The organism is Cognataquiflexum aquatile (assembly GCF_003316845.1).
GTDB lineage: Bacteria > Bacteroidota > Bacteroidia > Cytophagales > Cyclobacteriaceae > Cognataquiflexum > Cognataquiflexum aquatile.
Window position 1 is genome coordinate 1,384,110 of sequence record NZ_QMIK01000001.1, and the last position, 57,671, is coordinate 1,441,780.

The following is a 57,671-nucleotide window of genomic DNA, read 5'->3' on the forward strand; positions in this document are numbered from 1 at the left end:
AAGCCATTGATCAGGTTAAGGTCACCCAAAGCGAATTCTCTCTCCCCTCTCGGGCTTACGAGGTCGGATTTGATCACTTTCATTGCAAGGGCATAGAGCCTGTTGTGGGTTCTGAGGTCCCTTGACCTGAGGGTGATTTCCCTGAAGGCAATTTTCAAAAGCTGTGAGGCTGCCGCAGCCTTTGCAAATTCAGCGAGGTTTTCACGGGTCCTTTGGAAATTGGGATCATTGAGGATCCTAGATTTGCTGATTCCTCCTTTTTGTCTTGCAAAGGAACCGTTTGCACCTTTGTAAAAGGTAACATCTCCTATGGTACCTTCTAATTTTAAGAAACTGGATTGTCTTGCCATTTTGTGTTATGGTTTATGTGAAACATACTCAAAACTGAAACTAAGCCTGCTCAAATCATAACGAAAGTGTACTATACGAAAAAAAAAGGAAAGTAAGGAAAAAAGGGATGGGTTTTAGGATAGAAAATGTCTGGTTCGGGTTGTCATGTTTTCGAGTTTTCAAGGTGGAAGGTGGGAAAGGTTGTAATTGTTGTAGTGGTTGTTGGGTTTTCGGGTTCTCAGGTTTTCGGAAGGGAAGAAGGGAAATTTTATTGTGAAAATGAAGATTGATGAATTCAGAATGGAAAAATGGGGATGGGAAGAACAAAGGTTGAAAGACGGGGGACGAGTGTTTAGAAGGGTGGAAGATTGGGATTTGTACTGGTTATAATTGTTGTAATGGTTGTCGGGTTTTCAGGTTGTCTGGTTGGGAGTGTTCAATTAACTGTGTCAATGTTTAATTTATTAAATTTTGACTATAAAAGAAAACGGAGAAGAATTTGCTCTGAATAATCTCCTGCAAACACCCTCTTCCTGCTATTTTTGGAACTTTCCTTAAGTACATAAGAAGAGGTATATTCTTTGGGTTTTAATTTGATCGAATCCTTTGAGCTTTTCAGTTTTACGGCAGCTCTTGACATTAAAAAAATGGCATTAGGTCAATGTACTCTTCAATCGGAAAGGATACATTAGAGATGATGGCTCCCTTCCCTACTTTATATGATTCCATAAAGTGGTTATTAAAAAATGACTTTTTTTTCAACTTGTTTTGGTCCATTTGAAAAAGGAAACGGCCAAGATATTTGTAGAAATCCCGGTTTCAGATCATCCGAAGCAGGTTCCTATCCCCTTTTCCATTATTATGGTGGCGTTGCTCTTATCATGATAGTTAATTAAAGGCTTTAGTACATAACTGTAAACTTATGTATAAGATAATAATATTTATACCTGAAAATCTGGCTACCTACAGTAAAAATGAGATTTGAAAAGGTTGTAATTGGTTTTATACCTGCTTTTTGTTTTTCCTTTTAACAGCTATGAAAAATCATATTAAAAGTTGAAAAAATTATTATCTTCAAAAAAATAGGGTACTTGAAGTAGTTATACATCACCATTATATTATTTTTTGTTAGATATCCCATTCAGATACTATTTGGAGTTGAACAATAGAATGTGATTGTTATGTTTGAAATAATTTTACTTATTATTTAATTCGAATATTAGTCTCCAAATGAGAAAAACAAAAAATTTGAATCTTTTTTATTTATATATTCTAAAATGTACAATTCTTAAGATGATATACATCATCCCTTCCTATTTTGTATATAAAAATACGGAGGAAATTAAAGTGGACAATCAATCACTTTCTGCTGGCTTCAAAACTTTAAATTAATCTTAAAACCTATGATCTTGGTTTTTTGACAGAAAGCCGGTATAAAACTACCTCAACATGTATTTCTACTTTATACCTTAGAAAAACGAGTTTTTTTATTTTTAATATAATTCAATAGTTTTTTTTGATTATCTGCTAATTCGAAAATACAGTTTGATTGGTATTCTTGTGGAATTGATTTTCTATAAACATTGGATAACATTTTTAATAATTCCTCTTCTCTGCCTAATTCATAACAAGAACATAATAAAACGTATTGTTTTTCACCTGTTATGTTCCTTTCTTCATCAGCATTTCTTTTGGCTTCAATGGGGATTATCCAAACAACTCCAAATAGTTCATTGTCTTGTGTTAATGTATACATTTGTTGCCCAAATTCAATTCTGCTAAGACAATCCAAAAACAAAGATGATCTAGGTATTCCGGTTACTTTTTCGTCCCAAGAGAAAAGGTCCAAAATTTTGTTGTTGCGGAGTATAGGATTCCTCAATGTCTCATTTTCAGTTAAGCTTTCATCGAGATATGGCCTTAAAATATCTAATCCTTTAAGTCTTATACAGGCGGATGTTGAACCTAAGAAATAGGTGGTAAATGGTTTTTGGATATTCAATATTTTATTTTTAAAACCCAGGAAATAATTTTTCCAATCAAGATAAGCATCTAATATTTTTTTCCAATTCAAGCCCGTTTTAGATTGTTTCTCCAATCCTTTTTTTACTTTTTGCTTAAAACTTTCCTTGAGTTTCACCTCCCAAACAAAGGTTTTGGGGCCAAACCACGATTCAAACGCATCTCCTTGTTTGTTAGCTAAAATCGATTTATAACCATCTGCCCCTCCGGGGGTCAAGTCGAAATAGGGGATGTTTGCATCACTTAATTCTATCCCTAACATTAAAAAATGTAAGATTCCAGGTGAATATTTAGAATAGAAAGGAGAATGGCAGTTTATTCCTTGAAGGTGAACGATATCTGTACCCATAATCCCAACATTGGATGCGATAAGTATGTTGTCAACTGACAGGGAAGTTACATGAACATGCCCCAAATCAAATAATCGAAGTAAAAAGTCCTTTCTATTAGGTTCATTAAAAAAGAAAGTTTTGTTGTAAAGGGCACCCTTCCGAAAATCACTTTGCAATGCCATTTCATCAATCAATAATTCAAATTGCTTAAAATCAGTTATTCTTGAAAAACGCAAATCTCCTATCCTATTTAAACGATTAATTTTCTCTTTTCTATTTTTCTTTTTAAGTTCAAGTTGAAGGCTTACTTTATCCGTTTGCATGATGGGATGAATGTAATGTCTAAAAAATGAATGATGCTTAAGAAAGCTGCTTGTTTTGAAGGCATCAAGAGGTGTAGTTCCAGGGACATATTTCATGTAAATGGATTTAGATGGAAAAGTCTTTTGAAATTCTTTCAAAGCGGATTCCACGAAATCATTATGCCTTTGAGGAGTGGATAACCACACTTGGTACTCTGCTAAATCCAATCCAGGACCAGTAAATCTTCCATTTGATTCAGTCAAAACCCATAGTCCTGTTATGGATTTACCATCCCAATCACAAATTATGGTAGGTTCGTGGCCTGTAAAACATTGAAACCATGTCAAAACAAAATCTTTTGATTGAAAAATTGTAGCCCAAGGGCAGAAAGAATGTAATTCATCCCATGCCTTCAAGAAATCCTCATTTAGAATTAAAGTGCGAGATTGCAAAGGCAAATGTAAACTGTAATTGTTCATCAGGTTTTGATGGTTAATTTTAATCTATATTTCCACAAACATGGATTCCCAAAATTAAGGTAAAAAAATAATTGGCATTTTAAATTTCAAAACTGGCATACTACCTTGACCTAAAAAAAAGGCGTGCTTAGTGTGATTATTTATTTTTATTTAAAATTCAGGTCTTTTCACCAAGATTAATTTCAGCTGAAATTTTGAGTTTATGCCAGTTTACTCAATAGAATCTTTTTAAAATAATTGGTTTAACAAAAGATCGCCCATTAAAATTTCGGAGCATTACTTTTCATTTTGTAAACGTCAACAATAAGTTCCTTTAATGATTCTGCGACATGGGAGGCAAGAAAATTTTCCTGGGCAAAATGGTAATTCTTATTTGAAATTTCGATTAACCAATTTTGGTCGTTAATGATCGCATTCACATTATCGACGGCCTTTGTTATATCCAGATCTTCAAGTAATACACCCATTTCTTTGTCAACAAAAAAATCTTTTAAGCCTCCAACAGCTGTAACCATGCAGGGAATCCCAAATGCCATTGCCTCTAAAACTGACAATGGCATTCCCTCAGAATAGGATGGAAAAAGGAGAAAGTGACCTTCCTCCAAAAGAAGCCTCTTTTCAAGACCCTCTACATGACCTAAAAAATGAACATTATGAATATTATTCATCGCCACGAAATCCTTAGCAAGTTTGAGAAAACTACCTTCTCCCCCTATCTTAAATTGCATTTTTTTGCTTGGGTTAATAAGTTGAATTTGCCTAAAAATCTTAAGTGCTTCAATAATACCTTTTGCCTTTTCTACTCTCGCTAAAAAAATAAAAGTGAAAATAGATTCATCCAGAAATTTTTTTGTAGGATTAACATAGCCTTCTATCAAGTTATTTTCCACAACTGTTTTCTCCAAGTATATTTTTTGATCAAATCCCCAAGACTCCAATTTTGATTTAAAATCTTTTGCCAATACAATCACCGATGAGGCTTTTTTAAACTGGTTTAAAGGAAATTTATTAAACCCTTTGTTTGTTTCAATCCTTTGCTCATAGTCCTTATTCCAACCATGAAAAAAAACCATAAAATCTTTATGAAATAGCTTAAGTATGTAAATAAAAACTGCATCTCTACTACAGCCGGATTTGGCCAAGGAAGTATTGATCAAAATAAAATCAGTTTTGTGAAATAATAAATGAATTAAAAACTTTATATAATCAATGAAATAATTGAAAATTGCCCAATTTTCATTGTTAGAGGATCTATTCCCCCTGAAAAAATATTTGAAGTTTGATCCGAAAAATGGCCGTAATGATTTATAAAACAAGGCAACCCCCCCCTGTTTGAAAAAATGGGGAACGAAAACAAGTACTTTAAGTCCATTTGAATTCATTATGAAAGATTAAGCCTTTTTCCTTTCTGAAAATTTTTTTTTCTAATCTTAATTTCTTTATTTGAATTAAATAATTCTTTCAATATATCCCAACCGCTTCCAAAAAGCAATTTTAGATAAATAAAAGAAAGGTTTCCTTTTGAAATTCCTGTTCTAGGAACACTTAAGGGATTATCTTCCATCGAAAACCTTTTGTTTTCTGTTGAAAAGGCCAAACTAATTCCACATTCTTTTAGTAATTCCATTTCGCGTTTGGAAAAGTCCAGGATAGGTACACCATTAGGATATGCAAACCATTTTACTTTTTCACCAATCATATCCTCTAACTCCAAAATACAATCCTTTATTTCAAACACAACTGTATTCATATCTTCATTAGCCAAAATTGGGTGATTGTAAGTATGGGCACCTATTTCCACAAGACCTGATGCTTTCAATTCTAATAACTGTTCTAAATTTAGCCCCATTCGAGGTTTTGGTTCAATACCTTGTGACAACCTAAAAGAATCAATAAGATTTATCAATTCTTTTATAGGCAATTGTTTCAAAACTGCATAAAGATGGTGCTTTCCTTCGAATTGTAATGTGCTGCCATAAATTTTTGAATAATGCTCAAATAACTTTTGAAAATCATAACCAACTATTTCTTGAAACCAAAAATTGCTATCTGTTTTGACACACAGGGGTGAAACATAAATTGAAATGGGAATCTTATATTTTTTTATTATCGGAAATAAATGGGTATAAACACTTAAATCGCCATCATCTACTGTAATATGGCAGGCATTCTTAAGTTCTAAACCTCTAAAGTAGAAATTCTCGAGTTGAGAAAGTGAAACGAAATTATAATGTTTTTTGAGTAAAATAAAAATACGTTCCATCCAATCTGAATTTTTAATTACATGGAAGTTTATGACAGTGTTTTTAAATTTCATAATTAAAACTTAGGAAATTGTATTTTTAAATTGTTCAATCTGAAACAGAACGTATTTCTATTAAAATAATAAAAATAATCACAATAAGTAAATTGGGTAAATCTGTTCAAAAATATTTATAAAAATCAAATAAAGTTTCTTTTGATTGAGAAAAAGTATAATTTTTTGCAAACCTAAATGCAAAGCTAAATTCTATTTCCAAAATTGAATTTTATTAAAATCAAGATCTAATGCTGCAAAAACTTTTTTAGGATAGAAAGGTAATTCAAAAGTATCTATTACTTTGGAAAAGCTTTCTGAATTCTCCATCCAAATACACAAGATTAACCTATTCTTATCTGTCATTGTATAAAACAATTGATTCTCCTCCAAACGCTTCAAAGCATCCTGCAAGAATTCCCATCTGCTTATCTCGAACGTACAGTCATCCACCAATAACAACTGAGAAATGTCTAATACTCTAAAGTCTAGGTTATTTTTTATTTTTATTTCATTGGCCGGATCGATCTTCTCCAAAATGACCTTCCAATCAACATCTTTATAAGCGTTACCTTTTTTAATCCTATACCATTTGTTTTTCAATGATGCTTGTTTTTTATCTATCCAAACACTTACATCCATTGGCCTAATGCCTTTAGTAAGTAAAACATTTCTAATAATAATCCTGAATTTCCTTTTGAGTAGGGAGATTTTATTTTTGGAAATTAACAATTCAAACAATTCTTCATTCTCATTCGAAAATCTTTCTTTATAAGAATCATATCCGGGAGATAGCTTTAGGAATTGAAAACCTTCCTCTTTTAAACTTAAAACAAGTAAATACAAATGAACCAATCCAGGTGAAAACTTCCCGTGGAAAGGGGAATATGTGATCAGGCCTGCCAAATGAACTGTGTGCTTCCCATCTTTGATCATTATGACCGCACCAATCAACTTTTCATCCAAATAGAGTACTGTGGCATGAAGGAGTCCATTTTTAAACCATTCTATAAAAATTTTTCTTTCCTCTTTATCCAAAGGAAATGGGGTTTTATTAAATGCTGCTCCTTGCCTTATGTTGTGAAATACTTCAATTTGGTCCAAGGCAAATTGTAACCTGTCCACAGAATTTAAAAGTTCAAATTTAAGGTCTCCAGATTTTTTGACTCTGTTGAACTTAGCTTTGAAATGTCGTTTATTAATTATTTTTTGAAAATCATCGAAGTTAAACCCTAATATTGGATTATGGTATTTTTCAATTACACTGTATTTCGAAACTTTATCATTAGGGGCTATTGCTTTGTAAGATTTTAAATTTGTTAAGGATTTTAGATTGATTTCGCATCCTGGGATATGTTTCATCAATCCTAATACCCCTTTTTCCCAAAAAGTGGTTTCATAACCATCTACCACCAACCATGTTTGATATAATGCATAGAAATGTCCTGCACCAACCAAATGTTTAGACAGCTTACCTGTAGAAACATTGATTTTTCTAGCTAGTGACAACAGACCTACCAAAGTGCCCCTTGAATACAATAATAATATCAATGGGGAAAATTCATTTTTATTTTCTTTAAACCATGGTACGACAAATTCGGGAGACTGAAAAACGGAGGAGTCAGGTGATTTATCCATCAGTTCTTTCCATTCTTTAACCAAATCAGAACTACTTAAATATTCAAAGCAGGCATCTCCCTCTAAGAACATCACTTTATGATTATTGTGGATTTCAACATTTGTCATTTCAACAGTAAATTAAAGAAAAATATTTAGGTGTTTAGCGAGATGATGAACAAACTATTTCTTTGGCAATTAGGGATTTTTAGAGCAAATAAACAGCACCACATTTTTCACCTTATAGATACAAACAAAATCTTTTCAATTTGAAATGATAATTTACGATTACAAAGTGCTACTATTTTAATGTAATTTAAATATTATAATTGTTTAAAGATTTGTTGAATCTGCTCCAAAAAGAAACTTTCTAAATCTTTCAATTCCGAAAATAAAATATGTCAAGTTATTAAATGATCAGAGCAATCCATGATAAACTTCTTCAAAACCTATTCCCATTTGGTCTAATGAGAAATCTTTAAATATTCGCTCTTTAGACATTTTACCCATAGCTTCCATTTTCTTAGGGTCATTCAAAAGACCGTCGATCAATTGTGCAATTTCCTCCTCTGATTCCTCATTTACCAAGTACCCGTTTATTCCGTTTTGAACAATTTCCTTTGTTCCACCGGCATCATTCGCAATCACCGGCTTCCCTAGAGCCATATATTCCAATATCGAATTGGATAAACCTTCCCCATTTGGAGAAAATAACATCCCTATATCCGATACATTTATTAGAGACTCCACATGAGTAGTTCCTGCCATTGGTACAAGATGTGGAAAACCTTTCGTCAATTTTTCACATTCTTCAAATAAACCTTCTCCCCCACCCTTGAAGAATCCTATCCCTATCAATTTTACATCATTTCTTAGATTTCCAAGTGCAATGCCAATTTTAAAAAACCGTAGATAATCTTTATTAGCCGAAAAAGAGGCAACCATGACTAGGGTAAATTTCTTATCTAAACCGTATCTTTTTCTAGTTTCCTCAACTGAAACCAAATTTTGAAAACGGTTAAGATTTACCCCATTGAATATCACCTTACTCTTTGTTTTTGGTGGACCGTAAGCCTCCAGACCGGCAAATGAATTGGATAAAATGATATCAGAAAACAAAAAATTAATATTTGAAACAATTTTTTCTTTTAAAAAAATTTTCGGAGGTGCAGAAGTGATTTGGCTATTAACCAATTTGACCTTGCGGAATTTAATTACATAAGGTAAAGTTATAAAAGTCTGAATATTACCCCACGTATGTATAATATCCGGTTTTATTCTTTTTGCAATTTCGAAAAAATCCCAAAAAGTCCTTAACCCAATTCTTTCACTTTCCATTTGTAACCATTCTATATTTAGGGATTTAAAATTTTCGAAATATATTTCAGTTTTTTTTGTCACCAAAACCAACCTATAGATGTCATTTTTACCCATATAAGTGATGAGCTCAAGCAATCTCCTTTCCTTACCTCCTGAGGTTAAAGAACCTATAAAAAATAGTATTGTAATTTTTTTAGAATTCATATAAAATTATTCGAATTTATTATTAAGTCTGATATTTCCTGCTTTTAACTTTTCCCAAAATATGCGGCAATTAAAGAATCAGAAGTAAATATTCTGAAAATTGTTTCACATTGCAAACCCTATATTCAAATAATTAGAATCAAAAGTAAGATACATTTTCAAAGAAATATTTTATTTTTGGATTATTATCCCAATTCAAACTATAATTTTGGATAAAAAAATTAAATAAAAATCTATTTAAATATATATTTTTGTATTTTGTATTATAATTTTTGTTTTTTGTGTTATTTTTGTACTCATATATTCAATTTGGTTATAAATTATCTATCTCATGAAAGTAGTAAATGTAATTCTATCAGGCGGAGTAGGAAGTAGACTCTGGCCGCTTTCGAGGAAATCAAGGCCGAAACAATACATTCCAATTTTTGGTGAGCAAAGCCTATTCCAAAAGACTGTTTTTAGAAATATTGGGTTTTGTGATCAAGTCACCATTGTTGGAAATAAAGCTAACCATACATTGTCAAAAACAGATCTGTTGTCATTAGGTATTCATGCTTATAATGAGGTGGTTGAAGCTTATCCCAGAAACACAGCAGCTGCTATAGCATTTGCTGCTTTTTCGACCGAACCGGAAAATATTTTATTTGTTACGCCTTCAGATCACTTGATAGAAAATAAAACAGAATATTTAAAAAATGTCAAAAGAGCCATAAAACTAGCAAAAGAAGGGCATTTAGTAACTTTTGGAATTTCTCCTTCTAAGATTGAAACCGGATATGGTTATATTGAATTTCAAGGTGAAAATGTAGTCAGTTTTCGTGAAAAGCCTGATTTTGATACCGCATCCAATTTTATAAAGTCGGGAAACTTTCTATGGAATTCCGGTATGTTTTGTTTTAAAGCATCTGTATTTTTAGAAGAATTGAAAATTCATGCTCCAAAAGTGTTTGAAACTTCCCTTTCTGCTTTTCGCAAAAAGGAAAATATTTTTTTACCGGAAAAAGAAACGATGGAGATTCCTTCTATTTCAGTCGATTATGCCGTAATGGAAAAAACAAAAAAAATAAAAGTAATCCAATCAGAATTTGAATGGTCTGATATGGGTTCATTTGAATCAATTTATGATTTCCTCAAATCCACGGGACATCCTACCGACCAACATGGAAACATGGCAATAGGTCTCAATATCCACACAGAATTTGTGGGTTTACGGGATACCATATTAATTTATACTGATGATGCGATGTTAATTTTAAACAAAAATGAATCTCAAAAAATAAAACAGGTCTTTGAAAAACTTGAAAAGGAAAATCCTAATCTTGTTTCCTGATAATTTTTATCCGATCATCATTGCGCCACCTTAATTAGCTTTTTATTAATATGAAAAATATTTTAATCGACATAAAGCATCCCGCCCAATTAAATCTTTTTAAAAACATCTCCAAGAAGCTTCAAAAACAAGGTTGGAATGTGATAATTTGTTACCTAGATAGGGGTAAACTCCCGAAAATAATACAAAAAGAATATCCTGGTTTTGAATGCATTAAAGTTGGAAGTAGTAGAGGAACAAAATGGTCAATCTTTTGGAACGGAAATGTTGTCAGAACCGTTGATTTTATCAAAATTATTAGGGATAAAAAAATCCGGCTTTGCCTTGCAGCAAGCAGTGCCCCAATGGCGTTAGCATGTAAACTATGCAGGATACCCTTGTTGCAATTTTATGATGACCCTGAAAGAAAAGGAATCAATAAAATCAACGAATTTCTTTCCACTAAATTATTTTTTCCACCAATTATAGACAAATCATCCAAAATTGAATGGTTCAACTGTTTAAAGGAATGGAGTTACTTAAGTCCTTCTTATTTTAAGCCAAACCTATCTGTTTTGGATAAATTTGGCTTAAAACCTTACACTTATGTATTTGTCAGGGAGGTAAGCAATAAATCATTTAATTATTATAATCAGATGGATGCCATTGTTTGCAGTATTTCAAGCCAACTCGATCAGAACTTTCCTTTTTTACTTTCACTTGAAGACAAAACCATCAAAGATAAATTCCCTTTAAATTGGATCCTTTTGGAAGAACCTATTGAGGATATACATTCTCTCATATTCTATTCAAAACTCACAGTTTCTTCAGGGGACAGTATGGCCCGAGAAGGCGCAATGCTCGGGGTACCTAGTATTTATTGTGGGATCAGAAAAATGAAAGCCAATCAGCTTCTCATTGATAGGGGGATTTTAAAACATTTCCCTTTGGAAAATGCGATTGAACCAATTAATTCATTACTAAAAACCGAATCTAATTTGGTCAACCAAGAAAAAATCCGGAGGAATTTATTGGACGAATGGGATGATATGAACACATTTATGGAAAATAAAATCAAACAATATATTAAACTTTAATAAAATGGAAATTTCAATTTTTGGGTTAGGATACGTCGGATGTGTAAGCCTAGGATGTCTTGCAAAAAACGGACACCGAGTCATTGGGGTGGATGTAAATCAATTTAAAGTAGACCTTATTAATCAAGGCTTACCTACGATCGTCGAAAAGGATATAGACACTATTATTTCAGAAGAATTTCAAAAAGGAAAAATTACTGCTACAGTATCTGCAGAAGATGCTGTCTTAAATTCTGAAGTAAGCATACTCTGTGTGGGTACTCCCTCTTCCCCCCAAGGTCATTTAAATTTGAGTTATATTTATAAGACTGCGGAACAAATTGGTGAAGCTCTTCGAAAAAAAGATGATTTTCATGTTGTGGTCATCAGAAGTACTGTAATGCCGGGTACAAATAAAAAAATTGGTGAAATCATCGAAAACAGTTCGGGTAAAAAAAGAGGATTTGCTTTTTCTGTTGTTTCAAATCCCGAATTCCTCAGGGAAGGTTCAGCAGTCAAAGACTACTATAACCCCGCAATAACCGTGATTGGTGGAGATCATGAAGGAGCCTTAAAAATAGTTGCGTCTATTTATGAAGAACTTGAAGCACCCATTGAGATAACGGGGATTGAAGTTGCAGAAATAATAAAATATGTTAATAATTCATTTCATGCTCTCAAAATCACATTCGCCAATGAAATTGGTAATATTTGCAAGGCGCTGGAGATAGATTCCCATCAGGTAATGCAAATATTTTGTAAAGATACCCACCTCAATATTTCTCCAGCCTATTTCAAGCCGGGCTTTGCATATGGCGGTTCTTGCCTTCCCAAAGATCTTAAAGGTATGGTTACCTTGGCACATGATCATTATCTACTTTCTCCTGTTCTAAATTCAATCCACGATTCCAACGAAAATCAAAAAAGACTTGCATTCGAGATAATCCAAAGAACAGGAAAGAAAAAAATCGCCTTGATGGGTCTAAGCTTTAAGGAGGGTACAGATGATTTGAGGTACAGTCCTTCTGTCGATTTGGCTGAAAAAATGATTGGTAAAGGATATAACCTATCGATATATGATAAAAATGTGCACCTTTCAAAACTCGTGGGTGCCAATAAACAATTTATCGATGAGCATTTGCCACATTTATCCGATCTTATCACCAATGACCCTATTGAGGCGATTGAAAGTGCGGATATTATTTTGATAAATCACAAAAACTTTGATGGCTACAAATATAAATCCTCACTTTCCAAAAAAACTGCTGTAATTGATCTTGTCCGGATCGAGGATTTGGAGAACCTACCAAATTATCATGGTTTGTGCTGGTAATTAGATTGAATTTAGTTTACTTATAAAAGATATTTTCTCAAATGGATGCTATTCTTTCTTCTACATTAAAATTGCAGGAGCATATTAGAACAAATGGGTACAAAGGGTACGATCCTTATGACACTCTTTTGTCTCCCTATTTTAAACTGCCCATTCTAAGGTCCCGGATAATTAGGTTTGGAGCTCAACAAGTTTGTAAAAGGATACCCATTAATTTAAGAAGGATTCTATTAGTAAAAAAGGGATTAAATCCTGTTACGATAGGCCTTTGTATTCAAGCATATTCTTATTTGGGGAAGGCAATTCCATCAGACGAGGAATTTTACAAAAAAGAAATTGATTTTCTACTTGATCTTTTGGTCCAAAACAAGTCAACCGGTTATAGTGGTTTTTGCTGGGGTTATGATTTTGATTGGGAGGCCCGATATACCAAAATCAACGCTTATGTGCCAACAAGCGTTGCAACTGGAATAATAACTAATTCATTATTTGAAAGCTATTTGATTTTTCCTAATGAAAAGATTAAAGAAATTATTCTAGATGCAAGCAATTTTGTGTTAAAAGATCTCAATCGTTCTTATGAAGGCGAACTGTTTTGTTTTTCGTATTCCCCTGTTGACAATCAATTTGTGTTGAACGCTTCTTTAAAAGCAGCTAGGTTACTATCGCAAGCATATTACTTTAATTTGGATCCGGAACTTAAAAAAACTGCAAAAATTGCAGTACAATACGTTACACAAGTCCAAAGAGAGAACGGATCTTGGCCTTATGCCATGCATGATGCTCGAACATGGGCTGACAACTACCATACCGGGTACAACTTGGATTGTATAGATGCTTATATGACTCTTTGCCAAGACAATGAATATAATCCTGAATTCGAAAAGGGGCTACACTTTTATGTTAATCATTTTTTTGAAAAGGAAGGAATCCCGAAATTTTACGACAATAAAACTTATCCAATTGATAGTACGGCCGCAGCACAATCACTCTTGTCACTCAGTAGATTTGGGTATTTAGATTTAGCAAAAAATGTGGCGTTATGGATGGGGAAAAATATGCAGGATAAGAACGGAGGCTTTTATTTTAGAATTCACAAACATTACAAAGACAAAAACATATTTATGCGTTGGAATAATGCCTGGATGTTTGCTGGGCTTAGTTATTTCCTTTATCAAAATAAGAGCATTGGACATGGAAACAAATAAATTGAAAAAAGATGGATTAAAAGGTGAAATAATTAAGTATTTTCATTTTTTCTATTTAAGTTTTGCCAACCATCTTGTTTCAAAAATTCCTAGCTATTTTATAAGAAAAATGATCTATAAGTACTTTTATGGAATGAAAATTGGAAAGAATACAAATATTCAAATGGGCTTAAGGGTATATTCTCCTTGGAATATTGTCATTGGGTCAAATTGTTCGATAGGTCATGATTCCTTGTTAGACGGGAGGAGGGGGATTCGAATTGGCAATAATGTGGATTTAGCAGGGTATATCAAAATTATGACTTTAGGACACGATTTAGATGACCCTGATTATAAAACAGTAGGTGCTCCCGTTATTATTGAAGATAACGCTAGTTTATTCTTAGGAGTTTCCGTTCTTCCAGGAAGAAGAGTGGCGGAGGGTACTGCTGTGGCACTAGACTCCGTTATTACAAAAGATACGGAACCTTGGTCTATTTATGGCGGAAATCCAGCAAAAAAAATAAGGAACAGGAAAATTGATCACCTTAGCTATAATAGGAATTACAAGAGATATTTTCATTGATTGAGGGAACTTATTCCGTGAAAAACCATTTATAAAATTCGTTAAATCAATATCGGGGAGTTAAATAATTGTTGGATAAATTCAAATATTATTTCCAGCTTAATATCAAAAACAGTAGTTTCTTAGTCCACACTACAATACAAGATTTTATAGTCAAATTGAAAAATGGTTATAAAAAAGGAAAATTTTCCAAATATGAGCATTGTTCTTTGAACACAGTAAAATTACTGTATATCTTCTAAACTTTATATATCTCTAAGTTAACCTTTAAGAATTTGTTGCCTGTTGAAATAATAAACACTAACCCAAAAAAGTAGGAAAATCCAGACTTAAGAAAAGTCAACTTATCTTAGAAATATTCAAAAATATTTTAATTATATTACAAAACCTCTTCAATAATTTATCAGGCACATCATTTGATGTATTAATCTAATAGAATAAACCTTTCCAAATTCAATTTTATAAATTTGCTTTGCCCAGTATTCTTTTTCACACAGTAATTATATGAAAGTTTTAATATTTACCCCTTATTTTGAAAAACCTGGAGGGGTGGCTGTATATTTTTCTTCACTTAAAAAAGTAATGGGAAACAACTATGAATTTTTTTTTAGAGGAAACAAAAGTACAATCAGAAGTCCAAAGGTAATTTTTCAATATTTTATTGATTATTTTCGATTTTTGATTCATTTAACTAATAAACAATATGATATATACTTGATCAATACTTCTTTTGCGGCGACCGGGTGTAAAAGAGACCAAGTTTACATACAAATTTTGAAACTTTTAAACAAAAAAATAGTAGTTTTTTTTCATGGTTGGGATAAAAATTATGAACTAACAACAGACTTAAACAACCAATCAAACACCTATCCATTAAAAGCCTTCAAAAAAGCTGATTCATTGGTTGTTCTTGCGTCAGAGTTTAGGGATAAATTGGTTTCATGGGGGTTTAATCAAAAAATCCATCTTGAGACGACAGTAGTTGACTCTTCGCTTACAGATGGTCTTTCCCTAAAGAAAAGGTCAAATGAAATTAATGATCTACCTTTAGTTTTTTTATTCATGGCAAGAATTGAAAAAGAAAAAGGGGTTTTTGAAGCTGTGGATTTGTACAGGGAACTACAATTTCAACTTCCTGACAAAAAGTTCCAATTTAAAATAGCGGGAAGCGGTTCGGCTTTAGACTCATTAAAGAAATATGTTGAGTTACAAGCAATCCCGAATATTGAATTCCTAGGTTACATTTCGGGACACGAGAAAAAAGAAGCATTTGCATCGTCAAATATTTTCATTTTCCCAAGCATGCATGGAGAAGGAATGCCTATTTCCATTTTAGAGGCAATGGCTTTTGGGTTGCCCCTAATTACCTCTACCGTAGGAGGCGTGAAAGATTTTTTTATTGAGGATAAAATGGGTTTTTCCATAAAACCTTCTGAGATTCTATCCCTTGAAACAATTCGCAAAGTAAAAAATTTAGTACTTGATCATGAATCTATTAACGAAATCAGTAACTTTAATTTTCAATTTGCTAAAAAAAATTTTTACATCGATAAAGTATCCAAAAGACTAGAAAATATTTTGAAGGAAACAGTTTCTTCTAATTAATATTTTATTTTTATATACTTAACTTATTTTTTAAATGCCTAAAATAAATTTTAAATAGACAGAGAACCTTTTTTTAAGCTTTTTTTAGAGTTAAGTCAAACGTGGTTAATATATCATTTAGCTTTTCAACGTTAATTTCAAAATCAGCATGATTAGTTTTGTGCGAAGTGGTTTTATTGGTTAAATAGTAATAGTTTATCCCAAGTTCGGAGGCAAGATTGAAAAAACTATTTGTAGAAGCGCCTCCATCCTCCTCATTACGAAATTCCAAAACATTACCTGAACCTTGCATAAACAACATATTCGTCAAGCCCGCCCCATGAATACTTATCAGCAAACAAGTTTCATCCAATAGTCTTATTTCATCCATCAAATTGAAATCGTCAAGATAAAGTGACTCAACATGATGGTCAGACAAAACTTTCAATACAGCTTCTTCATTCAAAATATTTCTTGCTTTTGCAGGCTTTCTTCGGATATAAATCTTCCGTTTAGGAGCTATATTTGATCCCAAAAAATCAAATTTAGCTTTAACTTTAAACAAAAGCTCTTTTCGAAATTCAGAAATCCTTCCTATTCTATTTGTTAGGATCAATTCGGAAATTTCATAATTCTGGTTTTTGTCAAAGAATTCGTATTTGGCTCCCATCAAATCTAGCGATTCCTTCACAAAGGTAAATTTGCTCAGGTTCTTGGGAAGAATTACTATATGCCCATTCTGAAAAGACTCTGAAAAAAGCAATCTCGGCAAACATTCTGCAAACCAATGGAAATAATTGCCACTGAAATTATCATGGATCCAAACAGACTTTCCTAAACTCACCTTTTTTTTTGTGACCCAGAAAAAAACACGCATGAGTTTCCCCAAAAATGAAATACCATTATAATGTGTGTACCTATCGAAAAACTTAAAATTTTTTGGATAAAATATACTGTCTCTTATCACCAAAGGCTTTTCAATAATCCATAAATGGCATTCAGGGGCAACAGTTTTCCAGTATCGTTTAAAAAGATGATCATCCTGTGGCTTAAAATTTTTGGGCGCCCCCCTATCAATAATCCGTTCATTAAGAACAACGATTTTTTTCATCGTACCTTTAATTAAAATTAATCTACTAAATATACCCTCTAACTTAAGATTAAAATCCAAAACCGCTATAAACGAATTTCGGGTCAAATACGGAATTCAATTTAACTGCCAATTCAATATTCTAATGATAATTTTTCCAAGTTGCTTGCTTAGCACCAGAATTGCGCATATCCATTACTTCTATATTGGCAAAGGCGGTATTACTTATTCAAGTTGTCTATTGTAAACGAATTTAGTGGTTTTAAGAAGAAAATTCGGTCAATTACTAAACTGAAATACAATCAGTAGGAAGTCCGAGGTTACTAGCTTATGGAAATATTTTTTATTGAGGTTGGATTTTACAGGCTAAACAACGATTATACAATTTTATTTTATTGTTTGAAATCTTCTAAAATCACCATAATTTTTTCATCCATTTTAAAATAACTATTCTTTAATGTTTCCCATGCATTTACCCTCAATTCATTCATAAAACTACTGTTATCAAAAAGGGTCTCTACCTGATTTCCAATATTACTCCCATCCCATTCGACAGGAAGGTAAGTTTGGTTAGTTAAATACACATTTGGCCAAGTTTCCACATGGTCCATATTTGGCTTAACCAATATTGCACCATTGAGGATTGCTTCAAAATCTCTGTAACAGATTTCTCCCCATCCAAAAGGACTTAAAATTGCTCCTACTTCTTTAATTTCCTTATTATACTCCCTAAATGGAATTCGACCACTTAGAAATTGCGGGTTTCCAGAAACTTTCTCCAAAAATAATTTTCGCTGATAGCCGATCGATTCTCTGTAACCTTTATATCCAAACCTTGCCTGACATTTTAAAAGTCCGGGTGAAGGTATTTGACCAAAAATAGGATTCCTTGAAAAACAATTATCCATCCATTCACCTTTGGTCATTTTAAATAAAAATTTAGCGATATAATGTCTGTGTTTTAAAACAGGGTATTGACCAAATGCCAAGTTCCAAGATACTTTTATTTTCTTCAAATAATCAGAATTAATTACTTTTGGAAGTTTCTTAGGCAGAGGTTCTTCATTGATGCCAAATTTTTGGCGGTAATAATCGGTAAATATTCTATTTCCATAAAAGTCTAAAAGGTAATTGTCCTTATTTAGAAAAACCTGCTTTTTGTAATAAACCTTAAAATACCCCAATAAATCCAAGTAATGGGATTCTGTTCCATCATTGTCATCCATAAAAGAAATGACTTCATACTTATTTGATAAAAATTCCAACAATTGTTTATGCAATCCTTCATGGTCCTGCCCTGAAAACCATCCAATCAACAAAAGTTTTTTGTTCTTATCTGATTTTTTTACCCATTCTAGGTCCGTAGTGAAAAGGAACTCCTTTTTAAACTTGGACATCCAAAAAGGATACATCGTATATGAAATCGTAATTTTTTTGGGATTGAAAAGGACAGTAATTCTCATTATTTAATTCGGTATTGGTGAAGGAGGTATGACTATATTTTTTCAATGCTATGTTAAACACGGAACTTTTTAGATGCTAAGAAATTTATATTGATTTGGAAATGCACTTTCTCTGCAGTATCTCAAAATTCTTTTAAAGTACAGAACCCCAATATCCATCCGGAGAAAAATAGATTACCGATTTAATCCGTATTTCATAATCGTGCTCAAAACCCAATAGATTTATCAGCCTTAGAGAAGAATTTGATCAAAATAAATAATTACCTGCTATTCTGAAATTGCCAAAAAAAACTTTATTTCTCAAAATAATCAAAGAGGTCATTAATTCCTTCTTCGATCGTTTTTTTTGGTTCAAATCCGATGCTCCGCAACCGCCTATTATCCAATTCATAACGTTCTGCTTGAGCAGGCTTTTTTGGTTCCTTTGTTTTTATAGGTATATCTAAACCATAACGAAGGGCAAATACTTTCCTAATATTTTCGGCAATTTCCATGATCGAAAGTGTGGTGCCTGAACTTAAATTGTAAATACCATGCTTCTCCCGGGTTTCAATTGCCAATTGAACACCGCAGCAAACATCGGAGCTATGTATAAAATCACGTAACGGAGTTCCATCTGATTGTAATACTATTTCCTTTTGGGTATAAGCAGATTTACACAAATTATTGATTGCTAACCACCAACAGTTATTTTCTTCAAAAATCGGTGGTCCATAACTGTTAGAAAGCCTGATGACACAACATTCAACCAAAGTATTTCGGTTGAAATGGTCACATATTGCCTCCCCTATTTGATGTGTCAGCGCATAAGCATTATGGGTATTCAGATTTTGTATTTCTGTAACTTGTTCATTCTTTAGCACTCCATACACCTGAGCAGTTGAAAAATACACAAACTTTTTCAGTCCCCGGCTTGAAAAAATTTCAAGCAATGACCAAACCGGCGCAATATTTACAGAACTTACATAAGAAGGTAATCCATTAGACTGGTGGTGATCCAGGGATACCAAATGAATCATAATGTCATATTTATTTAAAGCCAATTCACCAAGAAGTTTTTCATCCCTTACATCTCCAACAATCACTTCTTCCATTTTTGAAACCCAATCTATATTTTCTGGCACTTTAGAATGACAAAGTGGGGTGACCGCATAGCCCTGATCGGCAAGATGAAGACAAAGTCGTGCTCCCAAATAGCCACTGCCTCCTGTAACCAGTACCTTTTCCTTTACCATTGGTATGTTATATCTGCGAGTTCCTCTTTTCGTTCCACTTCGGCAGGATCATGTTCCAAATCAGCCAAATTCAATAACAAGTTGTATTTTGACCCGATTCCTCTGAATGCTACCCATACTCCAGGCGGGATTGTGATTCTCTGGTAATTATTTTCACCTAAAGTAATGTCAAAAAAATTATTTTGTGTTAGACTTCCCTTTCTATCATCAAAAATAACAAATCGGATCAACCCTATCGGCACCACTAAGTTCAAAGTCATTTTGAGGTGTCTTTTCCAAGGTTTAGTATCTTCAAAGTTGATCGTTGAAAAGTAAGCTTCTCCAAACCCACAAAATCCAACATCTGATTTTTTCATCGCATGAAACACATCTCCTTTAGGGTTCTGTATCTTTTTCAGAGGTGTCAAAAACACTCCTTCTACATTCAAATTATCCATGAGATGTTTTTTGTTTCTGCTAAATTCTCATACCCTTCGATCTGAGATTTTGTAAATTCAAACATATCGCCTTTATTTTTATAGAATTCATAATACCAATCGCTCGTATATTCAATTAAAGTCTGATAGTCCAAAGTAGCTTTCCATTGAAAATGGAACAAAGCCTTATCACAGTTTAGTTTTAATAAACCCGCTTCATAAAACTTAATATTTCCTGTTACTTCAAATGCTTCTTTTGAATTTTTAAAGTGCCAACGAACACTCATGTCTTCTAATATTTCCTGAACCGTGTGGTTGTATTCCGGTTTTGGGCCGAAATTAAAGCTATCGCCATTCAAATTATGGTCTTTGTATAATCGTTCACCCAATTGCAAGTAACCACTTAGAGGCTCCAATACGTGTTGCCAAGGCCTTGTTGCTTTCGGACTCCTAATCTCAACTACTTTCCCTTCACTCCATGATCGCATACAATCGGGAATAATTCTATCGAGTGCCCAGTCTCCTCCTCCTATGACGTTTCCGGCACGGGCAGATGCTATTTGTACCAATCCTTTTTCCTTTTTGAAGAAAGAATGATAATATGATTTGAAAATCAATTCGGCAGCACCCTTACTTCCGCTGTATATATCTTTTCCTCCAAGAGCATCGGTTTCTTTGTATCCGTAAATCCATTCTACATTGTCGTAGCATTTATCACTTGTAATAATAATTGCCGTACAAGGTTTTGTGTAAGATCGCAATACTTCAAGCACGTTGGCAGTTCCCATTACATTGGAAGAAATGGTATCTATAGGATCACGGTATGATAAAGAAACAATGGGTTGGGCAGCTAAATGAAATAGGAAATCCGGCTCTATTTCGTTGATTAATTTCCGTATTGCTTCCAAATCCCGAACATCTGCAAAAAAATGCTTCATCTTTTCCGCTAAACCAAGCTCAACAAACATGGAAGGATTAGTAGGGATGTCTTTTGAAATTCCATAAACTTCAGCTCCCAAAGAAATCAGCCAAGTACAAAGCCAAGAACCTTTAAATCCGGTGTCTCCTGTAACTAATACCTTTTTGTTACTATAAACGTTTCCAAAAACCACTTTGCTTACCATTTTACCCAAGGTGCTTGATTGTTATTATAAAGTTCATTTAGCAGGGAAAATTCCCTTGAAGTATCCATTGGTTGCCAAAAGCCATCGTGTTCAAAAACTTTTAGTTCTCCCAATTCGACCAATTTTTTCATTGGTTCCTGTTCCAACACCAAATCTTCTGCCTCGCTCAGGATGTCTAAAAAATCCCTGTTACAAACGAAATAGCCTCCGTTTATACGACCTCCACTTGCTTGTGGCTTTTCATTAAAACCAATGACTGTAGACCCGTCTTCCGCTAAACTCAGTTCTCCAAATCGACCCGGAGGTCTAACCCCTGTCAATGTTACCATTTTACCATGTGATTTGTGAAAAGCAACCAATGCCTCAATGTCAATATCCCCAACCCCATCTCCATAAGTTAGCATAAAAAGAGGATCATCCCCAATATATTTTTGGATCCTTTTCACTCTTGCACCTGTCATTGCTTTAATTCCCGTTTCAGCAAGGGTTATTTCCCAGCCATCTTCTTCATGGCTTATTTTTGAAATAATCTGTTCTGATTTTTTTCCTATTTTAATAGTTAAATCAGCATTTCGCAGTTCATAGTTTAAAAAATAATCTTTGATCACTTCGCTCTTGTATCCCATACACAATACGAAATCTGAATAACCAAATGTCGCATAGGTTTTCATTATATGCCAAATAATTGGCTTTCCACCGATTGGGATCATCGGTTTAGGAATATCTTCAGCTACATCACGAATTCTTGTGCCATATCCTCCGCACAATATTACTGTTTTCATGTTTCTATATTTATAGTTTTTAAAAGTTTAAAGTGAATTCTAAATCTCCATTTATCCTGGATTTATTTTAATCGTTTTTTGAAATTTATATAAAACATAAAGTTCGAAACGCCATTCTACTACAAAACAAATCATCCATCAATTTAAACGCAATCAGCTACCTGTTGAAGACTTTTTCTGTTGGCTGATTATAAATTCATTAAGACTTAAACTGCGAGGGGTATCCTCATAAAATCTACCCTTGAATGGTTTTGGCAGGTAATACCCATTATCGTAAATGCATAAAGAGCAATTTTCTTTAAACTTTTCAAAAGCGGATAACAGCCCAATTTCAACATTCTATATCAATAGGTTGGGGAGAAAGCTTCCAAAATTTCAGGATATGAATTGAATTCATGGCCAGAAATTTAGGAAACGTCACAAGTAAACGAAAAGACGTTTTATTTCTTAAACCTCCTTTTCAAAATATGCTATAGTTTTTTTCAAGCCTTCTTCCAATTGCACTTTAGGCTCCCAAGCAAGCTCTTTTTTAGCCAAATCAATTACAGGTTTACGCTGCATGGGGTCATCTTGTGGAAGGGGTAAAAACTTCAATTTACTTTTACTTGCTGTGAGTTCAAGGACCTTTTGGGCCAATTCCAACATGGTAAATTCCCCGGGGTTTCCAATATTGACCGGACCTGTGAAGCCATCCCGGGAATTCATCAATCTGTACATGCCCTCAATCAGATCATCCACATAGCAAAAACTTCGGGTTTGCATACCATCCCCAAAAATGGTAATATCCTCCCCTTTTAAAGCCTGTACAATGAAATTACTAACCACTCTCCCGTCATTTGGGTGCATGTGTGGGCCATAAGTATTAAAGATACGCATGACTTTGATGTCTACTTTGTGTTGCCGGTGGTAATCAAAAAACAAGGTTTCCGCACAACGCTTGCCTTCATCGTAGCATGCCCGAATCCCAATTGTGCTCACCGAACCTTTGTAAGATTCGGGCTGGGGATGGATTTCAGGATCTCCATAGACTTCTGAGGTGCTTGCCTGGAGTATCCTTATTTTCAATCTTTTGGCAAGACCGAGCATATTGATCGCTCCAATTACGCTTGTTTTGGTTGTTTGTACCGGATCGAATTGATAATGTACCGGGCTGGCTGGACATGCTAAATTGTAAATCTGATCAACCTCCACAAAAATTGGAAAAGTCACGTCATGTCTCAAAAACTCAAAGTTTTTATTGCCCAACAAGTGATGGATATTGACTTTTCGTCCGGTAAAAAAGTTATCCACGCATATTACCTCATTTCCTTCGTCCAAAAGCCTTTCACATAAATGGGAGCCCAAAAATCCTGCTCCTCCGGTTACCAGAATTCTTTTCATGTTAAATGTATTACAAAAGTAAAATTAAAATGTAAATGAAGCCAAACATATTAAATTGATTAATTAAATCCAAAATTGTAAAATTTCGTTTTTCTTTTTTGGCAAAATTGGGGAAAACTGAGAAAGGGGTTAAAACAAATATGGTGGTATCCTTTCTTATCCCTAGCCTCATTTTTTTGGATAAAACAGGACTGACTTCCAGACAATAAAAGAAAGGCGTAAGGCCTATTTACCGGGCTGAATGCCTACTTCCAAGAAGTATAGGGAGTAACCGGTTTGTTGGCAGCATAAGGGAGTGGCCAGTCCGACAAAACAAGAAAGTCTGATTTTTTTGTGTTTCTGAATCGTTTTTTTATAGGGGAACGCTAGTCCACCATTCAGTACATGGTGAATCAATTAAAGGCAATAATCAACTTTTCCGATCGGACAGATTAGATTAAGTTTGATTCTTTTGCTCCGAGATGCTTTGTTTCTTACCCAACTAATGCATGGTATTGTCTGCTAATGTCATCTTTAATTGTCTAATCAAAATAAATCATTTCAATTCAAGAGTTTAATTCTGTATTTTGGGCCAATGGTTATTCTAACACCAAAAAAAATATAGGTTGAAATAAAAAGGCAAAGAAAAAGGATTTGATTGTCAACCGGATTCTGTTTTGAAGAATTCCAAATTAATTTCAGCTTATCCTATAATGGATTTTATTACGCCATTTGGTTGAAAAGCATTGTAAATTCCTTTATCATTTACCTTTTATGGGCTATAACCCTCATTGATTTAAATACTTACCATTAATTTTTCTTATCCAAATCTATTTCTTCATAAATTGCTTATCAAAAAAAAAAATTACCTTTACAATCAGGTCATTAAAAATACTTGCAAAATCTTTTTCTAAAGTCCAATTCAATTTCCTAGTAACTCTTCATCAAAGCCCTAGAATGTATGAAAAAACAATTACTTACCCCCATTTCAGCAATACTTTTCTTTTTAACAAGTTCTATTGCAACTGGAATTCCTGTAACCAATAGTGGAAATCCAGAGTCCATTAAATTTTCTGTTGAAAATCCTGATCTTTTGTTAGAAAATATCATCAGATATTCTTCCACCGAAGATTTTTTTGCTTGTACTCAGCCATACCAAGACATCAATGGCCTTGTCGTGATGGAAGCAGAAAACCTTTCTGTTCCTTCCGGTTGGGCGAAACAAAGTTCATTTTCGGGTTACACGGGAACGGGATACATTACCTGGACCGGTACTGAATATTTTACATCAGTAGGGAATGGCTTGATTTCTACAAAAATTTTTATTAATTCCCCCGGAGTCTACAGGTTCCAAATGAGAAGTAGGGTGGGAAGAGGAACCATTAATACAGAACACAATGATACTTGGGTACGATTTCCTGACGCCAGTGATTATTTTGCTTTGAGCGGAACAAGCAAAATATACCCAAAAGGTAGCGGTAAGACTCCAACACCTGACGGGGCGGGAGCAGGCGGATATTTCAAAGTTTATTTTAATTCATTGAACTGGACATGGAATACATCCACCAGTGACAATGACCCCCATGATATTTATGTTCAGTTTAATACCTCTGGCGTGTATACTATGGAACTGTCTGCAAGGTCAGCATTTCATCTGATAGACAGAATAGTTCTTCATAAAAATGCTTCCAACCCACTCAGTTTGACGAATCAGGAAACCAAGTGTTCTGATCAAGTGACCAATGTTCCGGTAACTTCCATTGCTGTAAGTCCTACATCTGCCTCTATTCAGACCGGCAGTACCAGGCAATTAAGCGCTACCGTGTCTCCTACCAATGCCACCAACAAGAGCGTTCTCTGGTCTACTTCTAATGCCAATGTTGCCACTGTCAGTTCAAATGGATTGGTTTCCGGCGTTGCAGTTGGTAGTGCTACGATAACCGCAAGAACTCAAGAAGGGAATTTTACAGCGACTACAGCCATTACTGTTACACAAAGCAATTCTACCATTGGGATTTCAAGTTTTGTTTTGATCAATGCGGAAAATGACACCGAAATCCAAAATTTGGTGAACGGATCCCAACTCCTTTCAAGCCAAGTTGGAAGTTTGAGTTTAAATATCAAGGTCAATACCAATCCATCCACAGTAGGAAGTGTTTTTATTTCTTTGAGTGGACCTGTAAATACTACGAGAACGGAAAATGGAGCTCCCTATGCGCTATTTGGTGATACAAATGGAAATTACAGTGGAACGACACTTCCGGTTGGAACTTATACCCTTTTGGCTACCCCATATTCAGGTACAAATAGGTCAGGAACTGTTGGTACCACCACAAGTATCCAATTTTCTATTGTTTCTAGCATAGCTGTAACAGGTGTTTCAGTGAGTCCAACCACAGCTTCAATTCAAGTAGGAGAAACATCCCAACTCACCGGAACAATATCTCCTTCTACTGCGAGTAATAAAACCATCATTTGGACCTCTTCCAATTCCAATGTTGCCACAGTCGATACAAATGGATTAGTCTCAGGTTTGGCGGTGGGTGATGCAACCATTACAGCAAGATCGCAGGACGGAAGTTTTACTGCCACCTCTGCCATCACTGTCACCCCAATTACACCGCCTTTGGGTATATCCAGTTTTGTTTTGGTCAATGCATCCACAGATAATGATATACAAACTTTGGTCAATGGGACCCTGCTTCTTTCAAGTCAGGTTGGAAGTGTAAGCTTAAACATCAAAGCCAATACCAACCCAACCCTTGTTGGAAGTGTATTCCTTTCGCTAAGTGGCCCGGTCAATGCATCTAGGACAGAAAACGGGGCTCCTTATGCCCTATTTGGTGATACTAATGGGGATTTTGCGGGTAGAATTCTTCCTAATGGAAATTATGTCCTTTCTGCCACTGCTTATTCCGGCGCAAACAGAACTGGTACAATTGGCTCCACTTCTACCATTAACTTTCAGATTTCAAGTACAAACACCCGAATAGTAAATGATGCTGATCTTAATTCAGGAATGGGATTGTCCAATTCGGAAATCATGAAAGAAGGATTGAACAACAAGCCAAGTGCGACAACTGATTTAGAAAAAGGAACACCCTCATTGAAAGTCTATCCCAATCCTGTAAAAGAAAATAAACTTTACCTTTCAGACCCCACATGGAAAGAAGGAGAAATCAAATTCATTATTTACAGCAGCAGTGGAAAATTGGTCGATTCGGGTTCTTATAAGGTAGATCGATCAAAAGAGATAGAAGTCGATCTTGTGAAAAACAAATTCCCTTCAGGCGTGTATTATCTTGTTTTGGAAGGTGACTCTTATATTACACCAAAACGGGTCAGCATTATTATCCAGTAAACAGCTTAAAAAAAATAATCATTATTGTATACTTAAATAAGCCGTGAGTCCCAATATCGGGACCCACGGCTTATTTTTTTAGAGAATTCCAATTACTTTTTTTCTTTTCCGAAATTGCTTTCTTGTGAATTAAAAATATATTATTGTCCGCTTTTATACCGCTAGCCAAATATCATTTGTCTCCACCTCGGCAAGCTCGGTGAACGGATATCGTGAGATCAGAGGGGGGTGGTAGAAATGCGGCAAAGCCGCATTTCCACCACCCCCTTTCAATATCAATAAATTCCGGTGGTCGAGCCTGCCGAGACCATTCTGTAAGTAATCCTATACTGGTATGAAGGCGGATATACATATAAAAATACTAGTTTTTATAAATTTCAAAATTTAATGAAGCTAAAAATCATGGGCAGGAAATAATTACAATTCATTTATAATAACTTGTATGCCATTTTTTTGTATTTAAAATTTATATAAATATATTTGAAGTGAAATTATCTATCTCTAAAATGTATCAAATTCCTTCTTAGAATAAATTATTTCTTCTTTATCACTTTATCAGCATCATTTTTACAAGAATAAATTTAAAATTACTATTACGATGAATACACATTTCTTGCTCAGCCCGGCTAAAAAAAGGTTTTTGTTCCTTTTGTTATTCACCTTTTCATTTCAATTTTTATTGGCGCAAAGCGTTCAGTTTGACATTACCACTCTGAATTTTAATGGCTATGCGGCCCCTACACAAGGGACGGCTTTAAAATTTGGACCGGACAACAGGCTTTATCTATCTCAATTAAATGGCCTTATTAGAATTTATACTGTAGAAAATTCCGGAGTTAACAGTTATAGAGTCATTGGATTAGAGACTATTTCCCTTATTAGGTCTATCCCAAACCACGACGATACTGGCACACGCGCTTGGGATGGCAGGGCAAACAGGCAAATTACAGGAATTGAAATAGTGGGAACGGCTGCAAACCCCATTATTTATGTAGGATCAAGTGACCCTATATGGGGAGGTCCTGTCGGAGATAAGGTTTTGGATACAAATTCGGGTATCATCAGCAAATTAACCTGGACCGGATCGGCGTGGGATGTGGTGGATTTGGTAAGAGGCCTTCCGCGTTCAGAAGAAAACCATTCGACCAATGCTGTAAAATTTACTTTGGTCAATAATAAGCCCTACCTTTTAGTTGCCAGCGGTGGATTCACCAATGCAGGCTCACCCAGTACCAATTTTACATGGATTTCGGAATATGCCCTATCAGCAGCCATTTTGAGTGTGAATTTGGAGGCCATTGAGGCAATTCCCACCCAAATTGATCCTATTTCAGGGAGAAAATTCAAGTATGATATCCCTACCCTTGATGATCCTTCTAGGGCAAATGTGAATGGTATCTATAATCCCAATCAACCAGGCTATGATGGCAAAGATGTTGGAGACCCATTTGGTGGGAACGACGGTTTGAATATGGGAACTTTAGTTGAAGGTGGACCGGTGCAAATTTTCACGCCGGGATATAGAAATGCCTATGATTTTGTTGTTACTGAAAACGGGAGTGTATTTGTAACCGATAATGGGGCCAATGCCAATTGGGGAGGATTACCTCAAAACGAGGGTATTGCAAGCACTGTTACAAATAATTATTTGGCAGGAGAGCCAGGTGGTAATAGTACCCTCAGGTCTGCCAGCAATGAATATGTCACAAATCGTGATAGACTTTTGCTAATTACAAAAGACATTCACAATTACCAACCCGGTTCTTTTTACGGTGGCCACCCCACCCCTGTTCGTGCAAACCCCGGAGTACCTTACACAGCGGGTTCTCCATTTCCTTTTAATCCGGGAGGGGCAGGTCTATACACAAAATCGATTGGAGACTTTTACAAACCATTGTCCAATTTTAATCCCTTGTATACCCAAAATGAGATATTCAGGACTCAGATTTTGGAACCCATAGCTCCTGGTCAACCGGGTTTTGATACTTATGCCCAAAATTCCCTCCCTGTAAACTGGCCCCCAGTTCCTTTAAATATGAGCGATCCAAATCAGGCAGATTACAGAGATGCCTTCCTTGGGAACTTTAATGGACCCCCGCTAGAAATTGTCACTACGTGGAAAACGAATAGTAATGGTTTGGATGAATATAAAGCCTCCAATTTCAATGGTGTTTTGAAGGGTTCCATCATTGCGGGAAGAAACTCAGGGTTCTTGCACCTAGTCAGGTTGAACCCTGATGGAACTTTGCTTTCATTGAATGAAGATAGATGGAATTTGAACGGTGGTAATGCTTTGGGCATTAATTGTCAGGGAGATGAGGATATTTTTCCGGGTACGATCTGGGTGGCTACTTTCAATAGTATTGTCCACATCTTAACGCCATCCAATAACCCATTCTGCCCTCCCCCGGGAGATCCATTCTTTGATTCCAATGCTGATTATGATAACGATGGATTTAGCAATCAGGATGAAATAGATAATGGTACAGAATATTGTTCCGGCGCATCAAGACCTAATGATCTTGATGGAGATTTTGTTTCAGATTTGAATGACGTTGACGATGACGGGGATGGTATTTCTGATGCCTCAGACCCCCTTCAACTAGGAAAACCTACAAATTTACCCATCAATAATGAATTGTTTTCTGACAAAACGGATGAATTGGGTAGACCCTTTGGTTACCGTGGTCTAGGATTTACGGGACTTATGAATAATGGGTCACCAAACCCCAATTGGATGAATTGGCTTGATCGACTTAATGAAGGTCCTTTACCTAACGATATTTACGGAGGTGCGGCTGGGGCTATTCAAGTAGCTATGACTGGTGGTACGGCAAATGGCTTGAGCAATAACCAAGAAAAAGGATTTCAATTTGGTGTTAATGTGGGCACTGAGACAGGTAATTTCTTGATAACCGGTGGACTTTTGGGATTCCAAGGTCCTCAAATGTTTTATGATATTGATCATAACGGGGAAGTGGGTATCCAAATGGGAGATGGTACCCAAAGTAATTTCTTGAAGTTGGTATTTACCAAAACAGGAATTATTGCTGCTTTGGAAATTGATGATATCCCTGACCCCAGTCCTCTTATTCTCCCGCTCGCGGTGGAAGATCGCCCTTTGAGTTCAGAAACAGTTGCCTTTATTTTTAATGTAAATCCATCATTAGGAACTGTGGAACCTCAGGTAAAAATCGGAGAAAGGGGAACCATCAATTTAGGTTCTATTACCCTTTCTGGAAAAGTTTTAGAAGCTGTTCAGGATATCACTAAACCCTTATCTATTGGTGTATTTGGTTCCTCTGCTGATCCAGCAAAAGAATTCTTGACTGTTTATGATAATTTTAAAGTAGATGGAGAGCAACCTTATACCATAGGTCAAATTCCTAATATCCAAAGACAGGTTTCCTCACCACCACGAGAAATTGATTTATCAGAATTTTTTGGAGACAATTTTGGAATTGAAAACTTGTCATTTTCCTATAGCTCTACCATTTTATCCTTAACAGGTGTATCAATTGTGGGCAATATGCTTACCCTGACATTCCCCAATACTCCCTACACCGGTCTCATCAACATTAGGGCTACGGACTCCTTCGGGTATTTTGTAGAGCAAAGTTTCGAAATTTCAGTAGTGAGGGCAAATCGGATCCTTTATAGGATAAATGCAGGAGGACAGGAGGTTATCGGAGAAAATAATGCGCCAAACTGGGTACCCAATGATCAAAATGGCGTATTCAATGGTATTGGTTATTCTGTAAATGGGGGTACTGTATCCACAAGTTCTTTTCAATTTGGAAGCAAACATTCATCAGTTCCAAGTTATATCTCTGAATCTACTTTCAATTCAGTTTTTGGAAGCCAAAGACAAAAAACCGATACGGGAAATATGCGATTCAATATTCCATTACCCAATGGGGTGTATATTATTAATTTTTATGTTGGTGAAAATGGTGCAGGAACTGTCAATATCAATGAAAGAAAATTTGATATCAGGCTAGAGGGTGCCACGGTTAGAAGCAATCTGGACTTGGTACAAAAATACGGATTGGGTGTTGCTGCAGTAGAACAATTTGAAACTAGTGTATCAGATGGGCAGCTCAATATAGAATTTGTTAAAAGAACAGGAAATCCGACGATAAATGGCATTGAGATTATTGGCACCACACTTTCAGCGCCAATAGTTTTCACGAATCCTATTCCGAATCAGGTCAACATTGTGAATGAAAAATTGGATGGAAATTTGTTATGTTCTGCTACAGGGGGTGTGGGTACACTTCTATACAGTGCGACGAATCTACCTCCGGGAATTGATATTGAGCCTGTAAACGGAAGGTTGTATGGAACAGTAAGTCCGGCTGCACAAGCCAACCAAACCTATAATGTAACCATTTGGGTCACAGATTCCAATAGCCCTGTTCCGAATCAGGAATTTACCACTTTCACTTGGACTATCCTTCCTTTTGATGTGTGGACACCAGCCAATGAAAATCAAAATTACACCGCCAGGCATGAAAATTCATTTGTGCAAGCCGGTGAAAGTTTTTATGTCATGGGAGGCCGGGAAAATGCCAATACCATAGATGTCTATAACTATAAAGAAAACACTTGGCGCGCCTTATCCAATGTTGCTCCTCTCGCCTTCAACCATTTTCAGGCCATAGAATATAAAGGAATGATCTGGGTAATTGGGGCTTTTCAAACAAATAGCTTCCCGAATGAAACTCCTGCTTCCCATATATGGATTTTTGACCCTGTCAAAGAACAATATATGCAAGGACCTGAAATTCCATTGGCTAGAAGAAGAGGTTCGGCAGGTTTGGTTTTGCATGACGACAAGTTTTATGTTATTGGAGGAAATAGATTAGGACACAATGGTCAACATGTGGCATTTTTCGATCAATTTGATCCAGCAACTGGTGTTTGGACTATTTTGCAGGACGCACCAAGGTCAAGAGACCATTTTAGTGCAGCCATGATCGGAAACAAAACTTATGTTGCCTCCGGCAGAAGGTCAGGATATACAAATGGTGTATTTACATTTGGTCCGGTCATCCCTGAAGTTGATGTATTTGATTTTGACACCAATTCATGGAGTACTTTACCTAGTGCATTGAATATCCCCACTCCAAGGGCAGCAGCTGTTGTCGTCAATATTGGGAACAAATTGTTGGTAGCGGGTGGAGAAGTCCCCAACGATCCCGATGGTACAGTGAGGAGTCAAGCGCTTGCAATTACCGAAATCCTAGATCCTGAAGGACAAACCTGGACCACCGGAAGCAATTTGAATTTCAGGAGACATGGCACGCAAGGAATTGTTTCTGGCAATGGCGTATGGGTGGCTGGCGGTTCACCCAACAGAGGTGGAGGAACCCAAAGAAACATGGAATACTATGGGGAAAATAACCCAACAGGAACTCCTATAACTGAGAGTAACCTGACCGGTCCTTCTAACCTTGTTCTTGACATCGATAAAAGATCATTGGTGACTCTGCAGGTTTCCGGAGGAAATCAGGGGGTTTTTGTCAGAAGAATCTTCCTCAGTGGCCTAGATGCCAATGATTTTACATTTGTTTCAGGAAATTTATCTAATTCCATCCTACAGGCAAATTCATCACATGTGGTTGAACTTCTTTATACAGGACAAAAGTCGGTTCCAACCGTTACGCTAACGGTAGAATTCGGCCTGAATTCTAGTTTACAAATCCCAACCAATACTGTTTCAGTAACAGGGATTTCTGTAAGCCCCACTACCGCCTCTATTCAGGCCGGAAGCACGCAGCAGCTTAGTGCTACCATCTTGCCAAGCAATTCCACCAACAAAACGGTGGTTTGGACTACTTCCAATGCCAATGTTGCTACTGTGAATTCAAGCGGATTGGTTTCGGGGGTAGCGGCCGGAACGGTTACCATTACCGCAAGATCTGAAGATGGGAATTTAACGGCTACGGCTTCAGTTACAATAACGCAGAATACCCCTAACCTTAGCATAACCAGCTTTGTGTTGATCAATGCCGGGAATAATTCTGAATTACAAACTTTGATTAATGGGACTCTACTCCTTTCAAGTCAGGTTGGAAATTTAAGTTTGGCAATCAGGGTCAATACAAATCCAACAACAGTGGGAAGTGTATTTTTCTCTTTGAGTGGACCGATCAATGCGACTAGAACTGAAAATGGTGCACCTTATGCTTTGTTTGGTGACACCAACGGTATTTTCAGTGGAAGGACAATGCCCAATGGAAACTATACCCTGTCGGCGACAGCCTATTCGGGCACGAACAGAACGGGAACTGTTGGACCAACAACCACGATTCAATTCTCCATTGTTTCATCCGCATCAACTCCTGTCAGTGGCGTTTCAGTAACTCCTAATTTAGCCTCTATTCAGGCCGGAAGAACCCAACAGCTGACCGCTACAGTTTCTCCGGCCAATGCGTCCAACACCTTAGTTAATTGGTCTACTTCCAATCCTTTGGTAGCTACTGTCAATTCATCCGGTTTGGTGACTGCATTGGCAGTAGGAACTGCCAACATCAACGCTACCACTGTGGAAGGAAGTTTTACTTCTGGTTCATCAATAACTGTAACTCCATCAGGCAATCCAATCGCCGGCCTTGCGGGTCATTGGAAATTGGATGAGGGCAGTGGCAATATCCTTATAGACCATTCTGGTAACAATAACAACGCAGAGCTTCAGAATACAAGCAGCGTTTCGTGGATTCCTGGTGTAGAAGGTCTTGGGCTGGTTCTTCCTGCCACAACGAATAGGTTTGCCATAGCGCCACACAGCAGTTCCCTCAATATTACCGGGGCGATCACGATCAGTGCCTGGATCAGACCAAATCAATCGGGAAACAGAAAGGTATTGAGCAAATCAGGGCCTGATGGCTATGAATTTGGAATTAACTCGGGAGGTAAAGTGGAGTTTAGGTTCAATGGCAACTCATCGGGCAATACTTACAGGTTAGAGTCCATTACAAGTTATCCTACAAATGGTACTACATGGATGCATATAGCCGCTACTTTCAACGGTACTACTTCGGCAATTTATATCAACGGTCAACTTGATGCAACTGCAAATTATGCACCTATTACGATTGGAGCAAATACTGCAGGGCTTCAGATAGGAGCTTATCTTGGTATACATAGGTGGAATGGAGCACTAGATGATATCAGGCTATATGGCAGAGCACTTACCTTAACGGAGGTTCAGACAGTTTATTCAGGTGAAGTGGCCGTTCCCCAAGTTCCTTCTGTTCCTTCTTTGTTAAGTCCTTCCAATGGTCAGACAGGGGTTCAAACTGCGCCAATCTTTTCATGGGTTCAGTCTCAGGGAGCGGTATCTTATACCCTTCAAGTCGCAAACAATTCCCTGTTCAATACTCCTGTTGCAAACGTTTCAGGAATCACTCAGACTTCTACCTCAGTATCAGGTTTGTCGGGTAACACTTTGCATTACTGGAGGGTAAGGGCGACCAATGTCACAGGAAACTCGGAATGGTCAGCAGTCAGAAGCTTTACCACTGCCTCAATTCCTCCTATTGGATCAGGTCTTGCAGGGCATTGGAAACTTGATGAAGGCAGTGGCAATACACTGATAGACCATTCAGGCAATGGTAACAATGCAGTTCTCAAAAGAACAAATGAAGTATCGTGGGTAGCAGGCATAGAGGGCCTTGGGCTTGTTCTTCCTGCTACAGTTGACAGATTTGCCATAGCCCCACATAGTAGCTCCCTTAACATTACCGAGGCTATCACTATCAGTGCATGGATCAGACCAAACCAGTCAGGAAACAGAAAGGTTCTAAGCAAATCAGGGCCGGATGGCTATGAATTTGGTATTAACTCTGGAGGCAAAGTCGAATTCAGGTTCAATGGAAACTCCTCAGGCAATACTTACAGGTTAGAATCCATTACAAGTTATCCAACGAACGGGACCACATGGATGCACATAGCGGCTACTTTCAACGGCACTACTTCAAGAATCTATATCAACGGTCAACTTGATTCATCCGCAAGCTATGCCCCTGTTGCGATTGGAGCAAATACTGTCGGGCTTCAGATAGGAGCTTATCTTGGAATACACAGGTGGAATGGAGCACTCGATGATATAAGGCTATACGGCCGGGCATTATCAGGATCCGAAATTTTGAATCTGATCAATGCAGGAGGAGCATTTAGGACAATGGAAAGCCAAACACAAAAAGGAGGCAGTTCAAATCCTGAAGAAAACACATCTGCCACGGAGAAAGATCTAAAAGAAAGTGACTTTCCAAGGGTGACAAGGATGTATCCTAATCCCGTAATTGACAAGATTACTCTTGAACTCTCCGGAATGGAGGAAGAGCGGGTACAGATCAGTATCTTTGATATGAAAGGAATCCAATTGTTGAACCAAGAGTTCAATTCCGAAAATGGAATTTTGGTTATGGATATTTCCAGACTGAGGTTGAAACCAGGTACCCATGTCCTATTGGTCAATACCAATGGACGTCAAGAAGTATTCAAGTTCCAAAAATGGTAACCATATAAGATATAAATCCCCTTCCAAAAAGGTATTGGGACCTATCAAGATCCTGTTTTCCGAGGAGCATTTATCCTTTTATAAAATGTGTTAAATTGGTAGAAAACAATTTTATCAAAGAACAAAAAATACTTTCTTCAAACGAATTGATCTCTACAAGAAGAGATCAATTCGTTTCTTTAACGTATTACTACTAATTTTCCCCAATGATTTTCATTCTCTATCTATGTTTGCTTCAAAGCCTTGGCACTTTTACCTCCCCATCCCAAGATGTAGCGAAGCCTTTGGCATTTCCCGGTGCAGAAGGATTTGGTAAATATGCCACGGGTGGGCGGGGAGGTATGGTGTATATCGTCACCAACCTCAATGACAGTGGATTGGGGAGTTTGCGATGGGCGGTAGAGGCCAAAGGACCTAGGACTGTTATATTTCAAGTTTCCGGTAATGTTGAATTGAAATCCAATTTAAATATCAGGGAAGGGAATCTGACCATTGCCGGACAAACTGCTCCGGGAGAGGGAATAACCATAAAAAACCATTCTCTGATTATCCGAAATGCAAGCAATATCATCATAAGATTTATTCGATCACGGCTGGGTGATACTTCAAACCTTGAAAATGATGCTTTCACCATCAGGCGAGATAGCAGAGGATCCACTCCTGAAAACATCATTATTGACCACTGTTCCTTTTCTTGGGGAACAGATGAAACACTTTCCATAGGTAATGGGAAAAATATCACCATTCAATATTGCATCATTGCAGAAGGGCTCAATGATTCTGTCCATGAAAAAGGGCCTCACGGTTATGGTGGGATTGTTTCTGGTCAAAATATTTCCATTTTTACCAATTTGTTGAGCCATTTTACACAAAGAAATTTGCATTTTCAAAAAGGAAACAATTTTTCTAGATCCGAATCCCTTATCGATTTCCGGAACAACGCTGTTTATAATTGGTCTTTTCGAGCCAGCGACGGAGGATACGAATCCAATGTAAATATAATTTCAAATTATTATAAGCCCGGTCCGGCATCACAAAATACAGGTGGACACTCCAATCATTTTTTTAATGGGACCAGCATAAATAAAGATCCAAACACCTACGGCCTAATTTTCCTAGAGGGAAATATTTTAACTAATAGAAAAGAAGTTACTGACAATCAATGGCTTGGGGTGAGGCTTCAATCAGGCACTTTGACCAAACAGTATTTGGAAAAGCTTAAACACAAAGACCAAAAAGGAAAATTAATCCCATTTTCTATTCAAAAAGAATTTTTTTCCAAGACTTATCCGGCAGATGTGGCGTATACACAAATCTTGAATCATAGCGGTTCAAGTCTTTTTCGAGATGCAGTTGACCTAAGGCTTATCAATGAAGTAAAAACTGGGAAAACCACTTATATGGGTTCAAAAACAGGGATTCCAGGAATCATTGATAGTCAAAATGATGTTGGCGGTTGGCCCGAATTGAAATCCTTACCCGCACCAAAAGATAGTGATAGAGACGGTATGCCCGATGCCTGGGAAATTGAAAATGGTTTGGATCCTGATAAAAGAAGTGATCGGTTTTATGACTTGAATCCCAACTTTACCAATTTGGAGGTGTACCTTAATGGTTTGGTAGCACATCTTTTTGATTTTTGATTAATTGTAATTATATAAATTCACGAAGCAAAATTTCGATTATTGTAATTCACCTTTCATACAGAAAATAATCACACTTTTGACTACTACTTTTTTTAAGAGAATATCGAGGCGAAACTGTCAAACTCATTTTCCAGCTATTAAAACTTCCATTTTACCTCCTATCCCTGTGCAAAACCGGGGTCGACCTTTCAGATGTTCTTGAATGTTGCTCTAGGTCTCACTCCAATGATTTTCAGTTTTAAATAGGAAATTTTGGGATCATTTGGGTAAGTGCATTAATGGGGCTACACCATTTCTTGATTCTCCACAATGAAAGCTTTTCGTTCATTTTGAAAAATTGGTTTCATCCCTGACTTAGGGAGAAGGTTGTTGTAACTGATTTTTTATTTTTTGTTTTATATGGAGAAAATTGGTTTAAAATGTGAATTATTTGGTTTGTGCATCAAAGTTTTGGAAAAGAAATTCTATCCAGCAAATTTGGAGTCAGGGTTTGAATCTTTTCGACCCATCTGAACGCTTGATCACCCCATCAAAGCTATCAGATTTATTGATCAAACAGACTTCCAAAAGTCTGCAGGAAAAACTATGTCCTGAAGTTAAATCTTGACTTATGAGCCCTACTGCTATGATGTATTTTAAAAAATTGGCCCTCCTATTATTTTTCATTATTCCATCAACCCTGAGTTTTGTTTTTGGTCAATCTATCCCCGCATTTCCAGGGGCTGAAGGATTTGGTAAATTCAGCAAAGGTGGACGGGGAGGAAGAGTATTTATTGTCACCAATCTGAATGATTCCGGACCGGGAAGCCTGAGAGAGGGCATAGAAGCATCCGGAAAACGGACCATCGTCTTTGAAGTTTCAGGAACCATTGCATTGCAATCCAATTTAGACATCAGGGCGGGGGATGTACACATTGCGGGACAAACTGCTCCGGGTGATGGTATCACACTTAAAAACTATTCTTTCAAAATTAAAAATTCAAGCAATATTACCATACGGTTTATCCGGTCAAGAATGGGAAACTCTTCGAACATTGATGATGATGCCCTAACCATCCGGAGTGATACCGATCAACCTATCCCAAGTAACATCATCATTGACCATTGTTCCTTTTCTTGGGGAGTAGATGAAACTCTTTCCATTGGAAATGGGAAAAATATTACTGTTCAGCATTGTATTGTTGCAGAGGGCTTAAATGATTCAGTGCATGAAAAAGGCCCCCATGGTTATGGTGGGATTGTCTCCGGGCAAAATATTTCTATTTTTAATAATTTAATTACTCACTTTACAAACAGAAATTTGCATTTTCAAAAAGGCAGCAAATTTTCCAGGTCCGAATCCCTTATTGACTTTAGGAACAACACAATTTACAATTGGTCATTCAGGGCAAGTGACGGAGGTTTTGAATCCAATGTAAATTTAATTTCAAATTATTATAAGGCCGGTCCTGCTTCACAAAATAGAAATGGATTCCCTAATCACTTTTTAAACCCTACAAGTATAAATGAAGATCGTGGTACTTATGGCTTATTTTACTTAGAAGGAAATATTATGACCAACAGGCAAGAGGTCTTGGATAATCAATGGCTTGGGGTAAGGCTTGAATCTGGAATTCTTACTGAGCAATATTTGGATCAACTTAAACACAAAGATCAAAATGGGAAACTTATCCCCTTTACAATTCCGGTGGGAACCTATTCTAAAACACTATCCGCTGAAGGTGCCTATAGCCAAGCCTTACAACATGCCGGTGCAAGCTTAGTAAGGGATGCCGTGGATAAGCGCCTGGTGGAGGAAGTCCGAACCGGCACCACCACCTTTAAAGGTTCCCAAACCGGTATACCCGGCATCATCGACTCTCAACAAGACGTAGGAGGGTGGCCGGTATTGAAATCTTTGCCTGCACCAAAGGATACTGACCGTGACGGTATGCCAGATACTTGGGAACTTGAAAATGGTCTAAACCCTGTAACTGCAGATAACAATGGCTATAAACTCAGCAGTAGTTACACCAATATTGAAGTGTATATCAATAGTCTGGTCAAAAATATTTCTGAATTTGATGCCACTACCCCACCGGCTGTTCCCCAACTAGAAAGCCCTGTCAATTCCGCAACCGGAATAGCTACAAACTCCATCCTTAAATGGAAAAGTGCCGCCAATGTTCAAACCTACCATCTTCAAGTCTCCAAGACCCAAGATTTTGGCACCTTAGTTACCAACATTGAGAACCTGACTTCCCTTCAATATTCGGTTCAAAATCTTGAACTCAACACCCAATATTTTTGGAGAGTACGGGCTAAAAACAGCAATGGGACAAGTTCATGGTCAAGTATCTGGAACTTTAAAACAATAACCTCCCTTTCCATCCCTGAAATCCCCAAGCCAATCAGTCCCATAAATGGGAGCAAGGATATGTCAAATACCCAGCTTCTCCAATGGGGTCCGGTCAATGAAGCCAAAACTTACCGTGTACAAGTGGCAAAGGATGAAACTTTCACCACTATCCTTTATGACATTTATAACTTAACAAGTCCAAGTATAGAAATTAAAAATCTGACATTGGGGACTTCTTTCTATTGGAAAGTATTGGCCACAAATGATGCAGGAAGCAGTAGCTTCTCAACTCCGTGGACTTTTACCACCATAATCAACAACATTACCGAAACCATACCGGTAACAGGTATTTCTGTCAGCCCAACAAAAGCAAGCTTGGGAATTTCTAAAACTTTGCAAATAACCAGCACCCTTTCCCCCTCAAATGCAAGCAATAAAACAGTTACATGGACTTCCTCTGATCCAACTATTGCACGAGTTAGTTCCACTGGATTGGTTACAGGGATAAAAAGTGGTTCTGTTAATATTATTGCAAAATCGCAGGATGGAAATTTTACCTCCACTTCCCAAATCACGGTATCAAACAGTGTGACTTTGGGTATTTCGGGATTTACCTTGGTCAATGCCGATTCTGATTCGGACATCAGCGCTATTTCCAACGGGAACATTATAGATATTAACCAAATCAAAGGGATCAATTTAGATATCCGAGTAAATACAAACCCTTCGACCGTCGGCAGTGTATCCATAAAATTGACCGGTCCTGTCAATGAATCAACTACAGAGAGTGTAGTCCCCTATTCCCTTTTTGGGGACACCAGGGGAAATTATAATGGAAAAATCCTACCGGAAGGAAATTATACCTTAGAAGCAATACCCTACTCAGATCCTGATCTGACCGGAACAAAAGGAAATCTTCTTTCAATTGATTTTACGATTGGGCAAAAAGTTATCGCCCCTACTTCTCCAACCTTAACAAGTCCCACCAATAACAGTACAGGACTACCCACAAACCCAAAATTATCCTGGTCTACCGTTTCCAATGCTGAAACATACGCTGTGGAGGTTTCAAGAAATTCTGACTTCAGTATATTGGTTTCAAACAGTAAGTTGTTAACGACCAATGAAGTAAGTATTTCAGGATTACTAGAGGATGTTTTGTATTATTGGAGGGTAAAAGCCACCAATTCAGCGGGTAGCAGCCCCTATTCCACCGTCTGGAATTTTAGGACCATAAAGCCGGTCGCTCTTCCCGCTGTTCCAACTCTTGTCAGTCCTGCCAATGGGGCAAAGGACTTGTCCACTTCCGTCACATTACTATGGAGTGCTGTGGTGGGCGCAAAAACATACGGTGTTCAAATTTCGAAGGAGAGCAATTTTGCAAGCCTAATCTTGGACAATACCGCAGTAACTACAAATTCTTTACAGGTCAATAACCTGCAGGCGGGGGTTACTTACTTTTGGCGGGTCAGAGCTTCAAATGAAGGCGGTAACAGTATTTTTTCGGCTTCTTGGACCTTTTTGACGAAGGCCAACTCTACAACCATTCCTGTTACAGGAATTTCTCTTAGTCCAGCCACCGCTACTCTGGAGATTTCCAGGTCCTTGCAGCTTTCTCCTCTTGTTTTACCAACTAACGCGACCAATAAAACCGTAACATGGTCTTCTTCGGACCCAAGCATTGCTACAGTGAGTGCCACAGGATTGGTGACAGCGGTAAAAAGCGGTTCTGCGAGGATCAGTGCCAAAACCTTGGAAGGAAATTTTATGGCGAATTCCCAAATAACTGTTCCGGTCATGAATCCCTCGGGCATCATTACAGGATTTACTTTGGTCAATGCTGATTCGGATTTGGAAATTGGCCCACTGACGGACGGTGCTCTATTGGATATCAATGTGTTTCAGGGGGTGAATATAAACTTCACAGCCAAAACAAACCCAAGTTCTGTCGGCAGCGTTTCTATCCAATTATCAGGTCCAAGCAATTCCTCCATCACTGAAAATGTTGCCCCCTATACCTTATATGGAAATAAAGATGGCGATTACCAAGGCAGCAAGCTTGGAATAGGAGACTATATCCTAGAAGCAATTCCGTTTTCAGGACCCAATCTTGGGGGAACAAGAGGTACCTCTCTCAAGATCAGGTTTACAATTGGTCAGAAAGTTGTAGTGCCTACAATCCCACAGCTCAGCAGTCCCGCTGACAAAAGCACGGGGATTGCTACTACCGTCAAACTTACATGGGCAGCCATCTCCAATGCTGATACCTATGGCCTTGAGATTTCAAAAAATCTTGATTTCAGTTCTTTGGTAGTCAATAACAACTCCCTTACAACAAACGAGTTTACAGTTTCAGGTTTGGAGCAAGATACCCCATATTATTGGAGGGTGAGGGCAACAAATTCTGCAGGAACAAGCCCCTACTCCACAGTCTGGACATTCACAACGATCAAACCTATCCCTGTACCTGCTGTACCGAGTCTTCTAAGTCCTTCCAATGGGGCAAAAGACCTTTCGGTTTCACCTAGTTTACAATGGACTTCTGTTTCCGGGGCGAAAACCTACCGAGTGCAAATTTCAAAGGAAAGTAATTTTGCCATTCTTTCCCTAGACAATGCCGCTGTAACCTCAAATTCACTTCAAGTCAACGGCCTACAAGATGGTGCAACTTATTATTGGAGAGTAAGTGCTACCAATGAATCGGGCAGCAGTAGCTATTCTTCTGTGTGGAGCTTTCAAACCAAACTGGCATTGAACCCTCCAACAGCCCCTGTCTTGACCAGTCCATCCAATAATGCAACGGGGTTGGCTACTACCTTGAAGTTGACCTGGAATGCAGTAACCACAGCAACCGGATACACCCTTGAGGTTTCAAAAAATCCTGATTTCAGCACTTTGGTTATTGATAATAAAACTTTGACAACCAACGAATTTACGGTTTCAGGATTACAGGAAGATACCGCTTATTTTTGGAGAGTGAGGGCATCAAACTCAGCAGGAAACAGCACCTATTCTGCAGTCTGGACTTTTAGGACGATCAAACCCGTAACTATTCCTGAAATCCCCACTCTCCTCAGTCCTTCCAATGGGGCTCAAGAGATTTCTATTGTTCCGAATTTAGAATGGAAATCGGTAACCGGAGCAAAGACCTACAGGGTTCAGTTGTCAAAAGACAGTAATTTTGGGACTGTACTCCTTGACAATGCATCGGTGACTGTCAATTCTTTAAGGATCAATGACCTTGAGGAAGGGGTGACCTATTATTGGCGTGTGAGTGCAGGCAATGAGGCAGGAAATAGTGCTTTCTCTACTATTTGGAGTTTCAAAACAAGAATTTTGCTTGATCCCCCAATTGCTCCAACACTTGAAAGTCCTTCCGACCAAAATACCGGATTAGCAACTACCTTGAAATTAACCTGGTCACTCATCTCTGAGGCGGATAAATATGGCATAGAGGTCTCCACCAGTCAGGATTTCAGTTCCATAATTTCCAGCAACTTTGCCCTCACCGATAATGAGTTTACTGTGTCAGGATTGCAGGAGGAAACAAAGTATTTTTGGAGAGTAAGGGCTTCCAATTCTGCAGGGGTGAGCGGATGGTCTCCAACTTGGTCTTTTACCACAAAAGAGAAAATCAATCCTCCCTCCGCTCCTATTTTACTCGGGCCAAAAAATGAAAGTGTTGGTTTGACGGGAAATACAGTATTTACTTGGACCAAATCGGAAGGTGCAGAAGTCTATGGCATACAAATTTCCAAAGATGCAAGTTTTACCTTGATGCAATTTGAGGTGTCCAATATTGAGGCACAATCATTTGAAACCAGTAGTTTAGATAAAGGAGTAACTTATTATTGGAGGGTATTTGCAGGCAACGAAGCAGGGCGCAGTGAATTTTCTGAAACTTGGAAATTTGAAACATTAGGAATTCCTGATATCCCTGTATTGGAAAGTCCTAGTAATGGGAAAAAAGATTTGCAAATCAATCCGAAATTGATGTGGAAAATTGCGGCAGGTGCTGATTCATATAGGTTACAGGTTTCAAAATCAAAGGATTTCTCTCAAAACATCGTTGATAACAGTAATCTATTGGAGACCTCTTTGACTATCCAAAACCTTGAGGAAGGAATTACCTACTATTGGAGAGTGAGGGCTACCAATATTGCCGGAAACAGTGGTTATTCGCCTACTTGGGAATTTTCTACTGAAAAACCTATCAAAGCTCCGACTGCACCTATCTTGGTCAGCCCGACTTCAGGCACCATTTTGACTATTGATAATATAGCACTTGAATGGAAACCTGTAGTAGATGCAGAAAGGTATCAGGTACAAGTTTCCAAATTTTCCAATTTCAGCCAATCAATTGTATTTAACAGCAATTCAATCACCACCAACACTGTTGCACTTGAAAGTTTGGAACCGAATCAGGTATATTTTTGGAGGGTTATGGCGATCAATATAGTGGGTACCAGCCCCTATTCGGCAGTTTGGAACTTTATAACTGCACCGCTTCCAAGTTTGGATTCCCCAATATTGAAAAGTCCTGCTACCAGTGCTGTGGTAGATACCACTTCGATAGCATTTGTATGGGAAGCCGTGACAGAAGCTGAAAATTACCGATTGGATGTGTCGTCAGACAGTACTTTCAAAACCAATGTGAAGAGTTTCTCTCAAATCTTGGATACAAAATTCACTTTAGATAGCCTTGAAAGGGAAAAAATATACTATTGGAAAGTAACTGCCAATGGAAAGCGGCCATCCAGTGAGTCGGCAATATGGAAGTTTGAAATAGGAAAAGACAAGGCATTGCTTGTGGCAAAATTCTCCCCAATCACGATCAAAACCTATCCAAATCCATTTACAGACATAATTAACCTGGATTTTTCAAGGCCAATAGCCGGAGAAGTGACCATTACTATCTTCGATAGCAAAGGAATACCTGTTTTCGAAAGTGAAGTTACCGATCCAAAAGAAAGCATCACCCTTGAAATTCCCCAAGGACTCCCTGACGGCATTTATGTCATAAAGGTACAGGCTTTTGGGGTGATGGAAAGTAAGAGGGTGGTTAAGCACTAAGAATGGAAAAGAAATGATTTGGTTTATTTGGGATATTGTTTTCTTAAAAAAAACCCGAATTGAATTGTAAAAAAACGGAGAAAAGACAGGTTCTTTTCTCCGTATAATTCAATAGAAGAAAAAATCTTTACAAAGGAATATTTAAAAAAAGACAAAGCTCCATAAATATGAGCCATAAATTATTCATGGAATAGGAGGTTTTTAGTTTTACGAATAAATTTTTTTAAAGAACTAACTATTTATCAGGATTGTTGATTTATTTTTATAACCACTTTCTGATAACATCATTTTTATTTAAAATTCAAATCAATTTGTAAATAGTTTAAAATATTTAACCAGTTATATGTTGTATAACTTTTCAAGATTATTCATAAACTTAATAATTATTTTATCCCTTCCGATCAATTATTGAGAAATAATTTCTGAATAGCGGTTTCACTTACATTAAAAAAAATATTCAAACCAATAAAAAAGAGAAAAGCATTTAAATTATTTTCGCTAAATATGTGGGTAATAGTTTTTTCAAAAAAAGCAAAAGAACCATGTTTCAACTTTTATAAAAGCCAAAGCCATATTCCTCAAACCATGAAAAACATCAAGTTAAACCTCACTTACCAATACCTTCAAGAGATCAAGTTAGCCCATGCTGTGATGGAAACTGACTTTGATTTTTTTGTTGAACCCGAATTCGACATTAGACTTCAAAGATTGACTGAGCATTTTGGCATTAAGTACCACGTCATCACTCCCAATGACAATGTATTCGAAATACAAGATACCCTGATTGCCCATAAGACCATAGTACCTGAAACTAAAATCGGAAATATTTCCAGGCCTTTGATCCTTCCCCATGCGATGTTTGATTATTGTATGAGTCTTTGGCCAAAAGAGCGGAAAATCAAATATGCCTTCATCGGAAAATTAACCAAGCAAAGACAAGTTTGGATGCAGTCATTTCTTTCAAGCAAGATTAAAGGATATTTAAGTCTAACCGGGAAAATTAAATATGATTATAAAATTTTTACTTTTCTGAATAAAATGTTTAAATTTTCTGAACCTGTATTAATGACCGCTTCGCTCAGGGGAAGGCAGTTTCCGGGCAAATCTTGGGATGATGAATATTTTCAGTTGCAAGCGAAAAGCCAATTTATCATTTGCCCCTCGGGAGATGTCGGCTGTCCATGGACATATAGGTTTTTTGAAGCTATGATTTGTGGAGCAATCCCAATAGTAGAAACTGTCTCTCCCTGTTATGCCCCGTACAAATTTTATATGGCAGACGAAAATCCAAAAAATTTCGTATATGATCAAGAGATTGTCAAATACAATTTTGAACAATGTAAAAAACACTTAACGGTGCCCGTTGATGAGTTGTCACAAGAAATAATCAGATTAATTTACGATTAAAGTATCAATCTTAAGAATGAATGAGACTTTTAGCAGAAGTCTCTTTTTTTCATTTATTTACTTTTTACAGAATTTAGATTTTCTCTACCTGAAATACTATTGATCACAAACAATTGATAAATCTTTCAAAGAGATATTTACTTATTTATGGAGCAAATTTTTGTTTATGTATATCCGTAATTACACCAGTAGGCAAATAAATTTAAAGCGACAAATAGTGACAATTGCTATCTGTGATCATTCGGTCTCTATAAATTGGGTCAAATTAAACTGTTTTGACGATGAATATTATCAACTTCATCAATCGATTTCCTGATGAACCCACCTGTATTGAATTCATTAAAATTCAAAGGATTAAACAGGGGGTTGTCTGTAAAAGATGCTCATGTACCAAGCACTATTGGCTTGAAAACAAGAAGTCTTTCCAATGTTCTTCCTGTGGTTTCCGAACCAGCATCAAAAGCGGAACCGTGATGGAACACAGCAACCTTCCAATACGTGTCTGGATGCTTGCCATTATATTCATATCTGCGACAAATAAAGGTTTCAGTGCTGCGGAGCTTCAAAGACAATTGGGTCTGAAGCGATACGAGCCTGTTTTTAGGATGTACCATAAGATCAGGGTTGTAATGAGAAAACGGGATGATAGCTACAGGTTAGAAGGTATGATTGAATATGACGAAGCCTTTGTTGGAAAGTCAGTCAGTGATAAAACTAAAGGTAAGCGAAGCAGAGATAGCCAAAAACAGTCTAAAGTAGCTGTTATGGCTGAATCCACCGTTTTGGAGGACCCTAACTCGGGTTAACTTGAAAAGAGCTGTCGCTATTTCAAGATGAAGAAAGTAAAGAACTTGGAGGCTAAGACCGCCCAGGTTTTAATCAAAGAAATCATTGATAAAAATACTGTACTTCAAACAGATAAGAGTACCACCTTCTCAGATCTGGGTGATTGTATAATTGTTCATGTCAGAGAAATCTCCGGCACGAAAGAAGGCAACTTTAACCTCAAATGGGTTCATATTGCCATAAGTAACTTTAAGAAGCACCTGCAAACATACCATATAATAACTCAGAAGATGATGCAGAACTATTTAAACGAGTAATGTTACAAGCTCAACAGAAGATATTTCGGTCAAAAGCTTTTTGACAGACTCATCATTGATTCAATTTATCCTTACTGGCATGATTGCGGATAATCATATTATTGAATAACCGGATCCGTAAGTAAAAAAAAAAGTTATTCTCCATGATGCCTTTAGAAAATTTCTAGGCATTTTTGCTTTGAAAAAGGGCCTAAAGCCTAATCGGATAAAAGCAACTTTTATGAACTTCTAGAATTAAATTGCTTATTTAATCTTGATTAAGGAGAAAAGCCTTTACAATAGCATCCAAATAATAATTAGAAATAAATGGCAAGATTTTTTTTTACACAGATTGGAAATGTTGAAATGATTGTAAAGGGGGGGAAACCGTTAGGTGGGGCAGTAGTGGCCACTCAGGTGTGGATGAATGCATTACACGATCTGGGACATGAGGTGGTATTGGCCAACTATGAAAATGACAAAAGGGATGTTTTAGAGGAATATTCATGGATAGAGATTTGCCCTGTCTACCACCAACATAAAGGAATTCCTGTTCTGAGATGGCCAGGTTACCGGTTACCAAAGTTTTTTAAAGCATTAAAAAAATGCAATTGTGATTATTTGGTGGAATCAATTCCCACTTGGAATTCATTTTTCGTTGGGGTGTTATGCAGGATATTGAAAATTAAGCAAATTATCAGGGTAGCAAATGACAACATGCTTGATCATAGGATTAAGTTAACCCATAGTTTTTTTGAAAGATTTTTTATTGATTTGGCTTTCCGACGGGCTACATTCATTCTTGTGCAAAATCAATTTCAATTTGAAAAATTAACTAACAGATTTCCAAAGCAAAAAATTGTCAAATTCTCAAATCCTTTTATAATTAATACTGGTTTTTTGAAAGTTAAGCCTAAAATGGAAGGCTATATTGCTTGGGTAGCAAATTTTCGACGTCAAAAAAATTTGGAGTTACTGTATAAAATTGCATTAACCTTACCATTTGAAAACTTTAAAGTCGCAGGTTCGCCTAATTCAAGCATTGATAAGGAAACCTCATTTTTTGTTGATAAACTTAAGACACTTTCCAATGTAGAATTCGTAGGCCTAATCCCTAGGAATGAAATATTTTTGTTTTTTTCTAAATCCAAATTTTTGTTAAATACCTCAAGGTATGAAGGTTTTAGTAATACATTTTTGGAGGCCATGATTACAGGTACCCCTATTCTCACCACAAATCATGTTAATCCTGATGGTATTATTGACCGTTTCGATTTGGGTTTAATCTATGAAAATGAAGGAGATCTCCAAATAAAGCTGAATGCCCTATCTGAAGCCAACTATATGAAGAAATCAAACAACTGTATCGACTATATTCAAGAAAACCATAATCATTTAACTTTGGGTAAGTTACTCCTTGAATTTTTGAAAACCAACTAACAGAAGTTTAAATCAGAGTTAAAATAGGATTTCTTTACTTTTTTTTAAAGCAGTTAAAAAACAATAATGTGGTTAAAAATTGTTGGTTATTTTGATCAAAAAAATCTGTAAAGAAAAAAATAATCTCCCGGGGACGCCTTACGAAATTTGAGCCTATAAGTAATATTATTTGCTAAAACTTGGTTTACTCCACTTTTATGCTTCATTCTTCTCGGATTATGTTCACAAAATTTTTTGATCTGGCCGGTTTAATTTAAGATTAAAGGTCAGTTTTCCTTAATTTTTTCCTAATACAAAAAACCTTATTGAAACGGATTTCATTAATATACTTGCTAAGTTAAATATCAGGGCTTCGTAGATAGTTTAAACAACAATTTATTTTGACCATTGATTTAAAAACATCTATTAGTATATATATTTGAAACAACTTTTCACGTACTTTCTAAAATACAAACTCCTTTTACCATCCTTAAAAAACCAATGTAAAAATGAAAATGGGAGGTTTAAAAACAAATCGATCAATAGCATTTTGGGATTTAGTTTAGATATCACATCTTCTATATCCTCTTTATTTTCAGGAGCTTTGAAATATTTAGCAATATGTATCCTAAAAAATTTCGATCTAAAATAATCAAATTGCTTTTTTGTTTTTTGGTCTTTATAAATAATTTTTTTTGTATAGGCCGGAGAGGCTATGACTTTTAAGATTGATCGACTAAAAGTGAAATTTCTTTTGGTTAAAGCGGTGGGATCATCTTTTTCATAAAACACCGCTTTGTCATCACAGAATGCAGCGCCACCAAAAAAACAGATGGCCCTAAACCACACATCAAGGTCCTCCCCTCTTGTAAGATTTTCATTGAAGCCCGGTTGACATTTAAAAAAAGATGAATCCATCACTACACAAGAAGTGAGAAAGGGAGAGCGATCTACGTATTTCATAAAATAATCTTCAATCAAGTAGAATTCACCCTTTGGTTTGACCAATTCAACTATGTCTGAGGTTTTGGAAGTTCCCCAAATTCCAGCATGAGGGAAACTCTTAATTCCTTTTGATATTAATTCCAAATACTCCTCTTGCCAAAAGTCATCAGCATCCAAAAATGCTATATAAGACGATTTTGCTTTTGAAATTGCATAATTCCTCGCTGCTGAAACTCCCATATTTTCTTGGGTATATAATTCCACCTGAGAGCTGAACAGCTTTTTAACCAATTCAACCCCATCATCTGTAGAGCCATCATCCACCACAATAATTTCTGAAGGCTTAAAAATCTGATTGAGGGCAGAATTTATTGCCCTTTCTATAAACTGGGATTTATTGTAAAGAGGAATGATAACAGAAAACATAAAAGAAATTTTAATTTGAATTAAAACACAGAGTATGGGGCTACCAAGTTAGAATTAGTATGCTATTATTTGTTGAATTGGAAGTGTTAATTAAATAAAAAAAATTGGAGTAGGGAAGTCAGTAATCTGTGCGTAATTAGCCCTGACGGTAATGTTAATTTAAAATTAATAAAACCAAGAATCCAACTTTTTGAAAAAACACCAAAAATAAAGCGTTTCTTTTTGATAAAAATTTTTTAAATATTTGGGTCTATCACATGTTTAAAGGGCATCAAGTCACTTTTTGAAAAAAATAGTCTGACTATTCGGTATTTTGCACGTAAGGATAAATTGAAGCCATAATCAATCTAATGAATAGCTTTTCACCAAAATATCTTCTGTTGAGCTTATAAATCAAATTCATCAAGGTAATTTTGGAGATGCTTTTCACTTACCATATGGTATATTCCAAGTATATTCTTTTTGAGATTGCTTATTGCCACATGTACCCAGTTTAAATCCCCTTTTGTGGTGGATGCAGACGATTTCACCATAATTTGGTTTTCGACCATCTTTTCAATGTTCATGTAAGCCGGGTTTTTATCTGTGAACAACACTGATTTTGGATTTATGGAATCTCCTATAAATCCTTCTATAGATTCAGAAGTTACGTCCCTAAGTATTTTCATCTTGAAAAACTCACAATGACGACTTTTTGAACCTGAATCAGGATCTTCCAATGGTTTAGGTTCGGAAGCCATTGCCACAATAGCTTGCTTTTGGCTCTCTTTACCAGACTTTAAATGCTCCTGAATTGCCTTTTTGGTAGATTTTTCAACATAAACCTCATCAAACTCTATCTTTTCATTGAGTAGATACAAACCGTCTCTTTTCCCCATTACTGTTCTAATTTTATGCATAAGGTTGAATGCTTTTTCATATGTCGTCAAACCTAACTGACGCTGAAATTCAAGACAGGAAAAGCCCTTTATGGTAGCTGACATCAAAAGAAACGCGGTAAACCAAGTGTGTAGAGAAAGAATGCTTGATTCCATGACTGTTCCTGCTTTTAGTGATGTCCTTCTCCTGCATTTATTACATTCAAAGAATTTCTTTCCTGAAAACCAGTAATGTTTTGATATTATCTGACAGGTCTTACAATTGATACCGGTCCTTTCCCTGTGGAGTTTCAGATAATATTCACAGCTCTCTTCATTTGGAAAATGTGTGATAAACTCGAAGATGGTCATGGCTTTATATATTTTTTTCCTAGAAACATCATCGAATCCACTCACAAAAACCATAGACACCAATTGACAAACTATATTTGGCTGCGTGTAGGATTCCTAAGGGGCAGATAAAAAAAATTAAAAATATTTTCCAAAAGTGCTTTCGGCAAGATTTTTGTAATTGAAAAAAAATGAATTCTAAGTTTCTTAGAATAAGTTAATCATTTGTAAGCCCTATTATATTGTAAGCCATGACAATCTTAAATCAAAGATTACTATTCATCTATTTTTTATTCTTTTTTCAATCTTACCACTTCTCACACACCGCTTTTGGTCAAACTTATCCTCCTTCTGATTTTGATCCCAACCGCAGTCAAACTATCGCCTTTCCCGGTGCTGAAGGATTCGGAAAATATGCCACAGGAGGCCGCGGAGGTCAAGTCCTAAAAGTCACCAACTTAAATGACTCAGGTCCTGGAAGCTTGAGAGCAGCTTTAGAAACTAGAGGGCCTAGAATCGTAATCTTTGAAGTTTCAGGAAATATAAAGTTAAAATCAAATATTACAGTTTACAATTATAATCTAACTATTGCCGGGCAAACGGCACCAGGTGACGGAATTACCATACAAGACTATGCAGTTATTTTTACAGAATCTGAAAACGTAATTGTACGGTTTATAAGGTCAAGACAAGGGAGTTTAGCTGGTGTTGCTGGAGATGCCATTTCAATTAGAGATGTGAAAAATTTCATTTTAGATCACTCCTCTTTTTCATGGGGAACTGACGAAACCTTGTCAATTGGAAGTGGTGAAAATATATCCATCCAAAATTGCATCATTTCAGAGGGACTTAACGATTCCGTCAATCCAAAAGGTAATCATGGCTATGGATCATTAATAGGGGGTGCTAATATCTCTTTAATTCACAATCTATGGTCCGGCTTTACTCTTCGTAATCCTTCATTTTCCGACGCCGGAAACAATGGTACTATTGATTTTAGAAATAATGTTATCTATAACTGGCAAACAAGGTCGAGTGACAATGGACCAAATTGTAAAGTGAATATGGTAGGGAATTATTACAAACCAGGTCCTGCATCAAAAGCAACAGGGGGGTGGACTCCAAACTATTTTTTAAATGCAACCATGCTAAATAATGACCCTTCCACCTACGGGAAATTTTTTTTGGAGGGTAACAAGGTTGTAGGCAGGACTATTGTGGATTCCAACCAATGGGAAGGTGTCAGGTTGGAAACAGGGACTTTGACCGATCAATATTTGGAACGGTTGAAGAATAAAGACCAAAATGGAAAATTAATCCCTTTCCCTATTCCCATTGGACTTTACAGTATCACCCGAACCGCAGATGATGCCTATATCAATGTACTCAATAACGTAGGCGCAAATTTATTCCGTGATGCAGTAGACCAGAGGATTATTACCGAAACCCGCAACGGAACCACAACTTTCAAAGGCTCCAAAACAGGCTTACTCGGCATTATTGACAGTCAAAATGATGTGGGTGGGTGGCCTATTCTTAAAAGCCTTACTGCGCCTGTGGATACTGACCAAGATGGAATGCCTGATGCCTGGGAAACGACCAATAAACTCAATCCAAACCAATCCAATGACCGGGAGTATAACCTCAGCCCTTATTATACCGATATAGAGGTGTATATCAATTCTTTGGTGGCTGATCAGGTCAAAGCACAATATCCTGCAACACCGCTTGTCGTGACACCCTTATTGCCAACCGCAAATGCCAACAACATCGCCCCTTTGGATATTAGCTTTGCATGGGAACCAGTTCCCAATGCAGAAACCTATCAGATCCAAATCTCCAAATCTTCTTCCTTTAGCAGCGGAAACATTAGCCTTTCCAACCTCAAAAATGCCAGTATCGTTTATCCGCAATTGGATGTCAACAGCACTTATTATTGGAGGGTTCGAGCCGTCCTGAATGGAGTAAGTGGCCCCTACTCCGTTTCCAGAAGCTTCCAAACCAGTTCTCTTAGTGCTGTTCCAGGAGCCACGATTTTACTTCAACCAAGTTCTAATGAATCGGAAGTAAGCCTTTCTCCTATTTTTTCTTGGGCCAAGGTTCCAAACTCCCAAAGTTATCAAATCCAGGTATCTTCAGTTTCCGATTTTTCTGCATTAGTCGTGAACCAAAGTGAGTTGTCAGAAACAAGTTTCATTGGTTCAAACTTGGCTGAAAACAAAACATATTATTGGAGGGTAAGGGCAAGAAATGCAAATGGATCCGGAAGTTATTCCAATGTAGGAGTATTCAAAACTGCATCATATTCCAATGTCCCAAGTGTTGTTATACCTATAAGACCTACCAATGGAGTCATTGTCAATCCAGTAAATATCAAGCTTGAATGGAATCCAGAAGCCGGTGCTCAATCCTACAGGGTTCAAATCTCTACAAACAATGCATTTAGTAGCACCATCCTTGACAAAATAGGAATAGTAGACACCTATTTGGATATCCCAAACTTGAAGTCCAATACTACTTATTATTGGAGGGTCCTTGGAATAAACCGAACAGGGACCGGTTGGTATGCTTCAAACTTCTCTAGCTTCCGAACAAGCCCATTTACCCAAACACCATCTCAAATTGTTCTAATAAACCCGGTAAATGATTCCAATTTATTTTCAACCTCCATTGCCTTTTCGTGGAATGGGGATCCCATTGCCCAAAATTATACCTTCCAATTGTCTACCAATGAAAATTTTACCAGTTTTGTAGCCAATATATCCAACCTAACCTCTACTTCAAGGACAGTTTCTAACTTGCAACCCAATACCCAATATTATTGGAGGGTATGGGGCACCAATGATGCGGGAAACAGTCCTGTTTCTGAAGTCCGAAAAGTAAGGTCTGCCACCTATTCAGGAACCCCTTTGGCAACCACCTTGGTAAGCCCAGCCAATAATGCGGTTGTAGTTTCGACTGACATTCAATTTAGATGGCAAAACCAACCCAATACTGAATTTTACCGTTTAGAAATTTCCGAATCAATTACTTTTAGTTCATTAGTATTCACGAAAACCTCTATTCGCGGTACTTCTTGGCTAGTCCCCTCTTTGACAGCCAATAAAACCTATTATTGGCGGATTAGGACTTCAAATCCTGCAGGCACGGGGAGAAATTCAGAAGTTTGGAAATTCTCAAGCAGTACAGGTAGCGTCTCTTTGTCCCAACCAGTTCTTAAATCACCCACTAATACAGCTGTCAACCAAGCTACCAACATGAACCTGTCATGGAACGCAGTCCCGAATGCCACTGCTTATGATGTCCAAATCTCAGAATCCAATTTATTTTCCAGTATTGCTTTTTCCCAAAGTAATCTTGCCTCCTCAAATGCCACGTTTGCCAACCTTTTGGAAGACAAAACCTATTTCTGGCGTGTCAGGGCCAAAGCGGGAAGCACCAATTCCAACTGGTCAGACTCTTGGAATTTCAGTACCCAAGGACAAATTGGGACCTCTACTTTAGACGCAGGTTTGGTAGGTCATTGGACCATGGAGGAAGGTAGTGGTACACGCCTCCTTGATCAATCGGGTAAAAACAACCATTTAACCTTTCAAAATTCGACAGGGCTCCAATGGGTGACCGGAAAAAACAGTAAGGCAGTCGCACTAGATGGACAAACAAATAGCTTTGCTACCCTGCCCCACAACAGCAGCCTTCAAATCTCAACCGGCTTGACTATTTCAGCATGGGTAAAGCCTAACCTTTTACATAGAGGTACCATTATGAATAAATCCGCTGGAAATGGCTTTGAATTTTGGTTTGATCTCGATGGACAATTGGAATTTAGACTTAACCGAACCAACAATGGTTCTACATATCGTATCCGCTCCAACTTTAACTATTCCTCCTCTCTTAAAACCTGGGTACACGTGGCGGCAACCTTTGACGGCAGTACCTGCAAAATTTATATTAATGGTATAGAAGATAAATCCATCACCTATAACCCATTCAGTATCGAAACCACCACAGGAAATTTGATTGTGGGGGCCTTGGGGTCAATCCAACGTTGGCAAGGTGCTATGGATGAGCTAAGGCTATATAACAGGGCCCTCAGTTTACAAGAAATCAATCTCGCCCTCCAAAATAACGAACTCTTGGAATCCAAACTTTCTAGCCCTGTGGATTTGGCCGGACATTGGAAACTTGAGGAGGGAAGTGGAAACCAATTCCTAGATGATTCTGAGAATGTAAACCACGGTACTATTGTCAACACTTCCGGCATGTCTTGGTCAGGTGGAAAGCTTGGGTTGGCAGTCAACCTGACAGGATCTTCTAACCAATTTGCGCGTGTACCCCATCATCCCAGTTTGGAGCTTTCCAAATCCCTTACCATTGCAGCTTGGGTCAAACCTAACATTTTACATAGGGGTACCATCGTCAGCAAATCAGCAGGAAATGGTTTTGAACTGTGGCTGGATTTAGACGGTAGCATAGAATTCCGCTTGAACAGGACCAACAACGGGTCAACCTACCGTATTAGAACTCCTTATAATTATACCAATAGTTTAGGAAAATGGATCCATGTAGCCGGTACTTTTGATGGACAAACTATCAAGGTATATATCAATGGGGTTGAAAATATCAGCAGAACCTATGGCTCCCCTTTTGGAATCGGAACGCTTTCAGGGGACTTGGTTATTGGGGCATTGGGAACCATTCAAAGACTTAATGGAAGTATGGATGATTTGCAAATATACGGTAGCGCACTCTCTGCTTCTGACATCCAAGCTCTTATGGCACAGAACAACGTTTTCAGGATCAATGATCAAGACATGGATAAAAACCTGATTTCAAACGCTACACAAGCATCTACTCCCCAAAGTTTGGAAGGAAAAGACCCATTAAAAGAAGAGTCCAAGGCTATGCTTTATCCAAATCCTGCCCAAGATGCAGTCACTGTAAGTCCACTTTGGATAGAAGCAGGACCTTTGCAAGTTGCCATTGTAGATTTGAATGGCAGAACTGCCATTGAGAAAATTATGGAAGTAATTAACTATACTTTGGAAATTGATATTTCCGAATTACATTTAGCACCGGGTTATTATATTCTGATCCTTCAAGATACCCAACATAGAGAAGTATTTAAATTTATAAAAAAATAAAGGTTGATTGTATAAGGTTTATAATAGTTTAGTTTTTCTCAAATAAACTTGTATGTGACCTATTTTGATTCTTTGTTGATGATCGTAAACAAAGATTAACAACTATTGAAACCTAACCCTTATTTCCATTTGTTAGGGTAATCGTTTTCAAAAGCGGTTTTTAAACTTTAAAATGAAAAATAAAATTCAAAAACTTGGGTTTATGGTTTTTTCCATAAACCCAAGTTTATTTTAACTGGAATAAAAATCTCCGCACCCGGTCGCAAGGCAGTTTGAAAATAAAAAAGTAAATCTTTCTTTCAATGAATCGACAAACAAACACGGATGGTTGGAGCTTATTAAGATGAACTAAAGTAAATGCTTTTATTGATTTGTGGGAGAAGGAAAATACGCACCATAGTTAAAAGTGTTCTTTAAAGTAATAAAAAAATTCTTTTACAAATTGGATCGAGGATCAATTCAACAACGAAATCAGCATCTTGCTAAAAATTATATTAAGTTCTAAATTACCTTATAGGATTTTAGTTAAAACCTAATCAGAAAAAAGATTAAAAAAATGGCAAAATTTTTATTTACCCAATGGCAAAATGTAGAAATGGTTGTCAAAGAGGGAAAGCCCTGGGGAGGTTCGGCAGTTCAAACCTTTAATTGGATGATCGCCTTTCATGAACTTCATCATGCTGTATTGTTGGGGAAACGGCAGGAAGACAATAGGGAATTAGCTGACCAATTCCAATGGGTGGAATTGGTGCCGCTATATGACTCCAGAAAATTAGGGGGAAAAATTGCCTGGTTTTTTCATAGGTTTCCCTCCATATTTAGGATGCTGAAGAAAAACAAGCCGGATTTTATCTATACTTCTATCCCCAATTGGACAACGTTTTATATTGTATTGATGTCCCGGTACTTGGGCATCAAGCATATTATCAGAATTGCCAATGACCCTGATGTCAATAAATCCATGATTAAGGATTATCCGAAATCTTACGAAATTCAGATCAACCTTGCTTATAGGTTTGCGGATTATATCCTAGCGCAAAATAATTTTCAGTACAATACTTTATTGAAAATTGTCCCTCCGGAGAGAGTATTAAAAATATCGAACCCTATTGTTATCAATAAAACTTACCTTAATCCCAAAAAAACCATCGCGGGCTATATCGCGTGGATTGCTAATTTTAGATATCAAAAAAACTTTTCCCTTTTGTATGATATCGCTAAAATGTTTCCTAATGAGAAATTCAAAGTGGCAGGTCAACCCCTATTTCCCTTGGATGCTGAAACCGAAACCTATTTTGACAAGTTAAAAAAACTACCAAATGTGGAATTTGTTGGGGTAATATCACGCGATGAAATCTTAGATTTTTTGAAAGAAGCCAAATTTTTATTGAATACTTCAAGGTATGAGGGATTCAGCAATACCTTTCTCGAAAGTATGTTGACAGGAACACCCATATTAACAACAACCCAAGTCAATCCGGATGGCATTATTGATAACTATGGATTAGGGTTAGTCTACGAAAACCAAAGTGATTTGCTTTTAAAATTTGGGCAGTTAAGCCAAAACGACTATTTGAACCTTTCACAAAATTGCATTGCTTACGTCAAGGAGAATCACGACCATATCCTGCAGGCGAATAAGTTATTT

28 protein-coding genes and 2 pseudogenes (2 of these 30 cut by a window edge) are annotated in these 57,671 nt (G+C 36.9%); 15 read left to right on the top strand and 15 right to left on the bottom strand.

All coding sequences use genetic code 11. The features are described 5' to 3' along the window. The 6 genes from DQW11_RS05710 to DQW11_RS05735 form a co-directional block, all read right to left on the bottom strand. A protein-coding gene (locus DQW11_RS05710) for a hypothetical protein (RefSeq protein WP_113922994.1) crosses the window boundary here: on the bottom strand, positions 1 to 350 show its 5' portion. The gene continues 193 nt to the left of window position 1, outside the view; 350 of the gene's 543 nt are visible here — the first part of the coding sequence; the start codon lies at positions 348 to 350; the stop codon falls past the left edge of the window. A gap of 1,442 nt (positions 351 to 1,792) precedes the next feature. Further along, positions 1,793 to 3,466 (bottom strand): GNAT family N-acetyltransferase, encoded by a 1,674-nt coding sequence (locus DQW11_RS05715; RefSeq protein ID WP_113922995.1) that lies wholly within the window; start codon positions 3,464 to 3,466, stop codon positions 1,793 to 1,795. Between the two features lie 260 nt (positions 3,467 to 3,726). Next, a complete protein-coding gene (locus DQW11_RS05720) occupies positions 3,727 to 4,848 on the bottom strand; it encodes a glycosyltransferase family 4 protein (protein WP_113922996.1) in 1,122 nt (373 codons plus the stop codon). Next, positions 4,848 to 5,729 (bottom strand): polysaccharide deacetylase family protein, encoded by an 882-nt coding sequence (locus tag DQW11_RS05725; protein ID WP_198669846.1) that lies wholly within the window; start codon positions 5,727 to 5,729, stop codon positions 4,848 to 4,850. Before DQW11_RS05725 ends, DQW11_RS05720 begins: the two co-directional genes overlap by 1 nt. Positions 5,730 to 5,975: 246 nt before the next feature. Then, complete coding sequence (locus tag DQW11_RS05730; protein WP_113922998.1) at positions 5,976 to 7,508, bottom strand: GNAT family N-acetyltransferase; 1,533 nt, start codon at positions 7,506 to 7,508, stop codon at positions 5,976 to 5,978. Positions 7,509 to 7,796: 288 nt separating this feature from the next. Further along, complete coding sequence (locus DQW11_RS05735) at positions 7,797 to 8,903, bottom strand: glycosyltransferase (RefSeq protein WP_113922999.1); 1,107 nt, start codon at positions 8,901 to 8,903, stop codon at positions 7,797 to 7,799. A 331-nt stretch (positions 8,904 to 9,234) separates the two neighbouring features. Here DQW11_RS05735 and DQW11_RS05740 point away from each other — a divergent pair, with 331 nt between their 5' ends. The 6 genes from DQW11_RS05740 to DQW11_RS05765 all read left to right on the top strand — a co-directional run bounded on the left by DQW11_RS05740 (position 9,235) and on the right by DQW11_RS05765 (position 15,999). Continuing rightward, positions 9,235 to 10,233, top strand: a complete 999-nt coding sequence (locus DQW11_RS05740) for a mannose-1-phosphate guanylyltransferase (RefSeq protein WP_113923000.1) — start codon at positions 9,235 to 9,237, stop codon at positions 10,231 to 10,233. A gap of 50 nt (positions 10,234 to 10,283) precedes the next feature. Next, positions 10,284 to 11,309: a DUF354 domain-containing protein gene (locus tag DQW11_RS05745; protein ID WP_113923001.1), complete on the top strand. Its 1,026-nt coding sequence runs from the start codon at positions 10,284 to 10,286 to the stop codon at positions 11,307 to 11,309. Between the two features lie 4 nt (positions 11,310 to 11,313). Continuing rightward, a complete protein-coding gene (locus tag DQW11_RS05750) occupies positions 11,314 to 12,621 on the top strand; it encodes a UDP-glucose dehydrogenase family protein (RefSeq protein ID WP_113923002.1) in 1,308 nt (435 codons plus the stop codon). A 41-nt stretch (positions 12,622 to 12,662) separates the two neighbouring features. Beyond that, positions 12,663 to 13,829: a delta-aminolevulinic acid dehydratase gene (locus tag DQW11_RS05755; RefSeq protein ID WP_113923003.1), complete on the top strand. Its 1,167-nt coding sequence runs from the start codon at positions 12,663 to 12,665 to the stop codon at positions 13,827 to 13,829. Then, positions 13,816 to 14,394, top strand: a complete 579-nt coding sequence (locus tag DQW11_RS05760) for an acyltransferase (RefSeq protein ID WP_113923004.1) — start codon at positions 13,816 to 13,818, stop codon at positions 14,392 to 14,394. The genes DQW11_RS05755 and DQW11_RS05760 overlap by 14 nt, the downstream gene beginning before the upstream one ends. A 504-nt stretch (positions 14,395 to 14,898) precedes the next feature. After that, the gene (locus DQW11_RS05765) at positions 14,899 to 15,999 is read left to right on the top strand and encodes a glycosyltransferase family 4 protein (RefSeq protein ID WP_113923005.1); all 1,101 of its coding nucleotides are present in this window, start codon (positions 14,899 to 14,901) and stop codon (positions 15,997 to 15,999) included. Between the two features lie 73 nt (positions 16,000 to 16,072). Here the strand turns inward: DQW11_RS05765 and DQW11_RS05770 are convergent, their stop codons facing one another. The 7 genes from DQW11_RS05770 to DQW11_RS05800 form a co-directional block, all read right to left on the bottom strand. After that, positions 16,073 to 17,089 carry a glycosyltransferase family 61 protein gene (locus DQW11_RS05770; protein ID WP_113923006.1) on the bottom strand — a complete coding sequence of 339 codons (1,017 nt, stop codon included), beginning with the start codon at positions 17,087 to 17,089 and terminating at the stop codon, positions 16,073 to 16,075. Between the two features lie 371 nt (positions 17,090 to 17,460). After that, entirely contained in the window at positions 17,461 to 18,294 is an 834-nt protein-coding gene (locus tag DQW11_RS05775; protein WP_157966043.1) for a hypothetical protein, read from the bottom strand. A gap of 530 nt (positions 18,295 to 18,824) precedes the next feature. Then, positions 18,825 to 19,766, bottom strand: coding sequence for an NAD-dependent epimerase/dehydratase family protein (locus DQW11_RS05780; protein WP_113923008.1), 942 nt, complete (start codon positions 19,764 to 19,766; stop codon positions 18,825 to 18,827). Continuing rightward, a complete protein-coding gene (locus DQW11_RS05785) occupies positions 19,760 to 20,203 on the bottom strand; it encodes a dTDP-4-dehydrorhamnose 3,5-epimerase (protein WP_113923009.1) in 444 nt (147 codons plus the stop codon). The genes DQW11_RS05780 and DQW11_RS05785 overlap by 7 nt, the downstream gene beginning before the upstream one ends. Next, a complete protein-coding gene (rfbG, locus tag DQW11_RS05790) occupies positions 20,191 to 21,306 on the bottom strand; it encodes a CDP-glucose 4,6-dehydratase (RefSeq protein WP_113923010.1) in 1,116 nt (371 codons plus the stop codon). The genes DQW11_RS05785 and rfbG overlap by 13 nt, the downstream gene beginning before the upstream one ends. Beyond that, positions 21,300 to 22,088, bottom strand: coding sequence for a glucose-1-phosphate cytidylyltransferase (gene rfbF / locus DQW11_RS05795; protein WP_113923011.1), 789 nt, complete (start codon positions 22,086 to 22,088; stop codon positions 21,300 to 21,302). Before rfbF ends, rfbG begins: the two co-directional genes overlap by 7 nt. A 447-nt stretch (positions 22,089 to 22,535) precedes the next feature. Further along, complete coding sequence (locus tag DQW11_RS05800) at positions 22,536 to 23,468, bottom strand: UDP-glucuronic acid decarboxylase family protein (protein WP_113923012.1); 933 nt, start codon at positions 23,466 to 23,468, stop codon at positions 22,536 to 22,538. Positions 23,469 to 24,408: 940 nt separating this feature from the next. On the opposite strand from DQW11_RS05800, the gene DQW11_RS05805 reads away from it, so the two are divergent. The 7 genes and pseudogenes from DQW11_RS05805 to DQW11_RS05835 all read left to right on the top strand — a co-directional run bounded on the left by DQW11_RS05805 (position 24,409) and on the right by DQW11_RS05835 (position 48,321). Then, positions 24,409 to 26,808, top strand: a complete 2,400-nt coding sequence (locus DQW11_RS05805; protein ID WP_113923013.1) for an Ig-like domain-containing protein — start codon at positions 24,409 to 24,411, stop codon at positions 26,806 to 26,808. A gap of 598 nt (positions 26,809 to 27,406) precedes the next feature. Then, a complete protein-coding gene (locus DQW11_RS05810) occupies positions 27,407 to 35,335 on the top strand; it encodes a LamG-like jellyroll fold domain-containing protein (protein ID WP_113923014.1) in 7,929 nt (2,642 codons plus the stop codon). A gap of 206 nt (positions 35,336 to 35,541) precedes the next feature. After that, the gene (locus DQW11_RS05815; protein ID WP_113923015.1) at positions 35,542 to 36,978 is read left to right on the top strand and encodes a pectate lyase family protein; all 1,437 of its coding nucleotides are present in this window, start codon (positions 35,542 to 35,544) and stop codon (positions 36,976 to 36,978) included. Positions 36,979 to 37,591: 613 nt separating this feature from the next. Next, entirely contained in the window at positions 37,592 to 44,392 is a 6,801-nt protein-coding gene (locus tag DQW11_RS05820; protein WP_157966044.1) for a fibronectin type III domain-containing protein, read from the top strand. Between the two features lie 585 nt (positions 44,393 to 44,977). Continuing rightward, positions 44,978 to 45,799 (top strand): hypothetical protein, encoded by an 822-nt coding sequence (locus DQW11_RS05825; protein ID WP_157966045.1) that lies wholly within the window; start codon positions 44,978 to 44,980, stop codon positions 45,797 to 45,799. 281 nt (positions 45,800 to 46,080) lie between these two features. Further along, positions 46,081 to 46,995 (top strand): annotated as a pseudogene (locus DQW11_RS05830) (IS1595 family transposase). A 213-nt stretch (positions 46,996 to 47,208) separates the two neighbouring features. After that, positions 47,209 to 48,321 carry a glycosyltransferase family 4 protein gene (locus tag DQW11_RS05835; protein ID WP_113923018.1) on the top strand — a complete coding sequence of 371 codons (1,113 nt, stop codon included), beginning with the start codon at positions 47,209 to 47,211 and terminating at the stop codon, positions 48,319 to 48,321. Positions 48,322 to 48,726: 405 nt separating this feature from the next. On the opposite strand, the gene DQW11_RS05840 is transcribed toward DQW11_RS05835, so the two are convergent. Continuing rightward, complete coding sequence (locus tag DQW11_RS05840) at positions 48,727 to 49,671, bottom strand: glycosyltransferase family 2 protein (protein ID WP_113923019.1); 945 nt, start codon at positions 49,669 to 49,671, stop codon at positions 48,727 to 48,729. Positions 49,672 to 49,972: 301 nt separating this feature from the next. Further along, a pseudogene (locus DQW11_RS05845) lies at positions 49,973 to 50,900 on the bottom strand (IS1595 family transposase). A 230-nt stretch (positions 50,901 to 51,130) separates the two neighbouring features. On the opposite strand from DQW11_RS05845, the gene DQW11_RS05850 reads away from it, so the two are divergent. Then, positions 51,131 to 56,023, top strand: a complete 4,893-nt coding sequence (locus tag DQW11_RS05850) for a LamG-like jellyroll fold domain-containing protein (RefSeq protein ID WP_113923020.1) — start codon at positions 51,131 to 51,133, stop codon at positions 56,021 to 56,023. A gap of 556 nt (positions 56,024 to 56,579) precedes the next feature. Next, positions 56,580 to 57,671 carry the 5' portion of a glycosyltransferase gene (locus DQW11_RS05855; RefSeq protein ID WP_113923021.1) on the top strand. Its footprint extends 24 nt past the window's final position, so the window shows 1,092 of its 1,116 coding nt (coding positions 1-1,092); its start codon is at positions 56,580 to 56,582; its stop codon lies off the right edge, out of view.

Bases quoted from the DNA above. Each gene is read 5' to 3' on its own strand.
- DQW11_RS05825 (WP_157966045.1), top strand. From the start codon at position 44,978: ATGAAAAACATCAAGTTAAACCTCACTTACCAATACCTTCAAGAGATC.
- DQW11_RS05835 (WP_113923018.1), top strand. From the start codon at position 47,209: ATGGCAAGATTTTTTTTTACACAGATTGGAAATGTTGAAATGATTGTA.
- DQW11_RS05780 (WP_113923008.1), bottom strand. From the start codon at position 19,766: ATGGTAAAGGAAAAGGTACTGGTTACAGGAGGCAGTGGCTATTTGGGA.
- DQW11_RS05725 (WP_198669846.1), bottom strand. From the start codon at position 5,729: ATGGAACGTATTTTTATTTTACTCAAAAAACATTATAATTTCGTTTCA.
- DQW11_RS05850 (WP_113923020.1), top strand. From the start codon at position 51,131: ATGACAATCTTAAATCAAAGATTACTATTCATCTATTTTTTATTCTTT.
- DQW11_RS05720 (WP_113922996.1), bottom strand. From the start codon at position 4,848: ATGAATTCAAATGGACTTAAAGTACTTGTTTTCGTTCCCCATTTTTTC.
- DQW11_RS05800 (WP_113923012.1), bottom strand. From the start codon at position 23,468: ATGAAAAGAATTCTGGTAACCGGAGGAGCAGGATTTTTGGGCTCCCAT.
- DQW11_RS05775 (WP_157966043.1), bottom strand. From the start codon at position 18,294: ATGGATGACAATGATGGAACAGAATCCCATTACTTGGATTTATTGGGG.
- DQW11_RS05740 (WP_113923000.1), top strand. From the start codon at position 9,235: ATGAAAGTAGTAAATGTAATTCTATCAGGCGGAGTAGGAAGTAGACTC.
- DQW11_RS05730 (WP_113922998.1), bottom strand. From the start codon at position 7,508: ATGACAAATGTTGAAATCCACAATAATCATAAAGTGATGTTCTTAGAG.
- DQW11_RS05770 (WP_113923006.1), bottom strand. From the start codon at position 17,089: ATGAAAAAAATCGTTGTTCTTAATGAACGGATTATTGATAGGGGGGCG.
- DQW11_RS05820 (WP_157966044.1), top strand. From the start codon at position 37,592: ATGAGCCCTACTGCTATGATGTATTTTAAAAAATTGGCCCTCCTATTA.
- DQW11_RS05755 (WP_113923003.1), top strand. From the start codon at position 12,663: ATGGATGCTATTCTTTCTTCTACATTAAAATTGCAGGAGCATATTAGA.
- DQW11_RS05815 (WP_113923015.1), top strand. From the start codon at position 35,542: ATGATTTTCATTCTCTATCTATGTTTGCTTCAAAGCCTTGGCACTTTT.
- DQW11_RS05785 (WP_113923009.1), bottom strand. From the start codon at position 20,203: ATGGATAATTTGAATGTAGAAGGAGTGTTTTTGACACCTCTGAAAAAG.
- DQW11_RS05765 (WP_113923005.1), top strand. From the start codon at position 14,899: ATGAAAGTTTTAATATTTACCCCTTATTTTGAAAAACCTGGAGGGGTG.
- rfbF (WP_113923011.1), bottom strand. From the start codon at position 22,088: ATGAAAACAGTAATATTGTGCGGAGGATATGGCACAAGAATTCGTGAT.
- rfbG (WP_113923010.1), bottom strand. From the start codon at position 21,306: ATGGTAAGCAAAGTGGTTTTTGGAAACGTTTATAGTAACAAAAAGGTA.
- DQW11_RS05735 (WP_113922999.1), bottom strand. From the start codon at position 8,903: ATGAATTCTAAAAAAATTACAATACTATTTTTTATAGGTTCTTTAACC.
- DQW11_RS05715 (WP_113922995.1), bottom strand. From the start codon at position 3,466: ATGAACAATTACAGTTTACATTTGCCTTTGCAATCTCGCACTTTAATT.
- DQW11_RS05805 (WP_113923013.1), top strand. From the start codon at position 24,409: ATGAAAAAACAATTACTTACCCCCATTTCAGCAATACTTTTCTTTTTA.
- DQW11_RS05840 (WP_113923019.1), bottom strand. From the start codon at position 49,671: ATGTTTTCTGTTATCATTCCTCTTTACAATAAATCCCAGTTTATAGAA.
- DQW11_RS05750 (WP_113923002.1), top strand. From the start codon at position 11,314: ATGGAAATTTCAATTTTTGGGTTAGGATACGTCGGATGTGTAAGCCTA.
- DQW11_RS05760 (WP_113923004.1), top strand. From the start codon at position 13,816: ATGGAAACAAATAAATTGAAAAAAGATGGATTAAAAGGTGAAATAATT.
- DQW11_RS05810 (WP_113923014.1), top strand. From the start codon at position 27,407: ATGAATACACATTTCTTGCTCAGCCCGGCTAAAAAAAGGTTTTTGTTC.
- DQW11_RS05745 (WP_113923001.1), top strand. From the start codon at position 10,284: ATGAAAAATATTTTAATCGACATAAAGCATCCCGCCCAATTAAATCTT.